Origin of the sequence: Roseovarius sp. CAU 1744 (assembly GCF_039839345.1) — a bacterium.
GTDB lineage: Bacteria > Pseudomonadota > Alphaproteobacteria > Rhodobacterales > Rhodobacteraceae > Roseovarius.
In genome coordinates this window covers 225,160-278,430 of the sequence record NZ_JBDOQV010000005.1, presented here as the reverse complement: position 1 = coordinate 278,430, position 53,271 = coordinate 225,160, and the positions used below count along the sequence as shown (strand labels likewise).

At 62.5% G+C, this 53,271-nt stretch carries 63 protein-coding genes and 1 tRNA gene (2 of these 64 cut by a window edge); 40 read left to right on the top strand and 24 right to left on the bottom strand.

Going from position 1 to position 53,271, the window contains the following annotated elements:
• Positions 1-706: the 3' portion of a zinc transporter ZntB gene (locus AAFO92_RS12310; RefSeq protein ID WP_347535484.1), read on the top strand. The gene continues 272 nt to the left of window position 1, outside the view; the window shows 706 of its 978 coding nt (coding positions 273-978); its start codon lies beyond the left edge, outside the window; it ends in the stop codon at positions 704-706.
• Between the two features lie 223 nt (positions 707-929).
• Here the strand turns inward: AAFO92_RS12310 and AAFO92_RS12305 are convergent, their stop codons facing one another.
• From AAFO92_RS12305 to AAFO92_RS12290, 4 genes are read right to left on the bottom strand one after another with little or no spacing between them, the layout of a single operon-like run.
• The gene (locus tag AAFO92_RS12305; RefSeq protein ID WP_347535482.1) at positions 930-1,757 is read right to left on the bottom strand and encodes a 3-methyl-2-oxobutanoate hydroxymethyltransferase; all 828 of its coding nucleotides are present in this window, start codon (positions 1,755-1,757) and stop codon (positions 930-932) included.
• Between the two features lie 3 nt (positions 1,758-1,760).
• Positions 1,761-2,774: a sterol desaturase family protein gene (locus tag AAFO92_RS12300; protein ID WP_347535480.1), complete on the bottom strand. Its 1,014-nt coding sequence runs from the start codon at positions 2,772-2,774 to the stop codon at positions 1,761-1,763.
• A 29-nt stretch (positions 2,775-2,803) separates the two neighbouring features.
• The gene (locus tag AAFO92_RS12295) at positions 2,804-3,418 is read right to left on the bottom strand and encodes an HD domain-containing protein (protein ID WP_347535478.1); all 615 of its coding nucleotides are present in this window, start codon (positions 3,416-3,418) and stop codon (positions 2,804-2,806) included.
• A 15-nt stretch (positions 3,419-3,433) separates the two neighbouring features.
• Positions 3,434-4,312 carry a phytanoyl-CoA dioxygenase family protein gene (locus tag AAFO92_RS12290; protein WP_347535476.1) on the bottom strand — a complete coding sequence of 293 codons (879 nt, stop codon included), beginning with the start codon at positions 4,310-4,312 and terminating at the stop codon, positions 3,434-3,436.
• 109 nt (positions 4,313-4,421) lie between these two features.
• Here AAFO92_RS12290 and AAFO92_RS12285 point away from each other — a divergent pair, with 109 nt between their 5' ends.
• Both AAFO92_RS12285 and AAFO92_RS12280 read left to right on the top strand, forming a co-directional pair.
• Positions 4,422-5,063 carry a LysR family transcriptional regulator gene (locus AAFO92_RS12285; RefSeq protein WP_347535474.1) on the top strand — a complete coding sequence of 214 codons (642 nt, stop codon included), beginning with the start codon at positions 4,422-4,424 and terminating at the stop codon, positions 5,061-5,063.
• The gene (locus AAFO92_RS12280) at positions 5,064-5,315 is read left to right on the top strand and encodes a LysR substrate-binding domain-containing protein (protein WP_347535683.1); all 252 of its coding nucleotides are present in this window, start codon (positions 5,064-5,066) and stop codon (positions 5,313-5,315) included.
• Between the two features lie 79 nt (positions 5,316-5,394).
• Here the strand turns inward: AAFO92_RS12280 and AAFO92_RS12275 are convergent, their stop codons facing one another.
• Positions 5,395-5,829 carry an Lrp/AsnC family transcriptional regulator gene (locus AAFO92_RS12275; RefSeq protein WP_347535472.1) on the bottom strand — a complete coding sequence of 145 codons (435 nt, stop codon included), beginning with the start codon at positions 5,827-5,829 and terminating at the stop codon, positions 5,395-5,397.
• A 109-nt stretch (positions 5,830-5,938) separates the two neighbouring features.
• On the opposite strand from AAFO92_RS12275, the gene AAFO92_RS12270 reads away from it, so the two are divergent.
• Both AAFO92_RS12270 and AAFO92_RS12265 read left to right on the top strand, forming a co-directional pair.
• The gene (locus AAFO92_RS12270; protein WP_347535470.1) at positions 5,939-7,066 is read left to right on the top strand and encodes a type III PLP-dependent enzyme; all 1,128 of its coding nucleotides are present in this window, start codon (positions 5,939-5,941) and stop codon (positions 7,064-7,066) included.
• Positions 7,067-7,351: 285 nt separating this feature from the next.
• Complete coding sequence (locus AAFO92_RS12265) at positions 7,352-8,413, top strand: DUF2235 domain-containing protein (RefSeq protein WP_347535468.1); 1,062 nt, start codon at positions 7,352-7,354, stop codon at positions 8,411-8,413.
• Between the two features lie 82 nt (positions 8,414-8,495).
• On the opposite strand, the gene AAFO92_RS12260 is transcribed toward AAFO92_RS12265, so the two are convergent.
• Positions 8,496-8,990: a PaaI family thioesterase gene (locus AAFO92_RS12260; protein ID WP_347535466.1), complete on the bottom strand. Its 495-nt coding sequence runs from the start codon at positions 8,988-8,990 to the stop codon at positions 8,496-8,498.
• Between the two features lie 58 nt (positions 8,991-9,048).
• Positions 9,049-9,915 (bottom strand): methylenetetrahydrofolate reductase [NAD(P)H], encoded by an 867-nt coding sequence (gene metF / locus AAFO92_RS12255; RefSeq protein ID WP_347535463.1) that lies wholly within the window; start codon positions 9,913-9,915, stop codon positions 9,049-9,051.
• 99 nt (positions 9,916-10,014) lie between these two features.
• Between metF and AAFO92_RS12250 the strand changes: the two genes are divergently transcribed.
• Together AAFO92_RS12250 and AAFO92_RS12245 are read left to right on the top strand one after the other, a co-directional pair.
• Entirely contained in the window at positions 10,015-10,929 is a 915-nt protein-coding gene (locus tag AAFO92_RS12250; protein ID WP_347535461.1) for a LysR family transcriptional regulator, read from the top strand.
• Between the two features lie 190 nt (positions 10,930-11,119).
• The gene (locus AAFO92_RS12245; RefSeq protein WP_347535459.1) at positions 11,120-11,908 is read left to right on the top strand and encodes an inositol monophosphatase family protein; all 789 of its coding nucleotides are present in this window, start codon (positions 11,120-11,122) and stop codon (positions 11,906-11,908) included.
• Here AAFO92_RS12245 and AAFO92_RS12240 read toward each other — a convergent pair.
• Genes AAFO92_RS12240 through putA form a run of 3 tightly spaced genes read right to left on the bottom strand, consistent with a single transcriptional unit; the run spans position 11,905 to position 16,493 of the window.
• Positions 11,905-12,273: a GFA family protein gene (locus AAFO92_RS12240; protein ID WP_347535457.1), complete on the bottom strand. Its 369-nt coding sequence runs from the start codon at positions 12,271-12,273 to the stop codon at positions 11,905-11,907. The two genes, AAFO92_RS12245 and AAFO92_RS12240, sit on opposite strands and share 4 nt — an antisense overlap.
• Positions 12,270-13,016: a rhomboid family intramembrane serine protease gene (locus AAFO92_RS12235; RefSeq protein WP_347535455.1), complete on the bottom strand. Its 747-nt coding sequence runs from the start codon at positions 13,014-13,016 to the stop codon at positions 12,270-12,272. Before AAFO92_RS12235 ends, AAFO92_RS12240 begins: the two co-directional genes overlap by 4 nt.
• A 45-nt stretch (positions 13,017-13,061) precedes the next feature.
• Entirely contained in the window at positions 13,062-16,493 is a 3,432-nt protein-coding gene (putA, locus tag AAFO92_RS12230) for a bifunctional proline dehydrogenase/L-glutamate gamma-semialdehyde dehydrogenase PutA (protein WP_347535453.1), read from the bottom strand.
• A gap of 110 nt (positions 16,494-16,603) precedes the next feature.
• Between putA and AAFO92_RS12225 the strand changes: the two genes are divergently transcribed.
• The 3 genes from AAFO92_RS12225 to AAFO92_RS12215 all read left to right on the top strand — a co-directional run bounded on the left by AAFO92_RS12225 (position 16,604) and on the right by AAFO92_RS12215 (position 17,790).
• On the top strand, positions 16,604-17,080 hold the full coding sequence (locus tag AAFO92_RS12225; protein ID WP_347535451.1) for an Lrp/AsnC ligand binding domain-containing protein: 477 nt from the start codon (positions 16,604-16,606) through the stop codon (positions 17,078-17,080).
• A 31-nt stretch (positions 17,081-17,111) separates the two neighbouring features.
• Positions 17,112-17,657, top strand: a complete 546-nt coding sequence (locus AAFO92_RS12220) for a hypothetical protein (protein ID WP_347535449.1) — start codon at positions 17,112-17,114, stop codon at positions 17,655-17,657.
• Positions 17,658-17,703: 46 nt separating this feature from the next.
• A tRNA-Leu gene (locus AAFO92_RS12215) sits at positions 17,704-17,790 on the top strand.
• A 4-nt stretch (positions 17,791-17,794) separates the two neighbouring features.
• On the opposite strand, the gene AAFO92_RS12210 is transcribed toward AAFO92_RS12215, so the two are convergent.
• Positions 17,795-18,652 carry a helix-turn-helix transcriptional regulator gene (locus AAFO92_RS12210; protein ID WP_347535447.1) on the bottom strand — a complete coding sequence of 286 codons (858 nt, stop codon included), beginning with the start codon at positions 18,650-18,652 and terminating at the stop codon, positions 17,795-17,797.
• Positions 18,653-18,758: 106 nt separating this feature from the next.
• Here AAFO92_RS12210 and AAFO92_RS12205 point away from each other — a divergent pair, with 106 nt between their 5' ends.
• Genes AAFO92_RS12205 through AAFO92_RS12195 form a run of 3 tightly spaced genes read left to right on the top strand, consistent with a single transcriptional unit; the run spans position 18,759 to position 20,772 of the window.
• Positions 18,759-18,965: a DUF2061 domain-containing protein gene (locus AAFO92_RS12205; protein WP_347535445.1), complete on the top strand. Its 207-nt coding sequence runs from the start codon at positions 18,759-18,761 to the stop codon at positions 18,963-18,965.
• Positions 18,958-19,854: a fatty acid desaturase gene (locus AAFO92_RS12200; protein WP_347535443.1), complete on the top strand. Its 897-nt coding sequence runs from the start codon at positions 18,958-18,960 to the stop codon at positions 19,852-19,854. Before AAFO92_RS12205 ends, AAFO92_RS12200 begins: the two co-directional genes overlap by 8 nt.
• Before the next feature lie 21 nt (positions 19,855-19,875).
• A complete protein-coding gene (locus AAFO92_RS12195) occupies positions 19,876-20,772 on the top strand; it encodes a DMT family transporter (protein ID WP_347535681.1) in 897 nt (298 codons plus the stop codon).
• A gap of 7 nt (positions 20,773-20,779) precedes the next feature.
• Here AAFO92_RS12195 and AAFO92_RS12190 read toward each other — a convergent pair whose 3' ends face one another.
• Together AAFO92_RS12190 and AAFO92_RS12185 are read right to left on the bottom strand one after the other, a co-directional pair.
• The gene (locus AAFO92_RS12190; RefSeq protein ID WP_347535441.1) at positions 20,780-21,484 is read right to left on the bottom strand and encodes an NUDIX hydrolase; all 705 of its coding nucleotides are present in this window, start codon (positions 21,482-21,484) and stop codon (positions 20,780-20,782) included.
• 25 nt (positions 21,485-21,509) lie between these two features.
• Entirely contained in the window at positions 21,510-21,896 is a 387-nt protein-coding gene (locus AAFO92_RS12185) for a DUF983 domain-containing protein (protein ID WP_347535439.1), read from the bottom strand.
• A 233-nt stretch (positions 21,897-22,129) separates the two neighbouring features.
• Between AAFO92_RS12185 and AAFO92_RS12180 the strand changes: the two genes are divergently transcribed.
• From AAFO92_RS12180 to AAFO92_RS12165, 4 genes are read left to right on the top strand one after another with little or no spacing between them, the layout of a single operon-like run.
• On the top strand, positions 22,130-22,624 hold the full coding sequence (locus AAFO92_RS12180; RefSeq protein ID WP_347535437.1) for an EF-hand domain-containing protein: 495 nt from the start codon (positions 22,130-22,132) through the stop codon (positions 22,622-22,624).
• Positions 22,625-22,684: 60 nt separating this feature from the next.
• The gene (locus tag AAFO92_RS12175; RefSeq protein WP_347535435.1) at positions 22,685-23,263 is read left to right on the top strand and encodes an RNA polymerase sigma factor; all 579 of its coding nucleotides are present in this window, start codon (positions 22,685-22,687) and stop codon (positions 23,261-23,263) included.
• Positions 23,256-23,627, top strand: a complete 372-nt coding sequence (locus AAFO92_RS12170) for a hypothetical protein (RefSeq protein ID WP_347535433.1) — start codon at positions 23,256-23,258, stop codon at positions 23,625-23,627. The genes AAFO92_RS12175 and AAFO92_RS12170 overlap by 8 nt, the downstream gene beginning before the upstream one ends.
• Entirely contained in the window at positions 23,627-24,148 is a 522-nt protein-coding gene (locus tag AAFO92_RS12165) for a periplasmic heavy metal sensor (protein ID WP_347535431.1), read from the top strand. The genes AAFO92_RS12170 and AAFO92_RS12165 overlap by 1 nt, the downstream gene beginning before the upstream one ends.
• Positions 24,149-24,152: 4 nt before the next feature.
• Here AAFO92_RS12165 and AAFO92_RS12160 read toward each other — a convergent pair whose 3' ends face one another.
• Positions 24,153-25,544, bottom strand: coding sequence for a diguanylate cyclase (locus tag AAFO92_RS12160; RefSeq protein WP_347535429.1), 1,392 nt, complete (start codon positions 25,542-25,544; stop codon positions 24,153-24,155).
• A gap of 87 nt (positions 25,545-25,631) precedes the next feature.
• On the opposite strand from AAFO92_RS12160, the gene AAFO92_RS12155 reads away from it, so the two are divergent.
• From AAFO92_RS12155 to AAFO92_RS12140, 4 genes are all read left to right on the top strand, one after another.
• Entirely contained in the window at positions 25,632-25,916 is a 285-nt protein-coding gene (locus AAFO92_RS12155) for a DUF3572 domain-containing protein (protein ID WP_347535427.1), read from the top strand.
• A gap of 16 nt (positions 25,917-25,932) precedes the next feature.
• Entirely contained in the window at positions 25,933-26,628 is a 696-nt protein-coding gene (locus AAFO92_RS12150) for an HAD family hydrolase (RefSeq protein ID WP_347535425.1), read from the top strand.
• Complete coding sequence (locus AAFO92_RS12145; RefSeq protein ID WP_347535423.1) at positions 26,625-27,509, top strand: DMT family transporter; 885 nt, start codon at positions 26,625-26,627, stop codon at positions 27,507-27,509. Before AAFO92_RS12150 ends, AAFO92_RS12145 begins: the two co-directional genes overlap by 4 nt.
• 102 nt (positions 27,510-27,611) lie before the next feature.
• Positions 27,612-29,174 (top strand): trimethylamine methyltransferase family protein, encoded by a 1,563-nt coding sequence (locus tag AAFO92_RS12140; protein ID WP_347535421.1) that lies wholly within the window; start codon positions 27,612-27,614, stop codon positions 29,172-29,174.
• A 122-nt stretch (positions 29,175-29,296) separates the two neighbouring features.
• Here AAFO92_RS12140 and AAFO92_RS12135 read toward each other — a convergent pair whose 3' ends face one another.
• Positions 29,297-30,070 (bottom strand): SDR family oxidoreductase, encoded by a 774-nt coding sequence (locus AAFO92_RS12135; protein ID WP_347535419.1) that lies wholly within the window; start codon positions 30,068-30,070, stop codon positions 29,297-29,299.
• A gap of 124 nt (positions 30,071-30,194) precedes the next feature.
• On the opposite strand from AAFO92_RS12135, the gene AAFO92_RS12130 reads away from it, so the two are divergent.
• Positions 30,195-30,662, top strand: coding sequence for an OsmC family protein (locus tag AAFO92_RS12130; RefSeq protein ID WP_347535417.1), 468 nt, complete (start codon positions 30,195-30,197; stop codon positions 30,660-30,662).
• Between the two features lie 435 nt (positions 30,663-31,097).
• Positions 31,098-31,373, top strand: a complete 276-nt coding sequence (locus AAFO92_RS12125) for a hypothetical protein (protein ID WP_347535415.1) — start codon at positions 31,098-31,100, stop codon at positions 31,371-31,373.
• Positions 31,374-31,923: 550 nt separating this feature from the next.
• Here AAFO92_RS12125 and AAFO92_RS12120 read toward each other — a convergent pair.
• The 3 genes from AAFO92_RS12120 to AAFO92_RS12110 form a co-directional block, all read right to left on the bottom strand.
• Entirely contained in the window at positions 31,924-32,376 is a 453-nt protein-coding gene (locus AAFO92_RS12120; RefSeq protein ID WP_347535413.1) for a TspO/MBR family protein, read from the bottom strand.
• An 84-nt stretch (positions 32,377-32,460) separates the two neighbouring features.
• On the bottom strand, positions 32,461-32,715 hold the full coding sequence (locus AAFO92_RS12115) for a hypothetical protein (protein WP_347535411.1): 255 nt from the start codon (positions 32,713-32,715) through the stop codon (positions 32,461-32,463).
• A 91-nt stretch (positions 32,716-32,806) separates the two neighbouring features.
• Complete coding sequence (locus AAFO92_RS12110; RefSeq protein WP_347535409.1) at positions 32,807-33,328, bottom strand: fasciclin domain-containing protein; 522 nt, start codon at positions 33,326-33,328, stop codon at positions 32,807-32,809.
• 175 nt (positions 33,329-33,503) lie between these two features.
• Here AAFO92_RS12110 and AAFO92_RS12105 point away from each other — a divergent pair, with 175 nt between their 5' ends.
• Entirely contained in the window at positions 33,504-34,115 is a 612-nt protein-coding gene (locus tag AAFO92_RS12105; RefSeq protein ID WP_347535406.1) for an XRE family transcriptional regulator, read from the top strand.
• A gap of 8 nt (positions 34,116-34,123) precedes the next feature.
• Here AAFO92_RS12105 and AAFO92_RS12100 read toward each other — a convergent pair whose 3' ends face one another.
• Entirely contained in the window at positions 34,124-34,672 is a 549-nt protein-coding gene (locus AAFO92_RS12100; protein ID WP_347535404.1) for a CIA30 family protein, read from the bottom strand.
• Between the two features lie 139 nt (positions 34,673-34,811).
• Here AAFO92_RS12100 and AAFO92_RS12095 point away from each other — a divergent pair, with 139 nt between their 5' ends.
• Genes AAFO92_RS12095 through AAFO92_RS12085 form a run of 3 tightly spaced genes read left to right on the top strand, consistent with a single transcriptional unit; the run spans position 34,812 to position 35,653 of the window.
• Positions 34,812-35,078, top strand: coding sequence for a Rho termination factor (locus AAFO92_RS12095; RefSeq protein WP_347535402.1), 267 nt, complete (start codon positions 34,812-34,814; stop codon positions 35,076-35,078).
• Positions 35,078-35,422, top strand: coding sequence for a DUF3140 domain-containing protein (locus tag AAFO92_RS12090; protein ID WP_347535400.1), 345 nt, complete (start codon positions 35,078-35,080; stop codon positions 35,420-35,422). The genes AAFO92_RS12095 and AAFO92_RS12090 overlap by 1 nt, the downstream gene beginning before the upstream one ends.
• A 9-nt stretch (positions 35,423-35,431) precedes the next feature.
• On the top strand, positions 35,432-35,653 hold the full coding sequence (locus tag AAFO92_RS12085; protein ID WP_347535679.1) for a DUF2945 domain-containing protein: 222 nt from the start codon (positions 35,432-35,434) through the stop codon (positions 35,651-35,653).
• Here the strand turns inward: AAFO92_RS12085 and AAFO92_RS12080 are convergent, their stop codons facing one another.
• Positions 35,654-36,841, bottom strand: a complete 1,188-nt coding sequence (locus tag AAFO92_RS12080) for an MFS transporter (protein WP_347535398.1) — start codon at positions 36,839-36,841, stop codon at positions 35,654-35,656.
• Positions 36,842-36,938: 97 nt separating this feature from the next.
• Here AAFO92_RS12080 and AAFO92_RS12075 point away from each other — a divergent pair, with 97 nt between their 5' ends.
• The 6 genes from AAFO92_RS12075 (at position 36,939) to AAFO92_RS12050 (ending at position 43,256) form a co-directional block, all read left to right on the top strand.
• Positions 36,939-37,322: a hypothetical protein gene (locus AAFO92_RS12075; protein ID WP_347535397.1), complete on the top strand. Its 384-nt coding sequence runs from the start codon at positions 36,939-36,941 to the stop codon at positions 37,320-37,322.
• 215 nt (positions 37,323-37,537) lie between these two features.
• The gene (locus AAFO92_RS12070) at positions 37,538-38,557 is read left to right on the top strand and encodes a PAS domain-containing protein (RefSeq protein WP_347535395.1); all 1,020 of its coding nucleotides are present in this window, start codon (positions 37,538-37,540) and stop codon (positions 38,555-38,557) included.
• Between the two features lie 257 nt (positions 38,558-38,814).
• On the top strand, positions 38,815-39,627 hold the full coding sequence (locus AAFO92_RS12065) for a TIGR00282 family metallophosphoesterase (protein WP_347535393.1): 813 nt from the start codon (positions 38,815-38,817) through the stop codon (positions 39,625-39,627).
• Positions 39,624-40,544 (top strand): DMT family transporter, encoded by a 921-nt coding sequence (locus tag AAFO92_RS12060; protein ID WP_347535391.1) that lies wholly within the window; start codon positions 39,624-39,626, stop codon positions 40,542-40,544. Before AAFO92_RS12065 ends, AAFO92_RS12060 begins: the two co-directional genes overlap by 4 nt.
• 20 nt (positions 40,545-40,564) lie before the next feature.
• On the top strand, positions 40,565-42,343 hold the full coding sequence (locus AAFO92_RS12055; RefSeq protein WP_347535677.1) for an SLC13 family permease: 1,779 nt from the start codon (positions 40,565-40,567) through the stop codon (positions 42,341-42,343).
• Between the two features lies 1 nt (position 42,344).
• Positions 42,345-43,256, top strand: a complete 912-nt coding sequence (locus tag AAFO92_RS12050) for a DMT family transporter (protein ID WP_347535389.1) — start codon at positions 42,345-42,347, stop codon at positions 43,254-43,256.
• A 96-nt stretch (positions 43,257-43,352) separates the two neighbouring features.
• Here the strand turns inward: AAFO92_RS12050 and AAFO92_RS12045 are convergent, their stop codons facing one another.
• Both AAFO92_RS12045 and AAFO92_RS12040 read right to left on the bottom strand, forming a co-directional pair.
• Complete coding sequence (locus tag AAFO92_RS12045) at positions 43,353-43,760, bottom strand: GFA family protein (protein WP_347535387.1); 408 nt, start codon at positions 43,758-43,760, stop codon at positions 43,353-43,355.
• A gap of 106 nt (positions 43,761-43,866) precedes the next feature.
• Positions 43,867-44,766, bottom strand: coding sequence for a LysR family transcriptional regulator (locus AAFO92_RS12040; protein ID WP_347535385.1), 900 nt, complete (start codon positions 44,764-44,766; stop codon positions 43,867-43,869).
• A gap of 91 nt (positions 44,767-44,857) precedes the next feature.
• Between AAFO92_RS12040 and AAFO92_RS12035 the strand changes: the two genes are divergently transcribed.
• From AAFO92_RS12035 to AAFO92_RS12010, 6 genes are all read left to right on the top strand, one after another.
• A complete protein-coding gene (locus tag AAFO92_RS12035; RefSeq protein WP_347535383.1) occupies positions 44,858-45,376 on the top strand; it encodes a flavin reductase family protein in 519 nt (172 codons plus the stop codon).
• A 21-nt stretch (positions 45,377-45,397) separates the two neighbouring features.
• Entirely contained in the window at positions 45,398-46,858 is a 1,461-nt protein-coding gene (locus AAFO92_RS12030; protein ID WP_347535381.1) for a 4-hydroxyphenylacetate 3-hydroxylase family protein, read from the top strand.
• A gap of 43 nt (positions 46,859-46,901) precedes the next feature.
• On the top strand, positions 46,902-47,315 hold the full coding sequence (locus AAFO92_RS12025) for a RidA family protein (RefSeq protein ID WP_347535379.1): 414 nt from the start codon (positions 46,902-46,904) through the stop codon (positions 47,313-47,315).
• A gap of 8 nt (positions 47,316-47,323) precedes the next feature.
• Complete coding sequence (locus AAFO92_RS12020) at positions 47,324-48,484, top strand: SRPBCC family protein (protein ID WP_347535377.1); 1,161 nt, start codon at positions 47,324-47,326, stop codon at positions 48,482-48,484.
• Entirely contained in the window at positions 48,481-49,158 is a 678-nt protein-coding gene (locus tag AAFO92_RS12015; protein ID WP_347535375.1) for a DUF1028 domain-containing protein, read from the top strand. The genes AAFO92_RS12020 and AAFO92_RS12015 overlap by 4 nt, the downstream gene beginning before the upstream one ends.
• Positions 49,159-49,483: 325 nt before the next feature.
• Complete coding sequence (locus tag AAFO92_RS12010; protein ID WP_347535373.1) at positions 49,484-50,647, top strand: glycosyltransferase; 1,164 nt, start codon at positions 49,484-49,486, stop codon at positions 50,645-50,647.
• Here the strand turns inward: AAFO92_RS12010 and AAFO92_RS12005 are convergent.
• Positions 50,634-51,710 (bottom strand): DMT family transporter, encoded by a 1,077-nt coding sequence (locus AAFO92_RS12005; RefSeq protein ID WP_347535371.1) that lies wholly within the window; start codon positions 51,708-51,710, stop codon positions 50,634-50,636. The two genes, AAFO92_RS12010 and AAFO92_RS12005, sit on opposite strands and share 14 nt — an antisense overlap.
• Positions 51,711-51,900: 190 nt before the next feature.
• Positions 51,901-52,965 (bottom strand): DMT family transporter, encoded by a 1,065-nt coding sequence (locus tag AAFO92_RS12000; RefSeq protein ID WP_347535369.1) that lies wholly within the window; start codon positions 52,963-52,965, stop codon positions 51,901-51,903.
• 212 nt (positions 52,966-53,177) lie between these two features.
• Between AAFO92_RS12000 and AAFO92_RS11995 the strand changes: the two genes are divergently transcribed.
• A protein-coding gene (locus AAFO92_RS11995) for a hypothetical protein (RefSeq protein WP_347535367.1) crosses the window boundary here: on the top strand, positions 53,178-53,271 show its start. 785 nt of this gene lie beyond the right edge of the window; the window shows 94 of its 879 coding nt (coding positions 1-94); it begins with the start codon at positions 53,178-53,180; the stop codon falls past the right edge of the window.

Sequence of the window (53,271 nt, the reverse complement as noted above, 5' to 3'; positions counted from 1 at the left end):
GGACGAGGTCGAGGACATGATCTCGCTCAGGATGTGGATCACCGGCAAACTGCTGGTCAGCGTTCAGCTGCGTAACCTGGTGGCGGTGGCGGATGTGCAGGCCGGGTTCGAGCGAGGGCAGGCGGCAGAAAACCCCGCCGAGCTGGTGGCGCGTCTGGCGCTGCGGCTGGCGGACCGGGCCGAGCCGGTGGTGGCGGAGCTGAACGAAAAGGTCGACGTGCTGGAGGATCAGCTGATCGACGGCGTGGTGGCGCCGGCCTCGCGGGCGGATCTTGCCCATGTGCGGCGGGTGTCGATCATGTTGCGGCGACATATGGCGCCGCAGCGCGATGCGCTGAGCACCTTCGAGATCGAGGACCTGCCCTGGGTCGCGGGCGAAAGCCGGCCCCGGCTGCGCGAGGCGACCGAGCGGGTGACACGGCTGGCCGAGGAGCTGGACGCCATCCGCGACCGCGCCCAGGTGGTGCAGGATCAGATCATGGATGCCCGCGCCGAGGTGATGAACCGGCAGATGCTGGTGCTGTCGGTCGTGGCCGCGATCTTTCTGCCGCTGGGGCTGATCACCGGTCTTCTGGGGATCAATGTCGGGGGGGTGCCGGGCGCCGACAGCCGCGCGTCCTTCTGGATCGTGACCGCGGTGCTGGTGGCGATCGGCGGGCTCTTGTTCTGGTGGTTTCGCAAGCTGGGGTTGCTGGCAAAAAGGTAACAACCACAACGCGAGAAAAAATTTCAAAAAATATACTTTGGCGCGAATCCCTTCCTTGCCCTACAGTGACCGCATGACGGTCGCCCGCAATTCTGGGATCTGGCGGCATCAGTGAACGGTTTCGGATCGCCGGTTTTTTCTTCCTGGCCGGCTGGATCCCCAAGCAGGTGCGCACAGGGGCAAGCTGTGTGCACCTGCACGGTTCTGCGCCCCTGAAAACGCGTCAGAGCTTGTCGAGCGCCTCTTGCAGTTTTTCCTTCTCACCGTCGCGCAGCGTGACGGATTGCCGCGCATAGGGAAATCTGCGGGCGGTGACTTCGGCCTGGAATTCCTGCAGGGCTTCGACCCGCTCCTGGTACATCTGCCGGTGCAGCCGGCCCAGATCACGGAAGGCGTGGGCATGTTTCGGCGGGTTGTCCCCGCTTTCGCCGCAGATATCGGACATGAACAGAAAGATGATGTCGCCGGCATTGCCCGAGCCGAGTGAGACGGTGACAATCGACGTGCGGTCATTCAACAGTTTCAGCGTGTCTTCGGCCACACATTCGATCTCGCAGGCAAAGGCGCCGGCGGCCTCGTAGCGCTTGAACTCGTGATAGATCTTCATCGCCTCATCCGCCGTTCGGCCAAAGGCGCGCAGACCGCCCGCCCAGTGAGAGAGCGTGGGCACAAGACCCATATGGACCTGCACGGGGATGCTTTCGCGGGCCAGCATCTCGACCACGTCGAAGGAGCGGTTGGTATAGTACATGTCCGCGCCCTTCTCCATGCAGTCGATCGCGTGGCGCAGGATCTCGTCATGGGTTGCGAACTGGCCCCAGACCATCGCCGTGCCGACAAAATGGGTGGGCGCAAGCTCACGGCAAAGTTCCATCTGGCTGTCCCAGCAGGTCAGGATGTCGATGCCGGCATCGACACAGGCGCGGATTTCCCCGGCATTGGCAGGGTTTACCATGGTCAGGCGCTGGCCGGTCTTCTTGAGATCCTGCAGATCCTTGACCGTATAGTTGCGCCGGCCGGGTTTGCGCCCGAAGGTATAGATGTCTCGCATGGCTTATTCTCCGGCCCAGATCTTGCGGCGGCGTTCCTTGATATGCGCGTTCCCCTCTGGCGTGCCGTCGTGGAAGGTGTTGAACCACTTGTCCCACGGCGTTTCCCATGTGCCGTAGTTGCAATCGAAGAACTTGTGGTGCAACTGGTGGAAGAAATCGCCAAGGCCCAGCCTGGCAGCCTTGCCAAGCCTGATATTTTCGAACCCTGCATGGGATGTCGGTGCGCCGATCAGGTGGTGGAAGATCAGGAACAATACATGCACCGGGTGCGCCGGGATCAAGAAGAAGATCATCGTGTCGAACATCAGGAAGAAGCTTTCAACCGGGTGCATTGCCAGCCCCGACCACGGGCCCGTGTTGATGTTCCGGTGATGCCAGGCATGGATGCGGGTATAGAGCGGCCCGACATGCAGCAACCGGTGCAGCCAGTAGAAATGGAACCCCGCCCAGACCGGGACCAGCACGATCAGGGTAAGGAACCAGACCGGGTTGGAGTGCAGGGTGATCAGCGTGGCCCAGCCATTGGCATAGGCGTGCCACATCAGCGCCTCCCAGAAGGTAGCGAATAACAGGGCCGGCCCCAGCGTCCAGAACATGTTGTCCCAGACCTGGTTCCTGAAGGTGAACACCTTGGCGCCCCTGGCCATTGGCCGCAAGTCATAGCGGTATTCATCCTGTTGGGTGCGGTATTTCCACAGCGCCAGGTGCAGCCCGCCGGCGACCACCAGCAAGATCACCAGGTCACGCAGCCAGATCTGGAATATCCAGCCAAAGGCAAGCGTCCGGGCCTGTTCCGGATCGGGCGTGAACCAGGCCCAGACAGCGAAGGCCGCCAGCAGGAAAAGGAACCGCTGCGCGACCGGGTTCCAGTTGCGCAGGAGATATGCGGCAGAGGCCAGCGGCCGTGCGGGCCAATCCCAGTAGGGGGCCAGTTGCAGGGGCAATTCCGGTGTATTGTTCCAGATCCGCCGCGGCGGGGATTTGGATGCACCTTTCGTGTTCACGGACGTATCCATGTCAGCACTCCGTTGATTTTACGGCGATTCTACCGTTCGGCGGCGACGGTCTTGTCGGTCAGCGGCTCGCGCGCGCCGGGGCGGATGATCTGCGGATCATAGGGCGTGCGGGCAAAGACCTCCTCGACCATCGGCGCAAAGAATTCCAAGGGCAGATCGTCATATTCCGGGTCAAAGCTGGCCTGGTCCCAGCGTTCGCAGAACGCGGCGCAATCGTCGAAATACGGGTTGTCGCGATATTTGTCGCGCTTGTGCTGATCGCCGCCCACGTGATGGCCGTAATAGAGCATCTGGAAATCGCCGTGGGTGGCGACGCACCATGTCACCTGCTCGCGCACGAAGGGTTTGAGGATCGTCGCCGCGTATTCGTCGTGGTTATAGGGGGCGTAGATGTCGCCGATATCGTGCAGCAGCGCGCCGACGACCCAATCGGTATCCGCGCCGTCGCGCCAGGCCCGCGTGGCCGATTGCACCGAATGGCCCAGCCGGGTGATCTGATAGCCGGAAAGGCTCTCGTCCAGATCGACGAGCGCCTTCAGCAGCCGGCGGGCGGTATGCCGGGTGTGGTCGATCTCATGCGTGGTCAGGAATTCGTATTCTTCCTTGGTGCCGTCTTTCATCTGGGTGAAGTTCACACGTTCCATGGCCGGGTTCCTTTCCTATGACGCCGCGTAGAAGGAAACATCGCCACTGGCGCCTTGCGCAAGGGCCTTGGCCTGTTCGGCGCGAATTTTGCCGTAGAGTTCCAGCGAGGCGGGGCTGAAATTGTCAGTCGGCGGCATGTAGTGGATGAAATTGCCGCTGGTATCCACGCCCCGCGCCATCATCGCGAAATCGCGATCGGCCACCTGTTGGCGCGCGTCCGGGTTGAGGTAGCGGATGGCAAAGCCGATGCGCCGGTCGTCCGATCTGTTGGGGCCTGAGCCATGGATCGTCAGCCCGTGATGCAGCGACATCTGGCCGGGCTGCAGGGTGATATGGGTCTTGTCCTCTTCGGCCACGTCAACGGCGATTTCCTGGCCCCGGCTGAGCAGGTTGTTGTCGGAAAACGTGTCGTTATGCGGCAGGATCGGGTTGGTGTGAGAGCCTTTGACGAAATCCATGCAGCCGCTTTCCACGGTGGCGGGCGACAGGGCGATCCAGGCGGTGACCTGGTCCGAGGTTTCACCCAGCCCCCAATAGGTCAGATCCTGGTGCATCCCGACCACATGGGTTGTCCGCGGTTCCTTGATGAAGAACTCGGCCGACCAGATCATCAGGTTCGGGCCAAGAACGCCCTCGACCGCGTCCAGCACGCGCCTGTCCTGCGCCAGACGCGCGGCCATGGGCAGCACGCACTGCGCGTTGACCCGCTTGTAGGTATTGAGCGGCAGCGGCAGGTCGGCCGACTGCCAGTCGCGCTCGATCTCCTCCAGTTCCGCACGGTGCGCCGCGGCCTCTTTGGCGGTGAAGATGTCAATCGGAAAGAGAAATCCATCGCGCCAGTAGCGCGCGGTCTGGTCGCTGTTCAGTCGGGTGTCACGATGTGGCAGGGGCATGGCAGGCTCGGGGTTCCTGGGGTGGATCTGCTGGCAGGGTAAGCGATGCGGCGGAAATTTCAGAACGATAGTGCTGGACGCTGAGGGTAAGTTGAGCTTAGCCTGAGATATGTCGGTTAACGTCCCCTCACTCAACTGGCTGCGGGTGTTCGAGGCGGCGGCGCGGTGCGAAAGCTTTGCCCGGGCCGCGGCGCAGCTGAACATGTCGCCGGCGGCCGTCAGCCAGCAGGTGCGCGCGCTGGAGGAGCGTCTGGGCGTGGCCCTGTTCGACCGTCATGCCCACGCGGTCAGCCTGACCGAGGTTGGGCGGGCTTATCTGCCATCGGTGCAGCAGGCACTGCTGACCCTGGAGAACGCCACCGAAGGGCTGTTCGGGGCCGCCCGGGCACAGCAGCTTTTCGTGCAGTCGGTGCTGGTTTTCGCCCAGGGCATCCTGGCCCGCGGGTACGAGAATTTCGCCCGCACGCACCCGGATATCAACCTGACCCTGACCACGGCGAACCTGCCGCATGAATTTGCCCGCGGGTTCAGCGACCTTCAGGTCATCTTCGGCAGCCCGCAGGCCTATGGCGCCGAAAGCGACCTGCTGATGGGGGAGCGGCTGTTTCCCGTCGCATTGCCGGAGATTGCCGCCTCGGTCGCGGGGCCTGCCGGTCTGCTGCAACACCGGCTGATCGAGGTGGCGACACACCGGGCCGGCTGGCCGCATCTGTTTGACAATGTGGGGATTTTGCCCGGGCAGGCGCGGTAAATCTACGCCGACAGCACGATCATGGCGATGGCGCTGGCGGCCGAGGGGGTGGGCATCGCGCTGGCCCGCGCGCCGGCCAGCGACAAGGCGATGCACGCGGCCGGGCTGGTGCCGTGCCTGCCCGGGGTCGCGGTGCAGGGACGCGAGGCTTATCACCTGGTCTATCCAGAGCGGGCGGCCCTGCGGCCGCCGGCGCGGGCGTTTCGCGACTGGTTGCTGGCATGGTGCGAGGAACGGGAGCGATCGGATTGAGTGCGCTGGCGCGCACGCAGGATGTCTCGTCGTCCGGCTCCGCCTTCCTCCTCGGGGCGCGTTGGCTGGCGTGACGCGTCTAAGGGCCGCGGTCCAGCTTGGTGGCGAGGTGGATCAGACTCTCGGACCGGTTGACGCCCTTGGCCTCGCCGATCCGGTCCAGGGTTTCGTCCAGGGCTTCGGTTGTCATCGCTTCCAGCGTGACGATCAGGTCGAACCGGCCGGAAGTGGTGTGTACCCGGCGGACCTCGGGCAGGGATCTGAGGCGCGAGAGCACCGCCGGTGCACTGCGCGGTTCGATGCTGACAAGGACGGTCGCGCGCAGGGGCGGGCGGGCGGAGCTGCCCAGGCGGAGGCTGTAGCCGAGGATCACGCCGTTGCCTTCGAGCCGGTCGAGACGGGCCTGGACCGTGGTGCGCGCCAGGCCCAGCTTGCGGGCCAGCGTGGCCACCGGCATTCGGGCGTTTTCCCCCAGCAATGCCAGCAGCGCCAGGTCGGTTTCGTCTGTTTGCATTATTTTTTCGTCATTTCGCCATTATTTATGGGCAATATACATAAATAGACACGTGAAATCGACGCCATTTTTCCGGATCATCGGGAAAAAGATCATATGAGGCAGAGTGATGCACGAATCTCCGAACTGGCCCGACCCCCGGGCTCATATCCTGCGGCATGCGCCCGACACGGCGATGGTGTATTTCTGTCCGGCGGTATTGCAGGCGACGGCGCGCCGGTTCCAGCGCGGGTTCGACGGGCTGGTGACCTATGCGGTCAAGGCCAATGCCGGCGAGGAGGTTCTGACCAACCTGGTCGCCGCCGGAATCCGCGCCTTTGACGTGGCCAGCCCGCGCGAGATGTATGCGGTGCGCGCGGTCTGCCCCGATGCGGTGCTGCATTATCACAACCCGGTCCGGTCCCCCGAGGAGGTCGCCATTGCCGTGGCCCTGGGTGTGACCTCTTATTCGATCGATTGTGCGCACGAGCTGGACAAGCTGTCGGCCGTGCCCAAGCGGGCCGAGATGTCCGTACGGCTGGCCCTGCCGGTTGCCGGCGCGGCCTATGATTTCGGGGCCAAGTTCGGCGCTGACCCGGCGCGCGCGGCGGCCTTGCTGAAAGAGGTGGCGGCGCGCGGTTTCGTGCCCTCGATGACCTTTCATCCCGGGACGCAATGCGCGGATCCCGCTGCCTGGGGCAGCTATATCCGGGTGGTGGCGCAGGTGGCCCGCGACGCCGGTGTCCGGCTGGCGCGGCTGAACGTGGGCGGCGGCTTTGCCGCGCACCGGGTCGGGGCCGCACCCGACCTGGAAGCGATCTTTGACCATATCCGCGCCGAGGTGGATGCCAGTTTCGGCGATGACGCCCCCGCCCTGGTGTGCGAGCCGGGCCGGGCGATGGTGGCCGATGCCTTTACCCTGGCCGCGCGGGTCAAGGCGTTGCGCGGCGACGGGTCCATATTCCTGAATGACGGCGTTTATGGCGGCCTCTTCGAGGTGCGCGACATCGGGTGCACGGACCGGGTGCGGGTGCTGGCAGGCAATGGCGGCTGGCGGTCGGGCGCCGCGCGGGAGCGGGTGATCTTTGGCCCGACCTGCGACAGCATCGATCGCCTGCCCGAACCGCTGCCTTTGCCCGGGGATATCGACGAGGGGGATTATGTTCTCTTTGCCGGAATGGGGGCCTATTCGCGGTCGCTGACGACCCAATTCAATGGCTACGGGCTTGGCGCGCCGGTCACGGTGGCGGCGCTTTGACAAACCCTCCGGACTCACGATCTGTTGATCGTTCGGCGCTCCGGCGCCCTGGCCGGGGCCCGGTCTGACAGGATCCGACCCGTCGGTAACGGGGTATTCACGAAACCGGTAGAGGATGTCTGCGGCGGCGCTTCTATCCGCCGCCTCGCGCCGTTATGTTTTGTCGCGAGGATGATGTAGGACTAGATAGAGGGCAGGGCGACGTGGTGCGTTTCGGGCCGCCGCGCCCCGGCCCGGCAATGCGGCGCCCGGACATGCGCCGCAGAAACAAGGTAACGGTCAGGAATGTTCTGGCGCAAATGGACAAGATCCCTCTACGAATTGCTGCGGCCGGGTCAGCGCAGCGGGCAATCGGCTTATGCACGGGTACGGGGGCAGGTCACGCATGTGCTGATCCTGGATGGGACGATGTCGTCGCTGACGCCGGGATGCGAAAGCAATGCCGGGCTGACCTACAGGCTGCTCTCCGAGGTCAGCGGGCCGGGCTTGTCGGTCTATTACGAGGCAGGGTTGCAGTGGCAGGACTGGCGCACGACCCCGGATGTGATGATGGGGCGCGGCATCAACCGGCAGATCCGACGGGCCTATGGCTATCTGGCCAGCCGCTACAAGCCGGGTGACAGGATTTTCCTGCTGGGCTATTCGCGCGGCGCCTATGCGGTGCGGTCGCTGGCCGGGCTGATCGACACGGTGGGCCTGTTGACCGACAGCCACGCGACCGAGCGGAACATCATGACTGCCTACCGGCATTATCAGTGCAATCCGGGCAGCCCGGTGGTGAAGGCGTTTGCCGCGGAGTTCTGCCATGTCGAGACACCGATCGAGATGGTCGGGGTCTGGGATACGGTTAAGGCGCTGGGGCTGCGGCTGCCGCTGCTCTGGCGGTGGGCGGAGGCGGCGCATTCGTTCCATTCGCACCGGCTGGGGCCCTCGGTGCGACACGGGTATCACGCGCTGGCGCTGGATGAGACGCGCGCGGTCTACGAACCGGTCCTGTGGGAGACATCGCCGGATCACGCCGGCCGTGTCGAACAGGTGTGGTTCCGCGGCAGCCATGGTGATGTCGGCGGCCAGCTGAACGGGTTTCAGCCGGCGCGGCCGCTGGCGAATATTCCGCTGGTGTGGATGCTGGAACGGGCCGAGGCCTGTGGATTGATGCTGCCGGAGGGCTGGCGCGCGCGGTTCCCGACGGATGCCGAGGCGCCGTCGGTCGGGACGTGGCAGGGGTGGGGCAAGATATTCCTGCTGCGCTCGGCGCGGGTGATCGGCGAGGATCCGAGCGAGCGGCTGCATGAAAGCGTCGTGGACCGGGCGCGCGCGGGGGCCGAAACCGAACAGGCGGTCTGAGCCGGGCGGCAAGGCGCGAAAGCTCCCTTTTTGCGCCGCCCACCCGCCCGCCCCGGCGCAAAAAGGGAGCGGGCCGGCGGGGTCAGCCGATATCCGGCGCTTTCATGATCAGGCAGGTGGTGGAGCCGGTCGCATAGAGCCGACCGTCGTCGATACCGCGGATCTCGCCGCTGGCGATGCCGGTGGAGCGGCCGGCGTGATCGACGGTGCCGGTCGCGCGAACCGCCATGCCCAGCGGGATCGCCCGGGTGATGTTAATCTTGTATTCCAGCGTCGTGTAGATCGACCCCCGGGGCACCCTTGTCATCACCGCGCAGCCCATGCAGCTGTCGAGGATGGCGCCATACCAGCCGCCATGCAGGCCGCGCATCGGGTTCGTGGCACTGAATTCGGGAGTGCCCTCGAAAATCACCCGGCCCTCTTCGGCAAGGATCGGGCGAAAGCCCAGTGTCGCGCCGATCGGGGGGCCTGCCAGTCGCCCGGCGACGACGTCCTGCATGAATTCCAGCCCGGAACGCGATGCCAGGTCGGCCCGATCGGGAAGCTCGTCGAATGTGGTAGCGATTTTTTGGGCCATGTTACCCCCGTTTCCGAGTGTCGCATTTGACAGGGAAACCGGGGGCATTCAAGGGGCGTCAGGCAACATCGCGCAGTTCGACCTTCGGGGTGACCCCCAGGGCATGGCAGATGTCGCGGGTCAGCTCTGGCCGGTTCAGCGTATAGAAATGCAGATCCTCGACCCCGCCATCCAACAGGTCGCTGCATAATTCGGTGGCCAGCGCCGTGGCCAGCAGGTCATGGCGGTTATCGCGGATCGCCTTGTCAAACAGATCGTCCATCCATTGCGGGATGTTGGTGCCACAGGCGCCCGAGAAACGCCGCGCGTTCTGCCAGTTCTCGATCGGCAGGATACCGGGGATGATCGGGGCGTCGATACCGGCCTTGTCGCAGGCGTCGCGGAACCGGAAGTAGGTATCGGCCTCGAAGAAGAACTGGGTGATCGCCTCGGACGCGCCGGCGTCGATCTTGCGCTTGAGCCAGTCGATATCGGCTTGCTGGTCGGCGGCTTCGGGGTGTTTCTCGGGATAGGCGCCGACGCGGATGGTGAATTTGCCGGTCTCGGCCAGGGCCGAGATCAGCTCGCAACTGTCGGTGAACCCGTCGGGATGGGGCCGAAACGCGCCGCTGCCCTTGGGCGGGTCGCCGCGCAGGGCGACGATCTCGGAAACGCCGGCGGCGGCGAAATCATCGGCGATGGCCAGGGTCTCGGACCGGCTGGCGTCCACGCAGGTCAGGTGCGCCGCGACGTTCAGGCCCGAGGAGGCGTGCAGCGTTTCCACCGCGTCGCGGGTCAGCTCGCGCGTGGTGCCGCCCGCGCCATAGGTCACCGAGACAAAGCGCGGATCAAGCGGCGCCAGGGTCTGTACGGTATCCCACAGGCGAAACGAAGCCTCTAGCGACTTGGGCGGGAAGAATTCGAACGAGATATTGGGAGCGGACATGACGGTGTTCCTGCGGAAATGATATGTTCCCTTGTTGCATCGAACGTGTTGTGAGACAATTTCATAATATTCACGATCAAGATGAGGTTCGCTCAATTTATGCATATCGAGTTCCGGCATCTCAAGACCATCCAGGCGATCCACCGGGCCGGTGGCCTGGCCCGTGCGGCGGACATCCTGCATATCACCCAGTCGGCGTTAAGCCACCAGATCAAGGGGTTGGAGGATCAGGCGGGGGTAGAACTGTTCGTGCGCCGGTCAAAGCCGCTGAAACTCTCGGCGGCGGGCCACAGGCTGCTGCGGCTGGCGGAGAAGGTGCTGCCCGAGATCGAGGCGCTGGAGGCCGAATTCGAAGGCGTGCGCGAGGGCAGCGCCGGACGGATGCACATCGCGATCGAATGTCACGCCTGTTTCGAATGGCTGTTCCCGGTGCTGGAGCGGTTCCGCAAGACCTGGGCGGATGTGGATGTGGACATTCGCCCGGGGCTGGCCTTTGACGCCTTGCCGGCCCTGCAGAAAGAGGAGGTGGACCTGGTGGTGTCGTCTGACCCCGAGGATCTGCCGGGCGTGATCTTCAAGCCGCTATTCGACTACGAGCCGGTGTTCGTGGCCTCGAGCCAGCATCCGCTGGCGGCGCAGCCGTTTGTCGTGGCCGAGGATTTTCGCGACGAATTGCTGATCACCTACCCGGTGGACCGGTCGCGGCTGGATGTGTTTACCGAGTTGCTGACCCCGGCAAAAGTTGAACCCAGGGCGATCCGCCAGGTCGAGCTGACGGCGGTGATCCTGTTGCTGGTGGCGTCGAACCGGGGGGTGGCGGTGCTGCCCGACTGGGTTGTACGCGAAGTGCGCACCAGCAGCGATTACGTCACCCGCAAGGTGACCGAGACAGGGCTGACCAAGCGGTTATATGCGGCGATTCGCGAAGAGGATGCGGATAAACCCTTCATGGCGCATCTGATCCGGCTGGCGCGGGAAATTCCGATCAGATTGCAGCGCGACACGAAGGCATGACGCCGCCCGATCGAGTGCGCTTGCGCGCACGCAGGATCTCTCGTCGTCGGCCTCCGGCCTCCTCCTCGGGCCGCGTCTGGCGCGGTTCCGCGCCGCATTGGCCGGTGCTGCGTTTTTGGCGGGCCGGCCCCCTTGGCAAGCGCGGTTTCGGGGCGTATACGCGCGGCCTGAACCTTGAGGAGCGATCGCCATGGCCGGAAGTGCCAATCTGAATGTCATGCTGAGAGCGGCACGCAAGGCGGGCCGTGCCCTGGCCAAGGATTTCCGCGAGGTCGAGAATCTGCAGGTCAGCATGAAGGGCGCCGGCGATTTCGTCAGCCGGGCCGATATCGCGGCCGAGCAGATCATCAAGTCGGAACTGATGAACGCGCGCCCGACCTATGGCTGGCTGGCCGAGGAGGGCGGCGCCGAAGAGGGCAAGGATCCGACGCGGCGCTGGATCGTCGATCCGCTGGACGGGACCACCAATTTCCTGCACGGGCTGCCGCATTGGGCGGTCAGCATCGCGCTGGAACACAAGGGGCAGATCGTGGCCGGGGTGATCTATGACCCGGCCAAGGACGAGGCGTTCTTTGCCGAGAAGGGCGAGGGCGCGTGGATGAATGAGAGCCGGTTGCGCGTGTCGGGCCGCGACCGGATGATCGAGGCGCTGTTCGCCACCGGTCTGCCGTTTGGCGGGCGGGGCGATCTGCCCGATACGCTGCAGGACCTGGCGCGGCTGCTGCCGGTCTGTTCGGGCGTGCGGCGTTTCGGTTCGGCGGCGCTGGACATGGCCTATGTGGCGGCCGGCCGTTATGACGGCTTCTGGGAACGACGGCTGAACCCCTGGGACCTGGCGGCGGGCATCATCATCCTGCGCGAGGCCGGGGCGCTGGTGGAGCCGATGCGCGAAGGTGGAGATATCCTTGAGGATGGCGAGGTGATCTGCGCCAACGAAGCGATCTTCGAGAAATTCGCCAGGGTGATCCGCGACAGCTAGGTGTCGGACGGGTGGTTGACGCCATCCTCCCACGGGATCGGCTCGAAATCGGCCGGGTTGACGCCCTCGATCGTGCCCAGGTTGACGCCGAATTCATTGGGGTTCGACCGGCGCTGATGATGGGTGTAGATGCCGCAGACGCTGCAGAAATAATGCTGCGCCGTGCCGGTGTTCCAGGTGTAGAGCGAGAGCTTGTCGGCCCCGCGCACCACCTCGAGACTGGCCAGCGGTACGCTGATATTCGGCGCGGCGCGGCGGCGGCAGAAGCTGCAATCGCAGCGGTGCGGCTCTTTGGGCCCCTCGGGCAGGGTCAGGCGCAGTTCGACCGCGCCGCAATGGCAGGTGGCTTTGGTAGTGACGGTCATTTTCGGCGTTTCACGACAGGGATGCGGCTGCGGCCGATCCGGTAATCGGCCTCGGGGTGGGGCGGGTGGCCATCTGTCCGGGCCCAGAAACGCTGTCCGCCGAGGCGCAGGAAAAGCGGCAGCGTGGCGCCGATGCCGATCACGAAACCGCCCGCATGGGCCCAGTAGGCGACGCCGCCGGCGGACGGGTCGGAGCCCACGCCATTGACAAGCTGCAGGGCAAACCAGATCCCCAGCATGATCCAGGCGGGGATCGGCAGGATGCGGAGGAAGAACACGAAGAAGAGAAAGATATCGACCTTCGCCCGGGGAAAGAGCAGCAGATAGCTGCCCATGACCGCGGCGATCGCCCCCGAGGCGCCGACGGTGGGCACCAGTGAGGCGGGCGACGACAGCACATGCACGATGCCCGCGCCGATGCCGGCGGCGAGGTAGAAGAGCAGGAAGGGCACGTGGCCCATCTCTTCTTCGACATTGTCGCCGAAGATCCACAGGAACAGCATGTTGCCGCCCAGGTGCATCACGCTGCCATGCAGGAACATCGAGGTGACGAGGCCGGCATAATCGCCCTGCGCAGAGACCCGTACCGGGATCATCGCCCAGCCATCGAAGAAGGCGTTGATTGCCCGTGGATCGCTGAAGAGCGGCCAGTAGCCAAGGAAGATGACCACGTTGACCGCGATCAGCGCGTAGGTGACGTACGGCGTGCGCCCCGAGGGGTTATGATCGCGGATGGGTATCATCGGGGCCACCGTGGCGGCCCCGGCAGATGCCGTCAAGGGGCGGTGTCAGGCATTGCCACCCAGCAGGGCCGCGTTGCCGCCCGCGGCGGTGGTATCGACGCAGACATGGCGCTCATGCAGCACATGGCCGGTGTCGGGCAGGCCGGTGATCAGCGGCAGGATCGGGCCCTGCCGGTCGGCAAGCGCCGTGGCGTAGCTGCGCGCGGCGTCTGCCCCCCCCCACCAGAGCGCGCCGGAAAGATTGCGCAGCTGCGTCAGCGCCTCGGCCTCGATGCTGCCGGTCGCCTCGGCGGCGATGCCACCCAGTGCCGTGACCGCCTTGGCCTGTGCCGCTACCGCTTCGGCACCCGGGCCCAGGCACAGCACCGCATCGCGCGGATCGGCGGTCAGCCGGTTGGATTCGCCGGTGGGGCCAGGCAGTACCAGCGCCTGACGGATCGGTTTTTCCGTCTTGTTGACCTTGTCGAGGGCCGATTGCACATCGCTAACCGTCATTTCGCCGGACCACGCGCCGCCTTCGAGGGGGGCGGTTGAGGCCGAGAACCGCGCCAGGTAATGCGGGCCGCCCGCCTTTGGCCCGGTGCCCGAGAGGCCCTTGCCGCCAAAGGGCTGAGAGCCGACGATGGCGCCGATCTGGTTGCGGTTCACGTAGAGGTTGCCGGCGTTCACCCGCTCGGTCACGTGCTGAACGCGGTCGTCGATCCGGGTCATCAGGCCGAAGGTCAGCCCGTAGCCGGTGGCGTTGATCGCGTCGATCACCTTGTCCAGTTCCTCGGCCCCGAAGGTGGCCAGATGCAGGACCGGGCCGAAGATTTCGCGTTCCAGCGCGTCGATGCCGCTGACCCGGATCAGGGTGGGCGCAATATAGGTGCCCGCGTTCGGGGTCTTCAGCTCGTGCATCAGGCGGCCTTCGGCGCGGGCCTGCTGAATGTGATCGGCGATACCCTTGCGGGCGGTTTCGTCGATCACCGGGCCGCAATCGGTGCTGATCTGCCAGGGCTCGCCGATGACAAGCGCGTCCATCGCCCCCTTAAGCATCCTGATGAAGGGCTCGGCGATGTCCTCCTGAACGTACAGGCATCGCAGCGCCGAACAGCGCTGACCCGCAGACTGGAAGGCCGATTCGACGATGGCGCCGACGGCCTGTTCGGGCAGGGCGGTGCTGTCGACGATCATCGCGTTCAGCCCGCCGGTTTCGGCGATGAGCGGCGCGCCGGGGGCGAGGTTTTCTGCCATCGCCCTGTGGATCTTCATCGCCGTCGCGGTCGAGCCGGTGAAGGCCACGCCACCCACCCGCGGATCCGAGGTCAGCGCCGCGCCGATGGCGCCGCCGCCGGGCAGCAATTGCAACGCGGTTTTCGGCACGCCCGCCTTGTGCATCAGCGACACCGCCAGATGCGCGATCAGCGGGGTCTGTTCGGCCGGTTTCGACAGAACGGCATTGCCTGCCGCCAGGGCCGCTGCCATCTGGCCGGTAAAGATTGCCAACGGGAAGTTCCACGGCGCAATGCAGGTGAACACGCCCACGGGTGGCGTTGCGGGGGCGTTGGCCGCGTAGTAACGCAGGAAATCCACCGCCTCGCGCAGCTCGGCCACGACGTCGACCCAGATCTTGCCGGCCTCGCGCGCGAGGATGGCGAAGATCTCGCCGAAGTTTTCCTCGTAGAGATCGGCGACCTTGTTGAGCACTTTCGCGCGTTCCTCTGCGCTGACGTCCCACGGCGCGGCCTTGGACAGCGCGGTTTCGATATCCGCGGCGCTGGTATTGGCGACCATGCCGACCACATCCGCCGGATCTGCTGGGTTGATGACCGGCCTGGCCTCTTCCGGATTGGCCTTGCTCGCCAGGATCGGGGCCGAAGACCATTGATGCGAGGCGAACGGCGCGCGCGCGCCTTCGATCAGGTCCAGCGTCGGCTGGTGCTTGAGGTCGAACCCCTTGGAATTGGGCCGTTCGGGCAGGAACAGCTCGGGCCCGGTGGGCAGGTCGGGGGCCGGGTCGTTGATGGCCTCGAACGGGTCGCGGGCCACGGTCTCGGGTGATACGTCCTCGTCCACGATCTGGTTGACGAAGCTGGAATTCGCCCCGTTTTCCAGCAGGCGGCGCACCAGATAGGCCAGCAGGTCGCGATGGGCGCCGACCGGGGCGTAGATCCGGCAACGGGTACCCTCCGCCTTGAGCACGATGTCGTGCAAAGCCTCACCCATGCCGTGCAACCGCTGAAATTCAAAGGTTTTCTTGTCCTCGGCCATGTCGAGGATGGCAGCAACCGTGTGGGCGTTGTGGGTGGCGAATTGCGGATAGATCCGGTCGGTCATGCCCAGCAGTTTGCGGGCATTGGCGATATAGCTGATATCGGTGGCGGCCTTGCGGGTGAAAACCGGGAAGCCGTCGATCCCCTCGACCTGGGCCAGCTTGATCTCGGTATCCCAATAGGCGCCCTTGACCAGCCGGACCATGATCCGCCGATCCAGCGTTGTGGCCAGATCGTGCAGGTAATCCAGCACATGGCCCGCGCGCTGACCAAAGGCCTGCACGACCACGCCAAACCCGTCCCACCCGGCCAGCGCGGGCTCGGCCAGCACGGTTTCGATCACATCGAGCGAGAGCGACAGGCGGTCGGCCTCTTCGGCGTCGATATTGAGCCCCATGCGCGCGGATTTCGCCAGCAGCGCCAGCGAACGCAGGCGCGGCACAAGGATGTCCATGACCTGTTCGCGCTGTGCCACCTCGTAACGCGGGTGCAGCGCCGACAGCTTGACCGAGATGCCCGGATTGTCGCGGATATCATCATGGGTGCAGGCCTGCGCGATCGCGGTGATGGCACGGGAATAGGCCAGGTGATAGCGGGTGGCGTCGGCATCGGTGCGCGCGGCCTCGCCCAGCATGTCGTAGGAATAGGAATAGCCTTTCTTCTCCATCCCCGCGGCACGGTCCATTGCGCCCTGGATGGTCTCGCCCAGCACGAATTGCCGGCCCATCTCCTTCATCGCGCGCGCCACGGCGGTGCGGATCACCGGCTCGCCCAGGCGCTTGATGGCGCTGCGCAGGTGGCCCACCGGGCCGGGCTTGTCCTCCTGCAGCACCTTGCCGGTCAACATCAGGGCCCAGGTCGAGGCATTGACCAGCGACGAGGTGGAATGCCCCATATGCTTGCCCCAGTCCGACGGTGCGATCTTGTCCTCGATCAGCGCGTCGATGGTTTCCGCGTCGGGGACGCGCAGCAGCGCCTCGGCCAGGCACATCAGGGCCACGCCCTCATCGGTCGACAGTCCGTATTCGGCCAGGAATACCTCCATCAGGCCAGGGCTGGACTGGTTGCGGATATCGCGTACCAGCTGCGCCCCGCGCGCCGAAATGCGGGCACGGTCCTCGGGTGACAGACCGGCCTCGGCCACCAGCCGGGCCAGCGTCTCGTCCTCGTCGGCATAGGTGGCATGGTCGATTTTACTGCGAATGTCGGTATCGTAAGGCATGATGCACCCCAGCTTGGCAATTTGATCTATTCTATCACCATTAAATGCGGTAAATGTCCTGTAGTTTCGGATTTTCCAGGTCATTTAGACTGTGAAAAGGGGATTTTGATATGCGAAATGACAAGTCAGAGCTGGACGGGTTCGACCGGGCCATTCTGCGGGTGCTTGCCGGGGATGGTCGAATCAGCATTACCGACCTCGCGCGCGAGATCGGCCTGTCGAAATCGCCCACCCAGGCGCGCCTTCGGCGGCTGGAAAACGAGGGCGTGATCACCGGTTATTCCGCGCTTTTCGATCCGATCCGGCTGGGGCTGGACCACGTGAGCTTTGTCGAGGTGCGCCTGAACGATACCCGCGAAAAGGCGCTGTCTGCGTTCAACGCGGCGGTGGCCAGGATTCCCGAGATCGAGCAGGTGCATATGATCGCGGCCGATTTCGACTACCTGATGAAGATCCGTACCCAGAACATGAGCGATTACCGCCGCGTTCTGGGCGAGCAGATTTCGACCCTGCCACATGTGGCACATACCTCGACCTATGTGGCGATGCAGGCGGTCAAGGAAAGTGTTGTCCCGGATGTGATTTGACCTGAGAAGATCACGCGCCATTATCGGGGTCATGAAACACGTGATCCTTGCCCTGATGATATCCGGCCCCGCCATGGCCCAGACCTGCCCCGACGCCCCCGACCACAGCGAGGCGCTGAGCGGGCTGATCGAGGCGGTACAGGCCGCCCCGAACGAACGCAAGGCGCGGCAGATTTCCAATGACATGTGGCAATACTGGGCGGATGCGCCGGATGCCTATGCACAGGAGTTGCTGGACGAGGGGATGAGCCGCCGCGAAGCTTTTGATTATGACGGGGCGATGGTGGCGCTGGATGCGCTGGTCGAGTATTGCCCGGACTATGCCGAAGGCTATAACCAGCGCGCCTTTGTGAATTTCCTGCGCCAGGATTTCGCCGCCGCCCTGCCTGATCTGGATCGCGCGATCGAGCTGTCGCCGCGCCATGTCGCCGCGATTGCAGGCCGTGCCCTGACGCTGGCAGGCATGGAACGGCGGGCCGAGGCGGCGCTGAGCCTGCGCGAGGCGCTTGCGCTGAACCCGTGGCTATCCGAACGCCATCTGCTGCCATCGCTGGAGGCGGGCGAACAGGAACTCTGAGCCGTCTTTACACCCGCGCCAGAGCGGATATTGTCCGCCCACCTGGGCCCGCGTGGTGGAATGGTAGACACAGGAGACTTAAAATCTCCAGGCCGTACAGGCCGTGCCGGTTCGAGTCCGGCCGCGGGTACCAGGGGTTAGCCGACACGGCATTCATCGGTCAGGAAATCCGGCAGGTTCCGGGCGGTGACGGCGGCCTCCCTTACCAGGTGGTCGAAATGGCCGGTCAGCGCCTGCACCCGTTCGGTGTCGCGAAAGGCCATGTAGTTCTGGCCGATATAGATGACCGCCAGCAGCGGGCCGAAAATCGTTACCGGTGCGGAATAGATGCGCCGGGCGTCATAGAGGTAGAGCCGCAGGCGCGGGTAGAGCTGTTGCGACACCTCGAGCAAATAGTCGATCTGATCGCGGCGCACGCCGGCATCGAGGTCGCGGTAATAACCTTCGCCGCGGGCAAAGCTGGTAAGTTCGTACATCGGCACGGCAATCTCGTAATCCGACTGCGTGTTGCGCATCCAGGCCAGCCGGTCCTCTGACGCGCCGATCGCCTGATCGGTCGACCGGCCCAGATGGGGGGTATATTCCCATTCCAGCATGGCGCGGGTTTTCAGCATGTCGGGCAGGGCCGCGGGCACGTGGCGTATCTTGTAACCCGCGGCCTCCTTGTGCCACTGGAAAATCTGTTCATCGACCAGCGCGCGGGGGGCCTCGGTCAGTGACAGCGAGGTGGCCAGGATGTCGGCGGCGGTTTCGGGCCGGTCGGTGAGCCCCAGAAGCCAGTCGGCCGAAACCCCGAGCGCGGCGGCACATTCGCCAACCACCTGCGCGTTGGGCAGCCGCGCGCCCGCCCCCTTGAGCAGTTGCGAGATGGTCGACCGGTCCACGCCCACGCGCCGGGCAAGCGCGCTCTGGTTGATCTTGCGCTCGCGCATCGCGTCGCCAAGCCGGGTGCGAAACAGGTCGGCGCGCATCCGTTTGTCTGTTTTTTCTATCATGTGGTTAATTTTATCACCAATGCAGAAGAATGTTAACCAGAAACGAAATATCCTGCTGCCAGTTTCTGTCGTAACGTTTTCGTGAAGGATAACGTTTGGGGAAACTATGGAGACAAGACGACGCACGTTGGTCAAGGCCATCGCCTGGAACTTGTTGGGTTTCGTGGTGATGACGCTTGTGGGGATGGCCATGACCGGATCGGCCACAATCGGTGGCACGATTGCCATCATCAACACGATGATCGGGCTTAGCTGTTATTTCATCCACGAGCGTATCTGGGCGCATATTCGATGGGGGCGTGTTCATGGCTGAACCGCGTAGATCCGTCGAATGGCCCACGCTGGCGTTGCTGATGGCATGTTACGTGGCATGGGGGGTATCGGTGTTCTGGCTGGCGGCAATCTGGCTGCCGGTCGGGTTTGTCGCGACGACCTTCCTGATCGCGCTGCATTCCTCGCTGACACACGAGATGATCCACGGCCACCCGTTTCGCAGCGATCGCCTGAACGAGATCATCGGATTTCCCTGTCTCGGCCTCATGGTGCCTTACCGCCGGTTCAAGGATCTGCATATCGCCCATCATAATGACGAAACGCTGACCGACCCCTATGACGACCCGGAAACGAACTACCTGGACCCCGAGGTCTGGGCGCGCCAGCCCCGCTGGATACAATCGCTGCTGCGGTTCAACAACACGCTTCTGGGGCGCATCCTGATTGGCCCGGCGATCGGGTACACGGCCTTTCTGGCGGCCGATATCCGCGCCATGCGGGCCGGAAACCGGCAGGTCACGCTGGCCTGGGCACTGCAGATTGTGTCGGTTGCGCTGGTGCTGACCCTGGTCTGGTGGTCGCCGATGCCGGTCTGGGCCTACCTGGTGGCGGCCTATCTGGGATATGGCATCATCAAGATCCGCACTTTCCTGGAACACCGCGCCCATGAACAGGCGGGCGGGCGTACGGCCATCGTCGAGGACCGCGGTTTGCTGAGCTTTCTCTTTCTCAACAACAACCTGCACGTCGTGCACCACATGCACCCCCGGGTTGCCTGGTATGATCTGCCCGCGCTTTACCGGGCCGACAGGGACGCGTATCTGCAGCGCAATGACAGCTATGTCTACCAATCCTACGGGCAGATTTTCCGCGAGCATTTCCTGCACGCCAAGGATCCGGTGCCGCATCCTCTCTGGCCCCGGCGGTAAAATCCGTGCATGACGGGCCTCATGGAGGCCTGGATCACCCTATCAATCGCTGCGGCGGCGTTTCAGACGCTGCGGTTCATGCTGCAGAAACACCTGAGCATGGCGACGCTCAGCGCGGGTGGCGCCACATCGGCGCGGTTCATCTATTCGGTGCCGTTCGTGGTGACGCTGGCGCTGTGCTACCTGGGGTGGTCGGGGGCCGCGCGGCCTGAACTTTCGGGCCTGTTCTGGGCCTATGCGCTCTGCGGCGGGTTGGCGCAGATCCTTGCCACCTGGTGCGTGGTGGCGTTGTTTGCGCAACGCAATTTCGCGGTGGGCATCACCTTCAAGAAGACCGAGGTGATCCAGACCGCGCTGGTCGGCCTGATCGTGCTGGGCGACTGGATCACCATTGGCGGCCTGGCGGCGATCGTACTGGGCCTGATCGGGGTTCTGATCCTGTCGGATAACCGGATCGCGGGGCAGGGCGCGCGGCTGCTGAACAAGGCGGCGGGGCTGGGGCTGGCCTCGGGCGCGTTCTTCGCCGTCTCGGCGGTGGGGTATCGCGGCGCCACGCTGGAGATCGCCAGCGACGACGCGTTTCTGCGGGCCTGCGTGACGCTGGCGGTGGTGACGACCTCTCAGGCGATCGGCATGGTGGCCTGGCTGCACTGGCGCGAACCCGGCGAGATCAGCCGCGTGATCGCCGCCCGCCGCACCGCCGTCTGGATGGGCATCACCGGCATGGCCGGCAGCCTGTGCTGGTTCACCGCCTTCACCCTGCAGAACGCGGCCTATGTCTTTGCCGTGGGCCAGATCGAGGTGATTTTCTCGCTGATGGCCTCGGTTCTGTTCTTCCGCGAAAAAGTGGCGGCGCGCGAAGTGCTGGGGATCGGCCTTCTGAGCCTCAGCATCCTTGCGTTGGTGCTATTGGTCTGAACGGCGCCTAGTCATCCGACCGGGGCGTATGGCCACGCAGGCGGATGAACAGGCTCGCCTCGTCGTCATTGCGGAAAAACGGGACCGAGCTGGGCGGGGCGGGGTCATGGGCGCGGGCCGAGACCTCGGCCAGCACGACCTCGGTGATGAACGGCAGGTCGTATTCCTCGCGCGCCGTGGCCAGGGGCACCCATTGCAGGTGCGAAAGCTCGTCGCTGGCGGCGGAAAAATCATCCAGATCGCCGGCGATTTCATCCGCATCTATCAGGAAAAACCGTGCATCGAACCGGCGTGGCCGGCCAGGCGGGGTGATCGCGCGAAAGACGAATTGCAGTGCCCGCGCCACCGGCACGTGACCGCGGGCGGCAAACCCCTGCCAGTCTTCTGGTACCGCGCCTTTCCAGTCGCCGGGCTGACCCAGGACCAGCCCGGTTTCCTCCCAGAGCTCGCGGATGGCGGCAACGGCAAGGGCATGTCCGAGATCCTCATCGCTGTCCTCGCGCAGGCGCTCGGCGCAGAGCGGCGGCAGCGGCGCGGCTAGCGGAACGTCCGCATCGGCTGCATCCACCGCCCCGCCGGGAAAGACGAATTTCGACGGCATGAAGGCGGCCTTGGCGCCGCGCTGACCCATCAGCACATGCGGATCGGTGCCGCGCGCCCGCAGGACGATCACGGTGGCCGCGTCGCGAATGGCGGTCTTGTCGATGTCCATGCGGACCCTTTCCGTTATGAAAGGGTCAGGTCTTGTTTCCGAACCCGTGCATATGCCGGGCCCATTGAAACGCCACGATCGCCCCTTTCAGCCTGGGCAGAAGGTATAGCGACAGGCCGACGCAGCCAAGGCCGAATATGGTGAACAGCACCAGCGGCTCGGGCCGCCAGGTGGTGAAGACCACATGCAGAAGCGGCGCCATCAGGTGGCCCACGATCAGGATCGTCAGATAGGCCGGCCCGTCATCGGCGCGGTGATGCGACAGATCCTCCTGGCAGACGGTGCAGGTGTCACGCACCTTCAGGTAGCTCTTCAGCAGCGGACCACTGCCGCAATTGGGGCATTTGCCGCGATATCCCTTCCATACCGCCGGCCAGAGGGCGCGTTCTTCGCTGTTCAAGGTCTGTTCCATGGTGATGCCTGCTTCTTGTCCCGTTTCACTAAATTGGACCTGATTGTCTTTATATCAAAGAGGTGAATGCCGCCTTGCGTCCTGATGTCGCAAACCTTTGCCCGCGGCGGCCGCCCGAAAAAAATCGCATATCCGGCGACGGAACCTGCGGGATGCCCCGTAAGAGGTGTATGATCCGGCGCAAAGACCGGATCGGGGCAGATAACACTGAGATATCGAACGGAGAATCCCGAATGAATAATACCGCACTCATCACCGCCCTTGGGTTGGCAATATTCGCGGGCGGCGCAATCGCTGCCAATGACGCGGGCCAGGGCAAGCATCACCGGCCGCATCACAGCTTTGAGGAACTGGACAGCGACGGCGACGGAAAGCTGACAAAAGGCGAAATGGAGGCGCATATGCAGGCCCGTTTCAGCGGTGCCGATACGGATGGCGATGGCGCGCTTTCCAGGGAAGAGCTGTTGGCGCGGGTCAACGAGCGTCAGGCTGAACGGGCCGAGAAATACGTGGACCACATGCTGGAGCGCCACGATAGCAACGGTGATGGTACGCTGACCATGGATGAGATGAAGGCGCGTCATCAGGGCAAGATGTTCGCCCGGATGGACGCTGATCAGGATGGCGCCGTCACCAAGGAAGAGTTTGACGCCATGCGCGACAAGCACAAGGGCCGCAAGCATGGCGGTCACGGTGCCAAGGACAAGGCCGGCGACGCCAGCGAATAGAGCCGACCGACCGGGCGGGCCGATGCGGGCCCGCCCTTTCCTACCTGACGGGCAGAGGATATGCCGCTGGATAGCATGAGCGAAGAAAGCGACGAGGCATTGCTGTTGCGCTACGCGGCGGGTGATCAGGCGGCGGCACGGGCGCTGACCCTGCGCCTGACGCCGCGTGCCTATGCCCATGCCTGCCGGATGCTGGGTATTCCGGCCGAGGCCGAAGACGTGACCCAGGACGCGCTGATGCGCCTCTGGCGGGTGGCGCCGGACTGGCGCCCGGGCGAGGCGCTGGTCACGACCTGGCTTTACCGTGTGGTGGCCAATCTTTGTACCGACCGACTGCGCCGGGCGCGGGGGGTCGCGCTCGAGGCGGTTCCCGAGCCGGAGGACGACCAGGTCAGCGCGCCGGAACGATTGCAGCAACAATCCCGCGCTGCGGCCTTGCAGGCGGCGCTGAACCGGTTGCCCGAGCGCCAGCGGCAGGCGGTCATTCTGCGGCACATAGACGGGCTTTCAAACCCGCAGATCGCGGAGATCATGGAAATTGGCGTGGAGGCCGTCGAGAGCCTGACCGCGCGGGGAAAACGGGCGCTGACCGCCGATCTGGTCGGTAAGCGTGATGAACTGGGGTATACGGATGGCTGAAAAAGATACTGAAAACAAGATGTTGGAATCGTATTTTCAAGCGGCGAACGAAGTTGCTCCGGAGCCCTCGGGCCGGCTGATGTCGCGTGTTCTGGAGGATGCCCTTGCGGCGCAGCCGGCAAGCGAGGCCTTGCGCTCCGCTCCGGTTGTGGGGGGCCTGTGGCGTGACTTCCTGCGCGCGGTGGGCGGGTGGCCTGCCATGGCCGGCCTGGTGAGTGCGACGGTTGCTGGCCTCTGGCTGGGTATCGCGCCACCGGCTGCGCTGCCCGGTGCCACGATCGCCTATCTGGGGCTTGACGATGCCAGCTATCCGGTTGATGCCGCTCCTGGTCTTGGCTTCGACCTGTCCGAGGAGGCGCTGTGATGACAAGTGACACACCGACCGGGAATAACGGTATGAAACCTTGGCTGCGTTTACTCTTGATCCTGTCTCTCGCGCTCAACCTGCTGGTGGTCGGTGCGGTGGTGGGGGCGATGATCACCTGGTCCAACTGGCGGCCCCATCACGGGCCACGGCTTGAGTCCGGTGGGGGGCCGTTGACCCGCGCGCTCAGCCACGAGGACCGGCGCGCGATTGGCAAGGAGATGCGCAAGGCGTGGCGCGACAGCAAGCAAGACGGGCATGATCACCATGCCGAACTGGCCGGGCTGGTCGCCGATCTGAAGGTAACACCCTTCGATCCCGCCCCGGTGGCCGCGCGGCTGCGCCGCCATCGCCAGTCCTTCGACGAACGGCTGGACCTGGGGCTGACATTGCTGCTGGAGCGTCTGACGCGGATGACGCCCGAGGAACGCGCGTCTTATGCAGACCGGTTGCAAGAGGTGCTGGACAAGCGCCACGGCGGCAGGAAAGGCGGCAAGGACGGGAAATCAGGTGGGGAATAGGCCGTCAGGCCGCGGTTCTGGCCGAAAGCGTCACGGTGTTTCGCCCGCCCGCCTTTGACCCATAGAGCGCGCGGTCGGCCTGATCCAGCAGGCTGTCGACTGTCATCCTGGCGCCATTCGCCGGTTTCTGGCACATCGCCACGCCGATACTGACGGTGACTTGAATGGGCTCGCTCACGCCCGGCACCTTGATGGGGGTGCGCTGGATGATCCGGCACAACCTGCTTGCTGCCTGCTTGGCCTGTGCGCGGCTGGTTTCCGGTATGACGATCAGGAATTCCTCGCCACCCAGGCGGGCAACCAGGTCGTCGTCAAGCGCGTTGTTGCGCAGAATATCCGCAACCCGTGTCAGCACCGCATCCCCGGCTGCGTGGCCATGCTTGTCATTGACCTGCTTGAAATGATCCAGATCGGCAACCATGACCGCGAAACTGTGTTCGTCAGTGCGTTGCTTGCGGATCAGGTTTTCAACAAAGGGCAGGGCGTATCGCCGGTTATAAAGGCCGGTCAGCGGATCGATCACCGCGGCCTGCAACCCCACATGCAACTGGGCGCGCAGCTGATCCATGTTCTGCTTGCTCTCCAGCTGCGCGGCGATGCGCAGGGTCAGTTCGCCGGGATCCACGGTGCCGCAAATGACGTCGCTTGCCCCCAGGTCCAGCACTGTTGCCGCCATGCGCCTGATCTGGTCCGGCAGCACCGCGATGATCGGGCAGTTGCGCGCAGGCGGCGCGGCGCGCAGCTCGGCCATCAGGCGCAGGCTTTCGTCGCTGGCTTCCGGGTCGATCTGCAGCACGAAAAGATCGGGGTGGTCATGTCCGTTCAGCGTGTCGCCGGTATGTTCGGACGAGACGGCCACGAATTCGTGACGAGAATTGGCGCTAAGCGAGGCCCGCAGGCGCGTCGCGTCCGATATTTGCCGTGCGACAACGGTAATCCGGCCGGGGCGTGCAAATCCCTGTGGCGCCTCGGCAAATCCAAGGGCATTCGCCGTTCCCGTGTGCATTTTCAGGTCGTGGTTCATGTGGCGCTGCCGCAGCAGGCTGCGCAGCCGTGCCAGCAGCAGCGTTTCGTCTATCGGTTTTGGAATGACCTCGCTGGCGCCGGCCTTCAGCGCCCCGATACGGGCCTCCGGCGTGTCGCGGGGCAGGATAAGGATCACGGGCACGCTGTCATCCACATCGCAGGCACGGACCGCGCGGACAAAGGCGTTGCTGTCAAAATCAGAAAGATCGGTGCTGGCCAGTATCAGATCGGGCTTGTGCCGGGCCGCCATTTTCAACGCTTCGGCACCGGAGCGCGCCTGGAAGACGTCGTAAAAGGCCGCCGAGAGCTTTACTTTCAAAACGATGCGATTGGTCGCCAACTCATCAACGATCAGAATTTTTCCTGACATGGGGAGATTTCGCCTTTCCGACTGCCCCTTCCGTAAGCGGAATATCCATGTCAGAAGTTAAGAAAACCTTTCCGGATTTTCAGACTGATGAACAATATGCAGGAAACCGCCGAGACCCTTGCCCTGCAATGTCTTGCCTGGCTGGCGGGCAACGAGGAACTGCTGCCGGTGTTCATGGGCGCGACGGGCGCGACCGAAGAGGATTTGCGTAAGGGCGCCGCGGACCCTGTTTTTCTTGGCTCCGTCCTGGATTTCGTGATGATGGACGATCGCTGGGTCGTGGAATTCTGTGCCGGGCAGGGCATTCCGAATGACAGCCTGATGCGGGCGCGCGCCGCGCTTCCGGGCGGTGAGCAGGTGAACTGGACTTAAACAAAGGGAAAAGATTTTGGCAACAAAGGTTGACGGCCTCCTGTTCGACAAGGATGGCACGCTGTTCGATTTCCACGCCACCTGGAGCGTCTGGGCGGCGCGCATCATCCATGATCTGGCAGGTGCAGATAAGGACAAGGTCGTGCGGCTGGCGGCGGCGCTGGACTATGATCTGGACCGGCAGGAATTTGCCCCCACCAGCGTCGTGATCGCCGAATCCAGTCAGACGCTCGCCGAGCTTATCGTGCAGGTTCTGGGTCATTCGACGGTGCCCGAGGTCGAGCATTTCCTGATGATGAGCGCCTCGGAAGTGCCGCAGAAGCAGACCTTGCCTCTGGCGCCCTTCCTGGCAGAGCTTGCCGCGCGCGGCCTGACCCTGGGCGTGATGACGAATGACAATGAATATTCGGCGCGGGCGCATCTGAAATCCGTGGGTGTCGAGGGCCATTTCGATTTCATCGCCGGGTTCGATTCAGGCCACGGCGCCAAACCCGATCCCGGCCCGCTGCTGGCTTTTGCCCGCGCCACCGATCTCAGGCCAGCCCGCGTCGCGATGGTCGGAGACAGCACCCATGACCTGATCGCGGGGCGGGCCGCCGGAATGCAGACCATCGGCGTGCTGACCGGTTTGGCCACGACCGAGGAGTTGGCCCCCCACGCCGATGCCATCCTTCCCGATATCAGTCACCTGCCGGCCTGGCTGTCGGAATGACAGGCCATCCCCGCTTCGGGATCTGGCTGGCGTTCTTCGGAACCATGGTTCTGACGCTGGACACGATGCTGATGCGGCTGTCAGCCATGGGCGGGTTGCAGATGACCGCCTGGCGCGGCCTGTGCATGGGCAGCGTTCTGCTGTTGGTGTGGCTGGTGCGAAGCGGCGCGCGACGCCGCGACCTGCGCCACCTCGCCTCCGGACCGGGCCTGACGGTTGTTGCCTGCCAGTTCTTTAACTCGCTGCTGTTTTGCCTGGGCATTGCCCTGGCGCCGGTGGCGGTGGTGCTGTTCGGGCTGGCCGCGGTGCCGGTATTTGCCGCAATCTTTGCCTGGCTGATGATGGCCGAGAGGACCTCCGCGCTGACATGGATCACCATCGTCCTGGTCATGGGCGGGATCGGCATCGCGGTATCGGGCGGGACCGGCGATGCGATGGACCTTGACCTGGCGACCGTTGCGGGCGCGGCAATGGGGCTGGGGGTGGCCGTTGTCCTGGCGCTCAGCTTTGTCACGCTGCGCGCCCGGCCCCACCTGCCGATCCCGTTGCTGGTCGGGTCCGGCGCGTTTCTGTGCGGGCTCATGTCCTGTGCGATCATCGGCCCGCAGGACATGGGGCAGGGCAACATCTGGCCGATGGTGACCACCGGGGCGCTGGTGCTGCCGGTGTCATTCATTTCCCTCTCAGTCGCCGCCCGGCACACCCATGCGTCCAATGTCAGCCTGTTGATGCTGCTCGAGACGGTGCTGGGCCCGTTCTGGGTCTGGTTGGCGATCGGCGAAGCTCCGACAAGCCGGATGCTGGCAGGTGGGGGCATCGTGGTCGCCAGCCTTGCGGCGTACCTGTTTCTGACCATGCGCCGGCGGCGGGTCGCGCTTTAACTGTGATGGAGTGACAAAAACGACAACACATGTCGCTAAGTGGCAGACGATGCGTGCTCCACGGGTGTTTGGTTAAGACAGAGATCAGCCGGAGGGCCTGTGATGACGACCGACACAAGAAAAAGGCGCCGCAGCGGCGGCCGTGCGGGCAGCGCCGAGCGCCGCGGTTCAGCCGCGATCGAGCAGATGCGGTGGCAGCCGCCGGTCAATATCGACCGGCCTACCGAGCCGCTATCCGAGGAAGGCATCCAGGCGGTCCACGACGGGGCCATGCGCATTCTCGAAGAGATCGGGATTGAGTTTCTGAACCCCGAGTCGCTTGAGATTCTGCGCGGCTCGGGCGGGTGCACGATCAACGGTGAAAATGTCCGCATGGGCCGCGATTTCGTGATGGAAATGATCGCCAAGGCGCCCGGCCAGTGGACGATCACGCCGCGCAACCCGGACCACCAGATCACCATCGGGGGGCGGCACCTGAATTTCGGTAACGTATCGTCGCCCCCCAGCTATTGGGATATGGAGATTGCCAAGAAGGTCACGGGCACACGAGAAATGTGCCAGAACCTGTTGAAATTAAGTCAGTATTTCAACTGTATCCATTTTGTCGGGGGGTACCCGGTCGAGCCGCAGGACATCCACGCAAGCGTTCGTCACCTCGATGTGCTCTATGACAAGCTGACCCTGACCGACAAGGTCGCCCATGCCTATTGCCTGGGCAAGGAACGGGTCGAGGACGTGATGGAGATGGTGCGCATCGCGGGCGGGCATTCCGACGAGGAGTTCGACTCGGGCCCGAAGATGTACACCAACATCAATTCGACCTCGCCGCTCAAGCACGACTATCCGATGCTGGACGGGTGGATGCGGCTGGCCAGGCGCAACCAGGGTCTGGTCGTCACGCCTTTCACGCTGGCGGGGGCAATGGCGCCGGTCACCATGTCGGGGGCGGTCGCGCAGTCGCTGGCCGAGGGGCTGGTGGCGGTGGTGCTGGCGCAGATCATCCGCCCCGGCGCGTGCTGCGCGATCGGGACATTTACCTCGAATGTCGACATGAAATCCGGCGCGCCGGCCTTTGGTACGCCAGAATATATGCGCGCCACACAGATGACCGGGCAGCTGGCGCGGTTCTACGGGCTGCCGATGCGCGCCAGCGGTGTCTGCGCCGCGAACGTGCCGGACGGGCAGTCGATGTGGGAGACCTCGAACAGCCTCTGGTCGGCGGTGCAGGCGGGGGCGAACATGGTCTACCATGCCGCCGGGTGGCTGGAGGGCGGGCTGATCGCCAGCCCCGAGAAATTCGTGATGGATTGCGAAATTTTGCAGCAGATCCAGCGCTATATGGATCCGATGCTGACGGCCACCGGGCCGGATGAAATCGCGGTGGAGGCGGTGAAGGAAGTGGGCGACCAGGGTCATTTCTTTGGCATCCAGCACACCCAGGATCGGTACACCACGGCCTTCTACCAGCCCTATCTGAGCGATTGGCGCAATTACGAAGCCTGGGAGGCCGCCGGTGGCATTTGGACCGCGCAGCGCGCGCATCAGATCTACAAGGATATCCTCACCAGCTTCGAGGCGCCGCCAATGGCGGAGGCTATCCGCGAAGAACTGGCCGCCTTTGTCGAGCGCCGCAAATCCGAGGGCGGCGCACCCACGGATTTCTGACGCCAGCCGTTGGTCAACATGCGCTCGCAGGATTGCCCTGTGGGCAACGTGACATCGTGCCTGATGGCTCGGCCCCGGCATGGTAGCACCATGGAACCTACATTTGCGCCTGGCCGGTCACGTCAGTAATGCGCGGTATATCCACCATCGACGGCTAGCACCTGTCCGGTCACGTAAGACGCCGCCGGCGACGCGAGGAACAGCACTGCCGGGGCCAGCTCGGCGGGTTCACCCCATCGGCCCAGCGAGGTGCTCTGCGCAAGCCTGTCCGCCACCGCAGGATCCGCGGCCGCGGCCATGTTGGGGGCGGTCTTGAAGAACCCGGGCGCCACGGCGTTCACGTTGATCCCCTCGGGGCCCAGTTCGGCGGCCAGGGCGCGGGTCAGCCCGACCAGCCCCGCCTTGGCGGAGGTATAGGCGGCATCGCCGGGTTGTGCGATCAGCCCGGCGATGGAGGCGATGTTGACGATCCGCCCCGCGGCGCCACGGGCGATCATCAGCCGGGCGGCACGCTGCGCCAGCATGAACGGGGCGACAAGGTTCACGTCCAGCAGGCGCCGCACGTCATCGCCCCGGAATTCGGCAAAGGCCCGGCGGTCCCGCTGGCCCACGTTGTTGACCAGAATATCGAGCCCCGCACCGGCGGTATCCAGCCTTGCAAATGCCCTATCCACCTGCGCTTCGTCGGCGATGTCGAATACCAGCGGATGCGCCGTTCCGCCCTCATCGGTGATCTTTGCTACCGCGTCCCGCGCACCTGACTCGTTGCGCCCGTTGACCCAGACGATCGCGCCGGCCGCGGCGAAAATCCGGGCGATTTCAAGGCCCAGGCCGCTTGTGCCGCCGGTGACCAGCGCCTGCTGCCCAGCAAGGGAGAAAGGTCCGAAATTTGACAAGAAATGCGTCCCCGCGCCGATGATGTACCGGCGAAGTCTATGACACCAAAGGCGCGGACAAAAGCACTTGTTCGCAATCCGCTGATCGGGTCAAGTGACCCCGGAACGGAAAGGAGAGGTCATCATGGCCGAGCATGAATATTCCGCGCGCGTGGTCTGGACCGGAAACCGGGGACAGGGGACGGCAAGCTACCGCGCCTATGACCGGACCTGGAATGTGGAGACCCCCGGCAAGCCGGTGATTCATTGCTCGAACGATCCGCTCTTGGGCGGCGATCCGACGCTGCACAACCCCGAGGACATGCTGATTGCCGCGCTCAGCGCCTGTCACATGCTGTGGTATCTGCATCTGGCCAGCGATGCGCGGATCGCCGTGCAGGCCTATCATGACGACCCGCTGGCGGTGGGCGAGACCGATCGCAGCGGCGCCAGCCGCTTTCTGCGCGCCACGCTCAGGCCACGGATCACCGTGCCCCAGGGGACGGACCTGCGTCGTGCCGATGCGATTCACCATGAGATCCACAAGACCTGTTTCATCGCGCGGTCGGTGAATTTCCCTGTCGATTACGCGGCGGAATATACGGTGGCATAATCAACCTGATGAGGATGAATGACTGATCAGAGCCCTTCCTGTGAATTCGATTTTCTCTCGCCGTGCGCTCGCAGCACCAAGAATGCCGCAGAAGCGCAAAATTACGTGCCGTCTTGCAGCGTCATTTTCGGCCATTCGTCGGCCGCACAAAAATTCTAAGGCGACAAATTCAAGTAAGCGGACAAACCGCCTCTCGGTGCAGGAACGGCAACAGCTGCGTTCGGCGAGCAGTGAACCATCATTGTGAGTGATTATTGATTTGATTTCGGTTCAAAATAGTTTTCGTCTTCAAGTTTAAAATCAATCGCGAAGACACCTTCGTTATTTTGCGGTCGCCAAAAAAAAACACAATTTTATGGATTTGTTTATGTTTATTGGAGGTTTCTCAATCTGAACCAGGTCAACTTCTGGATAATCAGATGGGTACCAACTGTTGTGCCGTTTTTGGGAACCTTCTCATGGTCACAATACACAACACCATCGGGCATCCCAGCGAGCGACTTCACGGGTGACACACATGCAAATGTTCCTGCGGCACCGGGATATAGCTCTTCAGCCTCTACATGGATCGGCGAATCCTTCACGTTCAATGGTGAAGCGCCGACGCAAATTGACGTCAGCGACGAGGATGGAACTTTCGAAGACAGCAATGTCGAAACGGGCAGCGCGCAGGCGTTGGTTCAGGATGCCACGATTGATGGTACGCTTTAAATTGCTGGCTCTGTTGTTGAGAATGAGTTCTCTCTGATCGACGCCAGCGGGCAGTAAATCTATGTCGTTCTTATCAATGGTGAGAATTTCGGGTTCACCTATGCCAACGGCGAAGAGCCATCATCGGGTGAAACATTCACAGCCCAGCAAGGGCCAGATGGCGACTCGTCGGAGAATGCCGATGGCACCTCAACTAATTCCGACCCGTATGCGGATGTCATCTGCTTTGCGGTAGGCGCCGTGATTGATACAGAAGACAGTCCGCGGCAGGTGGAAACTCTGCAAACCGAAGATCAAGTTGCGACTTTGGATCACAGCCTCAAGCCCATTCGATGGATGCAAAGGAGCCATCAACCACTAGACAACTATCCGGACAATGGAAGGCCGGTTTCGATCTGCGCAGGTGCACTGGGGCCAGGATATCCTAGCTCTGATTTGGTCTTTTCGCCACAGCACCGGATTCTAGTCGGAGGCAGACAACTCAGCGAGCTATTCGAAAGGGAAGCTCTTGCGCCCGCCAAAAATATCACGCGAATGCCGGGTGTCCTATCTAATTGAGATAGACGATCGCGCCATTCAGGACAGACGCAAAGCCCACCCATGCAATGTATGGAATAAAGAGCAGAGCGGACAGACGGTCAGGACGCCATGCGGCCCGAACGAAGCACACGATAGTCAGCAGAAGGAAGAGAATGATGCCAAGTGCCAACTCTGGCCTTTGAGCGGCGAAAAACACCGGCGACCACAAGAAGTTCAAGCACATCTGGGCGAACCACAGCCGCATCAGAGAAGTGCGGCCCTGATGCTGATACAGGCGCCAGCCAACGAAGGCGATAATCACATACACTACCGTCCAGACCGGTCCGAAAATCCAGTTTGGTGGATTGAAATTTGGCTTCTGAAGCGCCGTGTACCACTCTCCGGGGGCGGTGATCGTACCAATTGCGATGCCACCGCCCATGACCACAAGCAAGAAGAACAGCAGCGAAAGAAAGTGGTTCATTATTGAAGAGCCTATTACGATGTCAGCGAAAGCTACCGGCGCCTGTTGTCTATGTATGATGACCGGAAGAACCTCATTCACGGCTTAAGACTGTTCAGCGTTCGCATTCTGGAAAACCATCAGAGTGATGAAGAGCCCAGCGATAACCAGAATGTGGCCCACGGCCATCACGCCGAACAGATAGTAACTGCCGAATGACACGCTAAAAATAGCACTCCACATCCAGGCGAGCATTTGCATTATCATGTGAGCTGTTGGCAGAGAGTAAGATTTCAACGGGTTTTTTGTTTCGTCCATGATGACGTCCCATTGTTCCTTTACGCTTGAGGTGCTGACCATGACTTTCTCCTTGTGTCGCGCTTGATTAAGCGCAGTTAGATTTTTCCAATAGGATGAAAGCGCCCTGCTGTGTGCCAGGGCGCTGTCGAAATTAATGGCAGTCGGGGCGCTCGCCAGGCAGCAGCACTTTGTCCACGACGTGGATGACGCCATTGTCAGCCATGATGTTGGCAACAACGACGTTTGCCATTTCACCAGTACCATCGGCGATCGCGACACCGCTTGAAGATTTGATGATGCAGAGACGCTCACTGGCTAGGATCGGCTTGAAGTAGTTCTGTCCGGAAGGGATCATTTCGGCGGTGAGTTTCCGGTCGTCAACGTGATACAGCAGAATGTTGGTGAACTGACCCTTGTTTTCGGGTTTCAAAAGGGTCTCGACCGTGCCTTCGGGCAATGCTGCAAACGCTTCATCAGTCGGTGCGTACACAGTAAAAGGTCCGTCACCTTTCAAAGTATCTACCAGCTCTGCAGCACTGAGAGCTGCCGCAAGCGTGGTGAACTGGCCGGCCTCTACAGCCGTGTCAACGATATTCGCAGCTTTCGAAGCTCCGGCTGAAAGTGCAACGGCAATTGAAGTTGCCAAAACGGTCGATTTCAGTTTGTGGATCATCAATTCATTCCTTTTTTCTCGTTTCTGAAGCGCACATACATTTGCGGGCTTGCCATTTCTTTGAATATTGCGAAAATACTTTGCATCAAGTGCAAATATCACTAAATGAAAATTATTTGCACAATGTTCAAAATTGACTCAGTATGTTGCCTGAAATGAAATCTGGAGGTTCGTAATGTTGTCGGACTCACTTAGCGAAGGGCTGGAAGCGTACGGGATCGGGCCGGCGATTCGCGAACTACGCATTGGAAAAAATCTTGGCCTGGAGCAATTGGGGAAACACACCGGCTTATCTGCCGGAATGTTATCAAAAATTGAACGTGGTCATGTATTCCCAACACTTCCTACGCTGTTACGCATCTCGATGGTATTCGGTGTTGGGCTTGACTATTTTTTTCAGCCGGCAGAGGAAAAGCCCGCTCTGGCCGTAGTTCGTAAAGAAGACCGGTTACGAATGCCAAATACAACAGAAGGACGGCCAAAGTTCCATTTTGAAAGCTTGGACTTTCCGGTTCCGGACCGTTGTATTGAATCCTACCTGGCCGAATTCTCCAGTGCAGTTCCAACGGAGCCTCATACTCACGCTGGCGCTGAAATGATTTATGTTATTCAAGGATCGCTCAACATTCACATTCATGGAGACGTGCACGCACTCGAAGAAGGCGATTCAATGTATTTCGACTCACATTTCGAGCACACCTATTCGCGCGCGGGTGAAGCGAATAGCATCGCATTGGTCGTAGTTAGTAAGGGCAGTTCGATGCGCGACCAGCGTGTTAATACCTGAGGAGGCAGTTAACGGTAGAGACGTATCGCTGATACGGCGACATCCGCCTGATATTCGCGCCCGTAAGCGAGGATACCGATCCGGCGCAGGCGCTTGGGATCGAACGGAACATCTGTCTTGTTTGGTGTGAAATCAGAAAACGGCAACCGAATCGTCGTCCATACTTTCGCGGCGATGAATGCCGTGCGGTAGGATTGCCACGGTCGCGAAAGCTGGTCTGTTCTCAGTCGAATTTCATATTCTTCGCCGTTGCCGAGCACGTCAATCTCGATACCTGCCCAGCCGCTTGCATCGAAGGTCTGGTCGTCGTTCTGAAGATCGAATGCCATCTGGATGAAGCCGCCGTTGTTGTCCAGTGACACCTCGCCTGCAAGGCGCGTCGCCTCTCGGCCGTCCAGCGTGACATCCGAAATCTCCCCCGCAGAAACGCCGCCCATCACCGTATCGGCAACAAATTCCCATTGAGGATGCAGGTTCAATCTATGCTCCTTTCCGGCCACGGGCGAGGCTGACAGACAGCAGGCCAGGATCAGCGCCAGCGCGTTTTTCCGTGGCACATACGGCTCCATCGCAACTCATCATGCAGCGCCACAAACTAGGGCTGTTCGGAACAAAACAAGTGTTGTGTTGGTTATCGATAGAAATCGGAAGTGCACCAAGGCGGCATCGGTGCGGCACGGAAAGGAACAGACAGAGATGACAAAGGATCATGGGCCCTCGATCAAGGATGACGAAACTTACGAAGCGTTGCGTGATCAGGGGCATTCCAAGGAGAAGGCCGCGCGGATCGCGAATGCGCAGGCCAACGAGGACATGAGCCCGTCGTCGAAGGGGGGATCGGCGCCGCCCTACGAAGAGTGGCACAAGGACGACCTGATTGATCGTGCCACCGAACTGGAAATCGAGGGCCGTTGGGACATGACGAAGGACGAGCTCATCAAGGTGCTCCGGGAGGAAAGCTGATGGCGTCCTCAAAAAGTAGGGCTGAAATCTGGGACGAGTGGCAGGAACTAATCAACATGGCGCCACAGGAACTGGCGGACTGGCTGGAGCGTGACGAAAGCAAATCGGTCGGAGATAGCGACTCGGGCGAATCCACAGGGCACAAATCAGGGCGGCGGATCGTCGAGATCAAACGCACGAACAAGGACGCGCTGACCGAGGACGACTGGGATCACATGGCGCGGGTCGTCGGGTATATCAAACGTCATCGCGCACAGGGCGGGCCCGAAAGTGGCGTCGACGCCAGCGACTGGCGGTATTCATTGATGAATTGGGGACACGACCCTCTGAAAGAGACCGCGTGAACACGGGAGATAGCGACAAGTGATCTGAGTGACGGCGATCAGGTAAAATTGGATTGGGGCGATGGCGAAGACACCGGCAAGATCGTAGAGCGTTTGTCCGAAGACATGACCAAGACGATCAAGGGCACCGACGTCACCCGGAAGGCGAGCGGCGAGGATCCGGCCCTCCTGATCGAACAGCCCGATGGTGATCGTGTCCTGAATTCGCCGTCCAAGATTTCGGCGGCCTGATCACGCCGTGTCTTCGGACTGAACCTCGGACAGGCGATAGGCGACCCCTACCGACAATCCGCTCAGGATGGCCAGAACGGCCAGCACGGTCTTTGCCCCGGCGAGATCGGCCAGCAAACCCAGAAGGCCGCCGGTCAACAGCAGCAACCCGATCACCGAATTGGAGAGCGCGGTATAGGTGGCCTTGCGACCGCCGGTGTCCATATCGGTCAGGTGCGTTTTGCGCCCCGCGCGCGCTCCATGGTAGGCGAGTTGCGCGATGAAAACCAAGCCGGCAAGCACGAACCCGTTCGTAATTGTGCCCCGGCTGAAGGCCAGAATCGCCGCCAGTGCAAAGGTCGCCGTCGCGATGACCCCCGCAACCATCAGCGTCTTGCGGCTTGAGCTGTCCGCGAAGACCCCCCAGATGTAAGAAGACAGAATGGCCGCGAACGACGACGCCAGCATCAACAGACCGAGATTTCCGAATGTATCGGTGTCTCCGGACCCCAGAAGAACCAGAAACGGCGGTGCAAGCGCGGTCGAGATCAGCAGGGCGCGGGTCGCGATATAGGTGCGTAGCTCCGCATCTTCCTGCAGGGGCTGCAGAAGCGAGTGCAGGCTGCGATCGTCGGCATCCGCGTCACGGTCCGCCTTTTCCCTCAGCATCGAAAATATTGCTGCCGCGCAGAGCCAGAGCAGGCCCGCCACGGCGATTGCCGTGGCGACCACGGACGGGCTGCGCGGAATGACACCGGTGGCGAGGCCAAGGGCGAAGGCCAGCACCGCGACTGCTGAAAGCGTCCCGGCGGCCCCGGACACCCGGCCGCGCTGGCCTTTTTCGACCGTGCGCGCCAGCACGTCCTTGTGACTTGCCGAACAGGCAGAGCGAGCGACGGCCAGGAAGGCCAGGCATATCACGATTGACCATCCCGCCGCGGCATCGCTCAGCATGACCGCAGCGGCGGCCATTCCCAGTGACGCCAGACCCTGACCGGCGGCCCCCGCGCTCCAGAAATACTTGCGACGGGTGCTGCGTTCGATCTGCCGTGCGATCAGCAGTTGTGGCAGCAGGGCACCGGCCTCGCGCACCGGGACAAGCAGCCCGATCAGGTATCCCGGCGCCCCGAGCGTGTTGAGCAGCCAGGCCAGAACCAGTTTCGGATCAATCAGCCCATCTGCGGTTTTCGTGGCCGTGAGGGAAGTCACGTGTATGATCTTCTGTCGGTTCATTCCGGTGATCTGCCGTTGGTCTTTCGCGATGTTCTGGGGGCTTACTAACATACCGGGCCTTGGAGATAGAGCGATGTCAAGAAAATCAAACCGGCACATCGCGGCAAAAGACAACCCGGTCTGCGAAAATCGTTTTCTCCCCGTCTGGCGGCCAATCATGTTTCACCTGTGCAATTTGTCGGCGGTCAGCTTGCCAAGCGGATCGGGAGGTTTGTCAGGGAACTTTTGGGCCCTAGATCTGTTGAACAGTACCGCTAGCGAAACGAAGAGGTCACAAATGTCGCATAATCACACCGATTTCGAAGATCAGAAAAAAGGCCACCGGGGTGTCCTTCTTGGCATTGCTGCTGTGATAATTTTTGTCGTGGTTCTTTTCGGCTTCATGCAGGGCGACGCACTGAGCGGCAATGGTGAGGCGCAGGGATCTAAAGAAAATGTCGAAGCGGCTGCGGATTGAGTTATGCCTAAAGAACCGACGTTGAACATCAGTGCGGAGAAATGCACTTTGGTCCGTACTACTGAAATTGGGCAATAAGAAACGACAACATTGTCTGACCGGAAACATCAGATGACAGTTCCGAGTCCCAGAGCACGATTTTACAGTTACTTTGTTTAGAGATATTATGGAGTCATCTTTTCCAAGATTAGTACATCCTAAGTTTCGAGATCTTAATGAATGTAGAAAATGCCAGCACAAATTGGGATCTTCGAAAAGATGAATCCATGGTGCAGGCAGTTATCCACACGCGCTTGCCAATTTGCATAACCGACCCGTCATTGCCCGATAACCCTATCGTTTTTGCGAATTTCGCGTTTTCAGCCCTGACTGGTTACCGGCATGACGAGGTGATCGGAAAAAACTGCAGGTTTCTGCAAGGTAAAGATACGTCGGCTCGCAGCATTGATGCCATCAGAAACATAATCGAAAGTCAGGCCGTCGATACAGTCGAAGTCCTCAACTATAGAAAAGACGGTACGTCTTTCCTGAACGCTCTCCAGATTGGGCCAATTTATGATGACAATGGTAGATTGGTTTTTTTCTTTGGCTCTCAATTGGACATTACAGCTAAGAAAGAAGCCGAACGAAAAGCTCGCGAACTGGCTGATAAAGAGCTACTTCATAGGCTTCGTAACATAGTAAGCGTTCTGAGCGTCATCATGAAAATGACCGCACGAGAAGAGTTCGAAGTTTCTCAATACTGTCAGAAAGCAATCGGACGTTTGGATGCGTTATTTCAAGCGCATTTCGACACGATTGTTCAGCCTGGTAAAAAGCGCCCGGATATCGGACAATTGGCATCTTCGATATTGGATGCATACGCACCGTTAGGGAAGCAACAGTACGAATTGTCGGGCACGAACGACGCGCTTCCGAGCGCGTTGATATCTCCTGTCGCTCTCTTACTGCATGAATTGGCGGCAAATTCTGTAAAATATGGTGCACTCAGTTGCGAAAGAGGGAGCGTTGATCTGACTTGGGATCGATCCCGGGACCTTACTGAGAATATCATAATAATCTGCTGGAAAGAGAGCGGGGGGCCAAAAGTTGAAGCTCCAAAAGCCTCTAGCGGAACCAATATAGTAGAAGCTGTCGTAAGTGGCGCTGGCGGGGTTCTAGAGCTCGACTGGAAGCCTGGCGGTCTGGCCGCGCGTGCCGTGTTTCGGTTCAGACCGAGCGACGTGAAAGATTGAACGCGCGCTTCGTCCCCTCTTCGATGGTCCGTCAAGATCGCGACGAAAGGACGGTTTGAATTTCGCCCCTCAGACTGGCTTTCAATGACCGCTCTGGCGAAATCGGCTGCAACGCAGCGATAAGGGTGCAGCACCTGCGCGCGGATGCTGCGTCAGCAAACATCCGGAAGGGCAACGGCAGCTTCGTCCCACAAGGCTGCCCTTCGAACACGCGCCTGTCACTTGCCCTCCGCGGCAGCACGGCCTAACAGAGTCCCATGAAAATATTGTTTCTGGGTGATGTGATGGGCCGGGCCGGGCGCCGCGCCTTGGTCGAGAACCTGCCGCGCCTGCGCGAAGAGTGGCGGCTGGATTTCGTGGTGGTGAACGGCGAAAACGCCACCGGCGGCATGGGGCTGAGCGGGGCCCATGCGAAGCTGTTGCTGGAGGCGGGCGCCGATTGCCTGACCCTGGGCGATCACGCCTTTGACCAGAAGGACATGCTGCAATTCATCGAGACCGAGCCGCGCGTCCTGCGGCCGCTCAACTATGCCAAGGGCGCGCCGGGGCTGGGCCACCGGGTGTTCCAGGATCGGCGCGGGCGCAAGGTGCTGGTGACGCAGGTGCTGGGCCAGGTGTTCATGAAACGCGCCTTCGATGACCCGTTCTCGGCTGTCGACCAGGTGTTGCGGGCGCATCCGCTGGGCGGTGCGGTACAGGCGGTGCTGGTCGATATCCATTGCGAGGCGACCAGCGAGAAGATGGGCATGGGCCATTTCTGCGATGGCCGCGCCAGCGTGGTGGTGGGCAGCCACACGCATGTGCCCACGGCCGATGCGCAGATTCTGCCCGGCGGCACCGCCTTTCAGTCCGACGCGGGCATGTGCGGCGACTACAACAGCGTCATCGGCATGGAGAAATCCGAACCGATGCGCCGTTTCGTGACCGGCATGCCCAAGGCGCGGTTCACCCCCGCGCTGGAAGAGGCCACGCTGTCGGGGCTCTATGTCGAGACCGACGACAAGACCGGCCGCGCGACACGGCTGCGCATGATCCGCCTAGGCGGCAGGCTGGAGCAGGCCGGCCCATGAACGCCCGGCTCTACGGGATGCTGTTTCTGATGGGGTCGGGTTGGGGCCTGTCGGTGCCGCTGTCAAAGGTCGCCGTCAGCACCGGCCATCAGCCTTTCGGGTTGATCTTCTGGCAGCTGGTCATCGTCGTCATCGTTCTGGGCGCGATTTGCCGGCTCAGGGGCAAGCGGCTGGAGCTGGGCCGGCCCTATTGGCGGCTGCTGGTCATGGTGGCGCTGACCGGGGCGGTGCTGCCGGACATCTTCTTTTACCTGTCGGCGGCCCGGCTGCCCGCCGGCGTGATGTCGATCATCATTTCGAGCGTGCCGATGTTTTCGCTGCCGATTGCACTGATGCTGGGCAATGAGGGTTTTGCCTGGCGGCGGCTGGCGGGCCTCCTGGTCGGGCTGGGCGGTATCCTGCTGCTGATCGGCCCCGACGCCAGCCTGCCGGACCGGGCGATGGCCGCCTTCGTACCGCTCGCGCTGCTGGCGCCGCTGCTCTACGCGACCGAGGGGAACCTGGTGGCGAAATGGGGGACGCAGGGGCTTGATTCCGTTCAGGTCCTGTTGGCGGCATCGCTGTTGGGGATGATCGCGTCCCTGCCGATGGCGCTGATCACCGGCCACTGGATCAATCCGCTGGCGGGTTTCGGCGCGCCCGAGGCCGCGTTGGTGGGGGCCGCCGTAATCCATGCGCTGGTCTATGCCGCCTATGTCTGGCTGGTGGGGCAGGCGGGATCGGTCTTTGCCGCGCAGACCAGCTATCTGGTGACAGGGTGCGGTGTGCTGTGGTCCATCGCGCTGCTTGGCGAAAGCTACTCCACCTATGTGTGGGCGGCGCTGGCGCTGATGCTGCTTGGCATGTTCCTGGTTCAGCCGCGCCGCGCTATCCTGCTTGCTCCTGCTGCGGGAGTGCGGGAAACTGGGCCTGGATAAAAAGGGAACCATCGCGCGTGATTCAGCTATTCGAGATTTCTCAGACCGGGCAGGCTGTGCTGGCGCTTGGTATCGTGGCCGTGATGTTCGCGCTGTTCCTGCGCGAGGTCTACCCGACCGAAGTTGTGGCGATCGCCGGGGCGGCGGTGTTGCTGGTTTCGGGGCTTCTGCCCTATGACGCCGCGCTGGAGGTGCTGTCCAACCCTGCGCCCTGGACCATCGCGGCGATGTTCATCGTGATGGGGGCGCTGGTGCGGACCGGCGCGCTGGACGCGTTCACTGCCGTGGCCGAACGGCAGGCCAAGGTGAACCCCAAGATGGCCATCGCGATGCTGCTGGTATTTGTCGTCATCGCCTCGGCCTTCATGAACAACACGCCCGTCGTGGTGGTGATGATCCCCGTCTTCGTGCAGCTGTCGCGCACGCTGGGCACCAGCGCGTCGAAGCTGCTGATCCCGCTCAGCTATGCCGCCATACTGGGCGGCACGCTGACCCTGATCGGCACGTCGACCAACCTGCTGGTCGACGGTGTCGCGCAGGCGCAGGGGCTGAAGCCATTCACGATTTTCGAGATCACGCCGCTGGCCATCGTGCTGGTGATCTGGGGCATGATCTATCTGCGGTTCGTTGCGCCCCGGCTGCTGCCCGACCGTGACAGCATGGCCGACATGCTGTCGGACCGCTCGAAGATGAAATTCTTTACCGAGGCGGTGATCCCGCCGGAGTCGAACCTGATCGGCCGCGAAGTCACCGGCGTCCAGCTGTTCAAGCGCGACGGTGTCAGGCTGATCGACGTTATCCGCGGTGATCTGTCCCTGCGTCGCAACCTCGAGGGGGTCGAGTTGCAGGTGGGCGACCGCGTGGTGCTGCGGACCCGGATGACCGAGCTTCTGAGCCTGCAGCGCGACAGGAGCCTCAAGCGGGTCGATCAGGTGTCGCAGGTGGAAACCACCACGGTCGAGGTGCTGATCACACCCGGCTGCAAGATGGTTGGGCGATCCCTGGGCAACATGCGCCTGCGCCGCCGCTACGGCGTCTATCCGCTGGCGGTGCACCGGCGGAACCAGAATATCGGCCGGCAGCTGGACGACCTGATCGTGCGGGTTGGCGATACGCTGCTGCTGGAAGGGTCGCCCGAGGACATTCAGCGCCTGGCGCGCGACATGGACATGGTCGATGTCTCGAAACCCTCGGGGCGGGCCTATCGCCGTGGTCATGCGCCCATTGCCCTGGGCGCGCTTGCGGGTATTGTCCTGCTGGCCGCCTTCGGTGTCGCGCCGATCCTGCTTCTGGCGGTGCTGGCGATGGCGGTGATCTTTCTGACCCGCTGCATCGACTCGGACGAGGCGTTTTCCTTTGTCGATGGCCGGTTGCTGGCGCTGATTTTCTCGATGCTGGCGGTGGGGGCGGCACTGCAGTCATCGGGTGCGGTCAAGCTGATCGTCGATCTGATCACGCCGGGGCTGATGGTATTGCCGGGATTCCTGGTCATCTGGGCGATCTACCTGCTGACATCAGTGCTGACCGAGCTTGTTTCCAACAACGCGGTGGCGGTCGTGGTGACGCCGATCGCCATTGGCCTCGCCGACGCGATGGGGATCGACTCGCGCGCGCTGATCGTCGCGGTGATGATTGCGGCCAGCGCCAGTTTTGCCACGCCCATCGGCTATCAGACCAACATGATGGTCTACGGGCCCGGCGGCTATCGTTTTGCCGATTTCCTGCGCGTGGGCATTCCCCTGAACCTCAGCGTCGGCCTTCTGGCCAGTGCGCTGATCCCCACTTTCTGGCCGTTGTGACATGAGTATATCTGCTGCCGCCGCCGCCCGGCCCGGATGGGGCGTGTTCTGGATGATCGTTACCGGCGCCCAGTTCGTCGCGGTCACGGTGCTGGTGAAATCGCTCGGCACCCGCATCCCCGCGCCCGAGGCCGCATTCCTGCGCTATGTGCTGGGGCTGGTCTTCTTTGTGCCGATGCTTGGGTCGCTGTTCCGGCAACGCTTTGACCGGCCGCTCTGGCTGATGTTCACCGCCCGTGGCGTGGCCCATACCGGCGCGGTCGCCCTGTGGTTCTATGCCATGGCGCGCATCCCGATCGCGGATGTGACGGCGATGAACTATCTCTCGCCCGTCTATGTGACCATCGGCGCGGCGCTGTTTCTGGGCGAGCGGCTGGCCCTGCGGCGTGTGCTTGCCGTCATCGCGGCGCTGGTTGGCACGCTCATCATCCTGCGCCCCGGCTTTCGCGAGATCGGCACCGGCCACCTGGCGATGCTTCTGGTTGCCGTCTTCTTCGGGGTGTCCTACCTGCTGGCCAAACAGATGACCAACCGGGTCAGTCCGGCGGTGGTCGTGGCGATGCTGTCGGTGATCGTCACCATCGGGCTGGCACCGCTGGCGGCAATGAACTGGGTCACGCCGACCTGGACCGAAACGGCGATCCTGTTTGGCGTCGCCTGCCTGGCCACTGCGGGGCACTACACCATGACGCTGGCCTTTGCCGCCGCGCCGCTTGCGGTGACCCAGCCGGTGAGCTTCCTGCAACTGGTCTGGGCGGTGCTGGTGGGGGCGCTGTTCTTCAATGAAGGGGTGGACATGTTCGTGGTGCTGGGCGGTACGGTGATCGTGGGGGCGGTCAGCTTCATCAGCTGGCGCGAGATGGTGCTGAAACGTCGGGCAGTCACCCCGAACCCGTCGGCGACCAAGGTATAGGGCGCCGGTTCCCGCCTGCGTCGACAGGAAGGGACCGATCTATTCGCGCCGCGCAGCGATGCTGCCGGGGATCAGCGTGATCGGTGACAAGGCAGGTTATCCGGGATTGCGATCCACGACGGTGGCGCCTTCGGGGATCGGCGTCCACTCAAGCTTCTCTTCGGCCCAGATATGCAGATCGGGCTTGACCCAGCTTGCGTCGTCCAGTGTGCCCGCCTTGATGAAATAGAGCGGGCCGTAATGCGGGCCGCCGCCATAGAGCGAACTGCCGCATTTCGGGCAGAAGCGCCGGAACATCGGATTTCCGCTGGAACCGCTGTGGTCCTCGTATGTAGCGACCTCGCCTTCGACAGTCAGGCTGTCTTCGGGCACCGCCACGTTGAAGGAATAGGTTGAGCCGCTGATCTTGCGGCAGGTTTCACAATGGCACACGGCCTGCAGTACCGGTTCTGCGTCCGAGCGGTAGCGAACCGCGCCACACAGGCATCCCCCCTCGATTTTCATGTCGGCCTCCTGTTGAAAATACCGTGGAAGTCTACACCGGACCGCCCATTTTGTGAAATCGGCCAGCAACACGCGCCCGGGCGGCGGTGGCGATGGCCCGGGCCGGTCAGGCCTGCATCGCGCGCACCGCCACTGCCTCGAAGCTGGTCATCAGCTGCGTGGGCCGCAGCGTTGCCAGCCGTGCAAGGACCACCTTGCTGGGCCGCGCACTGTCCCGCAGCGGGCGGATCGCCAGCGAATGACCATCATAGGTCCGGTCCCCCTCGGGCCGGGTGACCAGCAGGGAATACCCCAACCCCCACCCGACCATGCCGCGAACCATCTCGATCGAAGGAGAGCTGTGGCGAACCCGCGGCTGTAGCCCGGCATCCCGGAAAAGGCTCAGGAAATACTCCTTGCTGGGCGGCACTTCGAGCAGGATCAGCGGCTCATCGACCAGGTCTGCCAGGGCGATGGATTGCCGGGCGGCAAGCGGATGATCCGCAGCCAGCGCCACGTAGGGCGTGCGTTGGGCCAGCGATGTCGTGTGAATTTCGTCCGGCAGATCGATGTCATAGAGCAGCGCCATATCCAACTGACCCTCGCAAAGCACCTCGATCATCCGGTCCTGTGGCCCTTCGCTCAGGCGCAGGCTGATCCCGGGATGCTGGATGCTGAGCTGGTGAATCAGCCCGGGCAGGACCGCCGGCGCCAGCGTGCTGAAACTGCCAAGCCGCAGTGTTCCCACCAGGCTGGTGCCGGTATCCATCGTCTGCCGTTCCAGATCGGTCGCATGGGCCAGCAGGTTGCGGGCCGATTGCACGATCTTTTCCGCTGCTGCCGTTGCGGTCACACCGCGGGAGGGATGGCGCAGCAGCAGTTGCACGCCCAACTGGTCCTCAAGCTTGCTGAGGGCCACGGATATCGTGGGCTGCGAGACGTTCAGCCGCTCTGCTGCCCCGGCGACCGACCGACAGTCGATGCAGACGACGAGATATTCCAACTGGCGCAAGGTAAAACGGTGCATATATTAGTTAAAAACTATCTATACGCTAAATACAATGAATTTTGATTATCTTTGGGCCGTTGCTATCGTCTGTCCAGCGGAGGATACGACCATGACAGCGGCATTTCGCAAGCCCGAACCACAGCACGAAAACCCCGACCGTTTCATCGCCGCGATGGCGGGGGCGGCGGCCCAGGTGTCCGTCGTGACCACGGATGGGCCGGCAGGGCGTTTCGGCGTCACGGTCAGCGCGTTTTCGTCGGTATCGGCCGAGCCGCCGCTGGTGCTGGTCTGCATCAACCGGCGCAGCCCGGCGATCGATGCGATCACGGCCAACGATGCGTTTTGCGTGAACCTGCTGCGCGACGATCAGGCCGATATCGCCAATTGCTTTGCCGGCCGCCCCGGTGCGCTGACGCCTTATGATTTCGCCTGCACCGACTGGCAGACCGCCCATACCGGCGCGCCGGTGCTGTCCGGCGCCACCGCCAATTTCGACTGCACGGTGGAAACCGCCTATGATGCCGGCACCCATCGCATATTCATCGGCCGCGTGCGGCAGGCCCTTGGCCACAATGCCGCCCCGCTGGCCTTTTCCGGGCGCGCCTATCAGGCGCTGCGCCCCCTCTGAACCAAAAACAGGAACCCGACCATGATCCGCACCGGAGACGAATACCGCCAATCCCTGAACGACGGCCGCCAGATCTGGATCAACGGCGAGCGCGTCGACGATCCCTGCAACCATCCCCAGTTCAAGCCTGTGATCGATGTGCGCGCGCGTATCTACGACATGCAGCACGACGCCAGCACACAGGAGGCGATGACCTACGAGGAACAGGGCGAGCGCTTTGCCATCGGGTTGCGCCTGCCGTTCGAGAAACAGGACTGGCAGGACAAGCGCGATGCTGTCGACCTGGTGATGAATGATGTGGGTGGCGTGGTCACCCGTGTCGGGGACGAAACCATCGGCGAGATGTGGTCTTTGTGGGACGGCAAGGACATCCTGAACGAGATCGACCCGCGTTTCGCCACCAATATCGAACGCCACATTCACCAGGCGATCAAGGATGACCCGTTCCACGTCTCGGCCAATACCGACCCCAAGGGCGACCGGTCGAAGGCGCCGCAGGATCAGGATCCGGACATGCTGGTGCATGTGGTCAGGGAAACCGATGCCGGCATCGTCATCCGCGGCGCCAAGTATGAAACCGCCGCCGCCTATTCCAACCAGGCGTTTCTGAAGCCCACCATCGCCAACTGGGGCAGCGACAAGCTGAGCGATTATGCGCTTGGCTGCATCGTGCACATGAACGCGCCGGGGGTGAAGCATATCTGCCGCACCGGGTTTGCGGGCCGTGCGCCGGATGCCGATTACCCGCTGTCGAACCGGGTGGATGAGATCGACACGCTGATGATCCTGGATGATGTGCTGATTCCGTGGGAGGATGTGCTGTTCTACCAGCATACCCGCGCGGCCGCCTTCATCCGCACCACGCTGCACCGCTATTCGGCCTTCCCGTTCGTGCAGCGCACGCTGAGCTTTGCTGATCTGATCATCGGCGCGGCGCTGTGGAACGTGAAGCAGACCGGCCTGGACAAGCAGCAGGCGGTGCAGGAGAAGCTGAGCGAACTGGCCGTCTGGCGCGAAGGCATCGACGCCTTCCTGACCGCGTCCGTGGCGATGGCCGAGAAAAGCCCCAACGGCCTGCTGATGCCGCACCAGTCGATGCTGATGTCGGGCCGGGTGCACGCGCTGACGGGCCTGCCCAAGATGATGCATATCGCCCGCGAACTGTGCGGCGGCCAGATCTGCGTGACGCCCGATGCCGCCACCTTTGCCGCCGCCGATACCAAGCCGTGGATGGACAAGTTCTATTCGATCAATGACGAATGGATCGCCGATGACCGGCGCAAGCTGCTGAGCCTCGCGCGCGATCTGCTGAACTCGGATTACGCCGGGCACCGCCTGACCTTCCAGCTTTTTGCGCAATCCCCGCCCTTTGCGCAGCTGGCCGCGGTCTATCGCAATTTCGACTGGCAGGGACCGCTGGAATTTGCGCACCGGGCCGCGGGCCTTTCGGATAACGTCTGGGGCAAGGGCACCCGCCATTAGGGCGCCCCCCAATAACTGTCACCGGTTCAATCAGGATTACCCCATGCTGCACAAACGCATCCGCCCCTTCAATACCAGGGAAACCTACCCCGAACAGAAGCTGGACAACGACCTCAGCCAGGGCGTCGTCGCCCGGGGCACGATGGTGTTCCTGCGCGGACAGGTCAGCCAGGATCTGGACACCCGCGAAAGCCTGCATGTGGGCGATGCCGCCAGGCAGACCGCCAAGACGATGGAAAACATCCAGATGCTGTTGCAGGAGGCCGGCACTACGATGGAGGCAGTCTGCCGTATCGTCGTCTACCTGACCGACATCCGCTACCGCGAGGCGGTCTATCAGGAGATGGGCAAATGGCTGAAAGGTGTGCATCCGTGCTCGACCGGGCTGGTCGTCCCCGCGCTCGCCCGCCCCGAATGGGTGGTCGAGATCGAGGTGACCGCCGTTATTCCCGACTGAGGCCGCCGATGCACACTGCTTCCGATCTTCTTGCGCAGCTGTCCGAAACAGCCAGCGGCCCGCTGGAACGGGCCCATAGCGCCGAACCGCAGATCTACTGGGATGAAGACATTGCCGCACGCGAGGAAACCGCGATTTTCCGGCGTGACTGGATCTGCCCGGGTCTGGCGGCGGAGATTCCCAACCCCGGCGATTACCTGACCTTTACCATCGCCGGTGATCCGATCTTCTGCATCCGTGACAAATCGGGGGAAATCAGGACCTATTCCAATGTCTGCCGGCACCGGATGATGCAGCTTCTGGAAGGAACCGGATGCACCAGCCGGATCACCTGTCCCTATCACGCCTGGACCTACTCGCTGGATGGCAGGCTGATCGGCGCGGGCCACATGGAGCGGACGGAAGGGTTTGACAAGAAGTCGATCTGCCTGCCGGAAATCAGGACGGAAATCTGGCAGGGATGGATCTATGTCACGCTCGATCCCGACGCCATGCCCGTGGCCGAGGCGCTGGCGCCGCTGCATGATGTGGTCGCACGCTACGGCATGGAACATTACGTGCCCGTCCTGCACGAGGAACATGTCTGGGCCACCAACTGGAAGCTTCTGACCGAGAATTTCATGGAAGGCTACCACCTGCCCGTGGCGCATAAGGCAACGGTCGGTGCGTGGTTCCCGGTGGAGAAAACCGTGTTTCCGGATCAGGTCCATGACGCCTTCACCTACCAGACCTTCATGAAGCGCGGCGACGCCACCTATGGCAAGGCGCATCCCGACAACACCCGGCTGGAAGGGGATTGGCGCAACACCTCGGTGCTGCCGACGGTGTTCCCGACGCATATGTATGTGCTTGCCCCCGATCACCTGTGGTATCTCAGCCTGCGCCCGCGCGGGGTCGGTCAGGTGGATGTGCGTTTCGGCGTGGCGATCGCGCCTGAGGTCGACGCGATGCTGGGCTTCGCCGATGAACGCGCGGCCTGGATCGAGGAATTGACGAAGTTCTTCGAACATGTGAACACCGAGGACCGGCAGGTTGTCGAGGGCATCTATGCGGGGTCGCGATCCTCTCAAGCCACGCCTGGCCCGCTCAGCTGGCTGGAGCGCGAGATACATGATTTCCAGAAATACCTGTCGCGCCGGCTGGGCGACGGGACAGGAGGCCGCAAATGACCTTTTCCATCGCCGGGCGCTGCGCCCGTACGGGACAATTCGGGGTGGCGATCACCACCTCTTCGATCTCGGTCGGATCGCGCTGCCCCCATGCGCGGGCCGGGGTGGGGGCGGTGGCCACGCAGAACATCACCGATCCGCATCTGGCGACATTGGTGCTGGACGCGATGGAGGCAGGCCAATCGGCAGCCGATGCCATCGCCGGCGTGACCCAGGGCCGCGAGAAAATCGAGTATCGCCAGCTGACGGCGGTCGATGCCAACGGCACCACGGCCCATTTCACCGGCGCGCATATCCTTGGCACCCACGCGATCAGCGAGGATGACGGGTGCGTGGCCGCGGGCAATCTTCTGTCCTCGACCGCCGTGGCGAAAGCGATCACCGACGGTTTCATGGCCGATCCTGCGGCGCATCTGGCCGAACGGTTGCTGCAGGGGATCGAAGGCGGGCTGAAAGCAGGAGGTGAGGAAGGCCCGGTGCATTCCGCCGCGCTCATCGTCGCTGACCGGATGCCGTTCTACCTTGTCGATCTGCGGGTGGATTGGGAAGACAGCTGTCCAATCACGAAATTGCGTTCTTTGTGGCAGGGTTACGAGCCGCAGATGATGGACTACCTGAACCGCGCGATCAATCCCGCCGCCGCGCCAAGTTACGGTGTGGCCGGCGACCCCTAGAGGAAGCTGGCAGGTATATCCCCGAGACCTCGCGTGACGGTCAATCATCGCGGTGCCGAACTCTCGATGTCCAGCGGAGCGGTTTCAACCCAAAAGACTCGCTGGTTTCGTCGTGCGAGTCCGGCGCTGTTGCCAATGCCGACCGGACCGGCAACGCGCGGCATGTGTCTTTTGGATCAAGGACCGCGCAGGCCGCAGAACGGTCATGGGTTTCAATGAAGTCGCGATAATCTGTTCCGGTAAAGTGATCTCTGCCATGTTGCAGGCTTGCTTGTGGCGGCGGGGCGATCGCGCTACATCATTTGCATTCACACAAGGGACCGACGTGCGCGAAATTCCCCCCAAAGACATGCCTGTTTCGGTGATCGTCCCGGCACGGAATGAAGCGGGCACGATTGCCCGGGTAATCGGGTCGATGGCGGCGATGACCGCGGTGGACGAGGTCGTGGTGGTCGATAACGGCTCGTCAGACGACACCGCCGCCGTGGCCCGGGACGCTGGCGCGCGCGTTGTGGCCGAGGCGCAGCCGGGGATGGGGCACGCGATCCGGGCGGGGTTCATCGCGGCGCGCAACGATTGGGTGATGAAGGTCGATGCCGATCTGGACCGGTTCGACATCTCGCGGTTTTCACGGATGATCGAGGCACGCGCGCCGGGGACCGGCCTGATCAAGGGGCTGTGGCAGGATCCGCGCGATCCGATGCCGATGACGCGCTACCTAGTGATGCCCGCGCTCAGGCAGATGTTTCCGGGGCTGGAGGGGCTGCAGGCGCCCAATTCCGGCCTTTACATCTTTGACCGGTCGCTGATCGCGCTGTCGGAGATCACCGGAGGCTACGCCGCCGATCTGGACGTGATGCTGCGGGTTCATGCCGCCGGTGCGGGTGTTTCCGAGGTCGATATCGGCCGGATCGACAACAACCCGCGCGATGCCGGTCACTACAGTGCCATGACCGAGACGATCATGGGGTTCTTTCTGCGCCAGCGTGACCTGCGGATCACGCGCGAGATCGTGGTGCTGGCGAACGGCGCGGAACAGGTCGCCGGGGGGTGTCTTGGCACGATTGCAGGCCATGCACGGGCAGGGGGCCGGGTGAACGTGTTTCTGGATCGCGCGGAGGCTGAGGCGGTCCAGATCTTGCGCGCGGCCTTGCAGGCCTTTCCGACGGTCCGGATCGAAACCCTCGCCAGGGCTATCGCGTTTCGGCCGGTATCTACGGCCTCAGGTGTTCTTGTGATCGCGCCACAACAGGCGCTGGAGGTCGAAAGCGCGCTGCGACCGGCATTGGACGTGCTTGCCGGGAACGCAGAGATTGATGTGCAGACCCTGCTTCTGATGCCCGATGATGCCGCCAAGGAACCGCTAGGGGCGGACGAGGGTTTTGATATCGCGAGGGGTCTGCAGATCAAGGTGGATGCGCTGCAGGAGATGGGGCTGCCTTTCAGCGGCACCTCGCAGCGCGAGGGGTTCGCCGTCAGGCCCCTTTGAAGTTGATCCGCGACTCGTGGGCCAGTGCCTCGTCGGTTGCCAGGCGGCCCATCGCGGCCTCCCGGCGCTCGGCTTCTGCCTTGGCGCGGCGCTCGGCGCGTTGGGTGCGGATGCGGCCGAATTGACCCACGCCGATGGCAAAGAGGATGATCAGCCCGCCGGGTATCAGGCCGCGGCCCGGATCTTCGCCCAGCAGTACCATGGCGATCACCAGCGCGGCCAGCGGCGAAAACGATGTCGCCAGCGAGACATCCCCCGAACGCGCGTGTTTCAGGCCGAGGTTCCACGAGAACTGCCCGATGATGATGACGATGATGGCGTAGACCCAGACATATTTCAGCACGATCGGCTGGAACAGGTCCTGGAAATGGTTGGGGCCATAGAGGTAAAGCGCCAGGAAATAGTAGATGATCGTGCCCAGTACCGTACGGTAGACCGAAAAGATGCCAAGTGGCACGCCCTTCAGCCCGATGCGCGTCACCAGGGTCGAGGCGATGAAGGAAAGCGTGGCAAAGACGGTCGCGATCTCACCTTTGCCAAGCGTGAAGGCGGTGTCTCCGCCCTTGAGCGAGATGATGACGACCGCCCCCACCAGCGCGATCAGCCCGGCGGCAAACGCCCAGGGGTCGAGTTTTTCCTTCAGGACAAAGACCGTGGCCAGCAGAAAGAGAGGTGGCTCGATCCGGCCGATCAGCACGACATTGGTGACGGTGGTGTAATCCAGGGCGATGAAAAACAGCGCCGGGGTCAGGGCCGATGACAGAAAGGCCGACAGTGTCAGCACGCCCCAATCCTTGCGGGTCAGTTGGCCCAGGTTTTCACGGGTCCAGTCCTTCCAGAACATGAAAACCATCGGAATGAGCGAAATCAGGCTGCCCAGGAAGAGCAGGTTGCACAGCGACACCGCGTTGCGTCCCATGACCGTGTTCTGCCGTCCGATATCGGCCAGCAGCGAGACGATCGAGTTGGACGAGGCGTAGACGATCACCGCGACCCAGACCAGCACCGCGCCCATCAGCGCCTTGGACATGCCGGTGTCGGGTTGGGTGCTTGCGGTGCTCATTGATCTGGTTCCTGAAAAAATCGTGTCTACCTGCATAGGGGCGCGGATGTCGTTGGGTCAAGCGGCGTGAAGGGGCAGCGCCGTCACGACCCCGTCACGTTGCGGTCAGGCGGCGAAACATTGTTTCAGAACAGCGGGATGGGTCACGGCGGCGTGGTGGGGTGTAACAATCCGGACGATCCGCCGCGTATCAGGCGCCTTTGAAGTTCAGCTTGCTTTCATGTTCCATCGCCTGATTGCTGGCGCGACGGCGGGTCTGCCGGTTGCGGTGACGACCGAGCTGTCCGACGGCGATTCCGATCAATATGATGACGCCGCCGGGGATCAGCCCGGGGCCGGGGTCTTCGCCCACCAGCAACATGGCAAAGAGAATTGCCGCCAGCGGTGAAAATGACGTCGCCAGCGAAACATCGCCGGAACGGGCGTATTTCAGCCCGAGATTCCAGGAAAACTGGCCGATCACGATCACCACGATCGCGTAGACCCAGATCCATTTCAGCACCACCGGCGCGAAGAGGTCCTGAAAATGAGCAGGGCCAAAGAGATACATCGCCACAAGGAAATACAGCACCGCGCCCAGCACCGTGCGGTAGATCGAAAAGATGCCCAGGGGCACGCCGCGAAGCCCGACGCGGGTCACGATGGTCGAGGCGATGAACGACAGCGTCGCGGCGATGGTCGCCAGCTCGCCGGCGCCGAACCGGAACAGGGCGCCGTTGCCGCGCATTCCGATCATCAACACCGCGCCGATCAGCGCGATCAGGCCGGCCCACATCGCCCAGGGGTTCAGTTCTTCGTTGAGGAACAGCCAGGTGGCAAGCAGGAAAAGCGGCGGTTCGATCCGGCCGATCAGCACGACATTGGTGACGGTGGTATGTTCAAGCGCGTAGAAGAACAGCCCCGGCGTGACCGCTGACGACAAGAACGCCGAAACCGTCAGAATGCCCCAGTCGTGGCGCGACAGCCTGCGCAGCTTCTCGCGCGTCCAGTCGCGGTGAAAGATCGCCACCATCGGCAGGACAGAGATCAGCGAGCCAAGAAACAGCAGGTTGCAAAAGGTGATCGCGTTGCGCCCGGCAACCGGGTTGGCCCGGCCTATGTCGACCAGCAGGGTGACGATCGAATTGGACGAGGCATAGACCAGTACCGCCAGCCAGGCAAATGCCGCGCCCATCGTGACAAAGGGCAGGCCGCGCCGGGCCTTGTCGGTTGGTATCATTCCGCGAAATTGCTTGTTGCTTTCGGTGTAGGTCATCTGAACTGCCCCCGATGGCTTTCCATAGAGGATACGCGCACGGTTCCTCACATCGCGGTCACGTTCCGGTCAGGGAACGGAATCGTGTTTCAACCTCTGGCTGTGTTCACATCCGTGCGAGCAGGGACACCCACGGACTAAGGCCGATTTGCGCTTGTGCCTATATGCCAGTGACGGCAAGTTTGGCCATAGAGCCACCGGAGGCACCAGACATGATCGAGAACCAGGGCGAGCGCGAACAGAAGATCGTCACCATCTTTGACGATATCTATAACCTGCCGGATTGCCGTGCTTATTACAGGGCGA

Coding starts and splice junctions, on each gene's coding strand:
- AAFO92_RS12305 (WP_347535482.1), bottom strand. CDS start 1,757: ATGCGAGACATCTATACCTTCGGGCGCAAACCCGGCCGGCGCAACTAT.
- AAFO92_RS12300 (WP_347535480.1), bottom strand. CDS start 2,774: ATGGATACGTCCGTGAACACGAAAGGTGCATCCAAATCCCCGCCGCGG.
- AAFO92_RS12295 (WP_347535478.1), bottom strand. CDS start 3,418: ATGGAACGTGTGAACTTCACCCAGATGAAAGACGGCACCAAGGAAGAA.
- AAFO92_RS12290 (WP_347535476.1), bottom strand. CDS start 4,312: ATGCCCCTGCCACATCGTGACACCCGACTGAACAGCGACCAGACCGCG.
- AAFO92_RS12285 (WP_347535474.1), top strand. CDS start 4,422: ATGTCGGTTAACGTCCCCTCACTCAACTGGCTGCGGGTGTTCGAGGCG.
- AAFO92_RS12275 (WP_347535472.1), bottom strand. CDS start 5,829: ATGCAAACAGACGAAACCGACCTGGCGCTGCTGGCATTGCTGGGGGAA.
- AAFO92_RS12270 (WP_347535470.1), top strand. CDS start 5,939: ATGCACGAATCTCCGAACTGGCCCGACCCCCGGGCTCATATCCTGCGG.
- AAFO92_RS12265 (WP_347535468.1), top strand. CDS start 7,352: ATGTTCTGGCGCAAATGGACAAGATCCCTCTACGAATTGCTGCGGCCG.
- AAFO92_RS12260 (WP_347535466.1), bottom strand. CDS start 8,990: ATGGCCCAAAAAATCGCTACCACATTCGACGAGCTTCCCGATCGGGCC.
- metF (WP_347535463.1), bottom strand. CDS start 9,915: ATGTCCGCTCCCAATATCTCGTTCGAATTCTTCCCGCCCAAGTCGCTA.
- AAFO92_RS12250 (WP_347535461.1), top strand. CDS start 10,015: ATGCATATCGAGTTCCGGCATCTCAAGACCATCCAGGCGATCCACCGG.
- AAFO92_RS12245 (WP_347535459.1), top strand. CDS start 11,120: ATGGCCGGAAGTGCCAATCTGAATGTCATGCTGAGAGCGGCACGCAAG.
- AAFO92_RS12240 (WP_347535457.1), bottom strand. CDS start 12,273: ATGACCGTCACTACCAAAGCCACCTGCCATTGCGGCGCGGTCGAACTG.
- AAFO92_RS12235 (WP_347535455.1), bottom strand. CDS start 13,016: ATGATACCCATCCGCGATCATAACCCCTCGGGGCGCACGCCGTACGTC.
- putA (WP_347535453.1), bottom strand. CDS start 16,493: ATGCCTTACGATACCGACATTCGCAGTAAAATCGACCATGCCACCTAT.
- AAFO92_RS12225 (WP_347535451.1), top strand. CDS start 16,604: ATGCGAAATGACAAGTCAGAGCTGGACGGGTTCGACCGGGCCATTCTG.
- AAFO92_RS12220 (WP_347535449.1), top strand. CDS start 17,112: ATGAAACACGTGATCCTTGCCCTGATGATATCCGGCCCCGCCATGGCC.
- AAFO92_RS12210 (WP_347535447.1), bottom strand. CDS start 18,652: ATGATAGAAAAAACAGACAAACGGATGCGCGCCGACCTGTTTCGCACC.
- AAFO92_RS12205 (WP_347535445.1), top strand. CDS start 18,759: ATGGAGACAAGACGACGCACGTTGGTCAAGGCCATCGCCTGGAACTTG.
- AAFO92_RS12200 (WP_347535443.1), top strand. CDS start 18,958: ATGGCTGAACCGCGTAGATCCGTCGAATGGCCCACGCTGGCGTTGCTG.
- AAFO92_RS12195 (WP_347535681.1), top strand. CDS start 19,876: ATGGAGGCCTGGATCACCCTATCAATCGCTGCGGCGGCGTTTCAGACG.
- AAFO92_RS12190 (WP_347535441.1), bottom strand. CDS start 21,484: ATGGACATCGACAAGACCGCCATTCGCGACGCGGCCACCGTGATCGTC.
- AAFO92_RS12185 (WP_347535439.1), bottom strand. CDS start 21,896: ATGGAACAGACCTTGAACAGCGAAGAACGCGCCCTCTGGCCGGCGGTA.
- AAFO92_RS12180 (WP_347535437.1), top strand. CDS start 22,130: ATGAATAATACCGCACTCATCACCGCCCTTGGGTTGGCAATATTCGCG.
- AAFO92_RS12175 (WP_347535435.1), top strand. CDS start 22,685: ATGCCGCTGGATAGCATGAGCGAAGAAAGCGACGAGGCATTGCTGTTG.
- AAFO92_RS12170 (WP_347535433.1), top strand. CDS start 23,256: ATGGCTGAAAAAGATACTGAAAACAAGATGTTGGAATCGTATTTTCAA.
- AAFO92_RS12165 (WP_347535431.1), top strand. CDS start 23,627: ATGACAAGTGACACACCGACCGGGAATAACGGTATGAAACCTTGGCTG.
- AAFO92_RS12160 (WP_347535429.1), bottom strand. CDS start 25,544: ATGTCAGGAAAAATTCTGATCGTTGATGAGTTGGCGACCAATCGCATC.
- AAFO92_RS12155 (WP_347535427.1), top strand. CDS start 25,632: ATGAACAATATGCAGGAAACCGCCGAGACCCTTGCCCTGCAATGTCTT.
- AAFO92_RS12145 (WP_347535423.1), top strand. CDS start 26,625: ATGACAGGCCATCCCCGCTTCGGGATCTGGCTGGCGTTCTTCGGAACC.
- AAFO92_RS12140 (WP_347535421.1), top strand. CDS start 27,612: ATGACGACCGACACAAGAAAAAGGCGCCGCAGCGGCGGCCGTGCGGGC.
- AAFO92_RS12130 (WP_347535417.1), top strand. CDS start 30,195: ATGGCCGAGCATGAATATTCCGCGCGCGTGGTCTGGACCGGAAACCGG.
- AAFO92_RS12120 (WP_347535413.1), bottom strand. CDS start 32,376: ATGAACCACTTTCTTTCGCTGCTGTTCTTCTTGCTTGTGGTCATGGGC.
- AAFO92_RS12115 (WP_347535411.1), bottom strand. CDS start 32,715: ATGGTCAGCACCTCAAGCGTAAAGGAACAATGGGACGTCATCATGGAC.
- AAFO92_RS12110 (WP_347535409.1), bottom strand. CDS start 33,328: ATGATCCACAAACTGAAATCGACCGTTTTGGCAACTTCAATTGCCGTT.
- AAFO92_RS12105 (WP_347535406.1), top strand. CDS start 33,504: ATGTTGTCGGACTCACTTAGCGAAGGGCTGGAAGCGTACGGGATCGGG.
- AAFO92_RS12095 (WP_347535402.1), top strand. CDS start 34,812: ATGACAAAGGATCATGGGCCCTCGATCAAGGATGACGAAACTTACGAA.
- AAFO92_RS12090 (WP_347535400.1), top strand. CDS start 35,078: ATGGCGTCCTCAAAAAGTAGGGCTGAAATCTGGGACGAGTGGCAGGAA.
- AAFO92_RS12075 (WP_347535397.1), top strand. CDS start 36,939: ATGTCAAGAAAATCAAACCGGCACATCGCGGCAAAAGACAACCCGGTC.
- AAFO92_RS12070 (WP_347535395.1), top strand. CDS start 37,538: ATGAATGTAGAAAATGCCAGCACAAATTGGGATCTTCGAAAAGATGAA.
- AAFO92_RS12065 (WP_347535393.1), top strand. CDS start 38,815: ATGAAAATATTGTTTCTGGGTGATGTGATGGGCCGGGCCGGGCGCCGC.
- AAFO92_RS12060 (WP_347535391.1), top strand. CDS start 39,624: ATGAACGCCCGGCTCTACGGGATGCTGTTTCTGATGGGGTCGGGTTGG.
- AAFO92_RS12050 (WP_347535389.1), top strand. CDS start 42,345: ATGAGTATATCTGCTGCCGCCGCCGCCCGGCCCGGATGGGGCGTGTTC.
- AAFO92_RS12045 (WP_347535387.1), bottom strand. CDS start 43,760: ATGAAAATCGAGGGGGGATGCCTGTGTGGCGCGGTTCGCTACCGCTCG.
- AAFO92_RS12040 (WP_347535385.1), bottom strand. CDS start 44,766: ATGCACCGTTTTACCTTGCGCCAGTTGGAATATCTCGTCGTCTGCATC.
- AAFO92_RS12035 (WP_347535383.1), top strand. CDS start 44,858: ATGACAGCGGCATTTCGCAAGCCCGAACCACAGCACGAAAACCCCGAC.
- AAFO92_RS12030 (WP_347535381.1), top strand. CDS start 45,398: ATGATCCGCACCGGAGACGAATACCGCCAATCCCTGAACGACGGCCGC.
- AAFO92_RS12025 (WP_347535379.1), top strand. CDS start 46,902: ATGCTGCACAAACGCATCCGCCCCTTCAATACCAGGGAAACCTACCCC.
- AAFO92_RS12020 (WP_347535377.1), top strand. CDS start 47,324: ATGCACACTGCTTCCGATCTTCTTGCGCAGCTGTCCGAAACAGCCAGC.
- AAFO92_RS12015 (WP_347535375.1), top strand. CDS start 48,481: ATGACCTTTTCCATCGCCGGGCGCTGCGCCCGTACGGGACAATTCGGG.
- AAFO92_RS12005 (WP_347535371.1), bottom strand. CDS start 51,710: ATGAGCACCGCAAGCACCCAACCCGACACCGGCATGTCCAAGGCGCTG.
- AAFO92_RS12000 (WP_347535369.1), bottom strand. CDS start 52,965: ATGACCTACACCGAAAGCAACAAGCAATTTCGCGGAATGATACCAACC.